The sequence below is a fragment of the Kitasatospora sp. NPDC056327 genome, from assembly GCF_042261735.1.
GTDB lineage: Bacteria > Actinomycetota > Actinomycetes > Streptomycetales > Streptomycetaceae > Kitasatospora.
Genome location: NZ_JBHJRC010000027.1, coordinates 1 through 49,408 on the forward strand (window position 1 = coordinate 1; position 49,408 = coordinate 49,408).

Genomic DNA, 49,408 nt, shown 5'->3' on the forward strand with positions numbered 1-49,408 from the left:
GCCCCCGCGCCGCGCGGGGGCCGACCCGCGTCGCCGAGGTGGGCGGGCGGACTCGGGACCGGGCCGCTGGAGGAGTACTGCCCCCGTGCCGCGCGGTCGCGGCCGGCTGGTGTGGTTGCCTCCTGCGCCACCGTGTCACATCGCCCCCGTCCGCCGCCGGCCCACGGCTCCGGCCGCGGTGGCCCGGTGCCGCCGCTCGGTCACCCCCCGAGGGCGGCCGAGCGGGGCCGGGGTGTGCCGCTTCCTCCGAATCTCGGGTTCGGCCACTCCCCGCCCGGGGCGGGTGGGGGCCAGGGCGTGTCCTGTGGATCCGGTCGGACCCGGCCGCGGCGTCGGGGTGCGTGCCCCGGCGTCGCGGGCCGGGCAGTGATCCACAGGACACGCCCTAAGCCGGGGTGGTGGTGGCGAGGAGGGCGGCGCAGGCGGTGGTGGCGAGGTGGTGGGCGCGGGTGCGGGTGGTGTCGGGGAGGCCGAGGGCGACGGGGACGGCGAGGCCGTCGAGGAGGGCGCGGATCTGGACGGCGCGCTCGGCGGCGTCCCCGGGGGCGAACAGTCCGGCCGCGGTGCCCTCTTCGAGCAGGGCGACCAGGTCGGCCTGCCAGGGCGCCTCGATCTCCTGCTGCCCCTGCCGCAGCTCCTCGGCGGCGGGGGAACGCCCCCACACCTCGACCCAGAGGATCCAGCGCGGGTCCCCCGGGCCCTCCGGCAGGTACAGCGCGGCGTAGTCGTCGAGCCGCTGACGGACGTCGCGCGCGCCGTCGGCGAGCATCGCCCGGCGGCGGGTGCCGAGTTGCTCCTCGCTCCAGCGCAGGGTCTCCAACAGCAGCTGGTCCTTGCTGCCGAAGTAGTAGAGCAGGTGCCCGGCGCTCATCCGGAGCTGCTTGCCCAGACCGGCCATGGTGAGCTTGGCGAGTCCGTGTTCGGCGATGGCGGTCCGCGCGGTGGCGAAGACCTCCTCGCGGGGGCGGGCGGGTCGGCGCGGGCGGGCGTCGGCCATCGGTGCTGCTCCTCCAGGGTCGACCCGGTCAAGTGGCCCCACGATACGGGCCGTGTCCGACAGTCCACGGAAAGGGAAGGCGGCCGTTTCGGTGTCCGGTTCCTCCGGGTACGTACCGGGCAGGACGTTCCCGATCCGAGGGGGTGGCCCATGGCCGCACTGATCGTCCTGTTCGCCGCGCTCGCCGTCGTGGTGACCGGCCTCGCGGTGTACCTTCACCGGCGCGGCAACGGCCCGACGGAGAACCTCGACGGGGTGCTCGCCGAGCAGGAGCGGCTTGCCCGGGTCAGGGCCCTCCGCTCCTGCTGCAGCTCCGTCGCGATGCACAGCACCCACGGGCTCACCACCGACGAGCTCGCGGGGCGCCGCCGGTAGCGCCGGCGGCGGGGTCAGGCCTTCGGCTGCTGCTGGGTGATGCAGTGGATGCCGCCGCCGTTGGCGAAGATCTCGCGCGCGTCGACGAGTTCGACCGTGCGGCCGGGGTACGCCTCGGCGAGGATCGCGGCGGCCTCGTGGTCGCGCGGGTCGTCGAAGGCGCACAGCACGACCACGCCGTTGGCGACGTAGTGGTTGATGTACGAGTAGTCGACCGGCTCGCCCTCCTCGTCCAGCAGGACGGTGGGGGCGGGGAGCTCGACGACCTCCAGGGTCCGGCCGCGGGCGTCGGTGGAGGCCCGCAGGATCGCCACCAGTTCCTGGCAGACGGCGTGGTCGGGGTGCGCCGGGTCCGGCTGGACGTGTGCGACGACGACGCCGGGGCGGACGAAGGAGGCGACGATGTCGATGTGGCCGCGGGTGCCGAACTCGTCGTAGTCGCGGGTGAGTCCGCGCGGCAGCCAGATCGCCTTGGTGGTGCCGAGGAAGGCGTGCAGTTCGGCCTCGACCTGCTCCTTGGTCCAGTCGGCGTTGCGGCCCTCGCCGAGCTGGACGGTCTCGGTGACGAGCACGGTGCCCTCGCCGTCGACGTGGATGCCGCCGCCCTCGTTGATCAGCCCGGACGCGAACCGGCGGACCCCGGCCAGCCCGGCGACGTGCTCGGCGATGTGCTGGTCGTCGTCCCAACGGGCCCAGGACTGCGCGCCCCAGCCGTTGAAGACCCAGTCCGTGGCGGCCAGCCCGCCCCGGCCGTCGATCACGAAGGTCGGACCGATGTCGCGCATCCAGGCGTCGTTCAGCGGGCGCTCGACGATCTCCACCTCGTCGGCGACGTACTTGCGGGCCTCCGCCGTCTCCCCGGTGTTCACGACCAGGGTGACGGGCTCGTACCGGACGACGGTGTTGGCGACGTTCGCCCAGGCCTCGCGCGCGGCGTGCAGGTGGTCGGGGGTGTCGAAGGTCGGGTTGTCGGTCGGGAAGGCCATCCAGGTCCGGTCGTGGGGGTGCCACTCGGCGGGCATCCGGTAGCCGAGCGGGGCGGGGGCGGGGGTGGTCATCGGGACGTCCTTCGGTGCGGCGGGTGATCGGAGGAGGAAGAGGCGGAGGAAGGGGGAGAGGGGGAGGAAGGCGATCAGAGGAAGTACAGGCGGCCGAGCGGGACGCGGTCGGCGGGTTCGGAGCGCAGCGGGGTGCCGTCGAGCGAGACCAGGCCGGCCCCGGTGACCTCGACGCGGCCCAGCCGGGTGTTGCGCACCAGGTCCCGGGGGCCGATGCCGCGGGTGCCGCGGACACCGACGCGCCGGCGCCGGGTGGGCAGGCCGTCGGCGGCGCGGTCGGGGCCGGCGCCGTCCGCGGCGGCCTGTGCCACGAAGGCGACCGAGAGGTCGGCGGCGGTGGCGCCGTGCGCGCCGAACTGCGGTCCCAGGACGAGCGGTTCGCAGCCGTCGGTGGAGGCGTTGGGGTCGCCCGCCACGCCGTACGCGGGGAAGCCGGCCTTGAGGACCAGTTCCGGTTTGGCGCCGAAGTGGTCCGGGCGCCACAGCACGATGTCCGCCAGCTTGCCGGTCTCGATCGAGCCGACCTCGTGGGCGAGGCCGTGGGCGACGGCGGGGTTGATGGTCAGCTTGGCGATGTAGCGCAGCACGCGCTCGTTGTCGTCGCCGCTCCCGGTGCCGCCGACGGAGCCGGTGCCACCGGGGCCGTCGAGCGGGCCGCGTTCGGCCTTCATCCGGCCGGCCAGGGCGAGGGTGCGGCGCACGGTCTCGCCGGCCCGGCCCGTGCCCTGGGCGCCGGAGGAGGTGATGCCGATGACGCCGAGGTCGTGCAGGACCCCCTCGGCGCCCGTGGTGCCGGCCCGGGCGCGGTCGCCGGCCGGGGCCGCGTCGCCGGGCAGCCCGGACCCGTGGCCGTGCGCGGAGACGATCATGCCGACGTGCTCGCCCAGCGTGTCCCGGCCGAACGGCAGGGTGGAGTCGGTGGAGGAGCCGAGGACGTTGGGCAGGCCGGCCATCCTCAGCCCGTCGGGCACGTGGCCGCCGCCGCAGCCCTCGACGTGGAAGGCGTGGACGGTCCGGCCGTCCAGCACCGCGAGGGTGTCCTCGACGGACAGGCTCTCGTTGAGGCCTTCGGTGTGCAGGGCTACCTGCACGTCGTACTCCTCGGCGACCCGCAGCGCGGTGTCCAGGGCGCGGGCGTGGGCGCCGGTGTCCTCGTGCACCTCGAAGCCGGCGGCGCCGCCCTCGACGAGGGCCTCGATCAGCGGGGCCTCGTCGGAGGAGGAGCCGCGGCCGAGGAGGCCGACGTTGACCGGCCACGCGTCGAAGGCGTGGAAGGCGTGCCGCAGCGCCCACGGCGAGTTGACGCCGGTGCCCCGGACCGGGCCGAACTCCTGGCCGAGGAGCGTGGTGACGCCGGAGGCCAGTGAGGCCTCCATGATCCGTGGCGACAGCAGGTGGGCGTGGGTGTCGACGGCGCCGGCGGTGGCGATCAGGCCCTCGCCGGGGACGATGGTCGTCCCGGTGCCGACGACCACCTCGACGCCGTCCAGGGTGTCGGGGTTGCCGGCCCGGCCGATCGAGGCGATCCGCCCGCCGATCAGTCCGATCGAGGTCTTGCGGACGCCCTGGACGGCGTCGATCAGCAGGACGTTGCTGATCACCACGTCGCAGGTGTCGCGGACGGCGGCTGGCCTGAGGTGCAGGCCGTCGCGGGCGGTCCGGCGGGAGCCGGACAGGAACTCGTCGCCCGGCCGCTGGGAGTCGGACTCCACCCGGACGATCAGTCCGGAGTCGCCGAGCCGGACCCGGTCCCCGGCGCGGGGGCCGTGCACGGAGACGTAGTCGTGGGGGGTGATGCGCGTCACGTCTCGGCCTCCACGTCGTCGAAGTCGGTGAGGTAGCCGGTGGCACGGGCCCTGGCCAGCGCGTTCTCCTTGGCGCCGGGGGCGTCCAGCGGGCCGTCGACCAGGCCGGCGAAGCCGACGGCGACGCGGGCGCCGCCGATCGGGACGAGGCCGACCTCGACGGTGCTGCCGGGGTCGAAGCGCACCGAGGACCCGGCCGGGACGGCCAGGTGGGTGCCGTAGGCGGCGGCGCGGTCGAAGGCCAGACGGGGGTTGGACTCGAAGAAGTGGAAGTGCGAGGTCACCGAGATCGGCACGCCGGAGGTGTTGTGGACGGGCAGCACGACGGTCTCCTCGACCGGGTCGTAGCCGGCGCCGTCGCCGGTCAGCGTGCCGCCGGGGGCCTCGTCGCCGAGCGAGCCGGCGCCCCGGAACGGGTCGTCGACCACGGCCAGCCGGGTGCCGTCGTCGAAGACCGCCTCGACCCGGACCGAGGTGACCACGTCCGGCACGCCGGGCAGCACGTCGGCGGCGGTGAGCACCGAGCGGCCGGCCTCGACGGCCCCGGCGAGGCGCAGGCCGTCCCGGGCGGCCTCGCAGACGGTGTCGGCGATCAGCGCGGTCGCCTCGGGGACGTTGAGGCGGACGCCCCGGGCGCGGCGGGCGCGGGCCAGTTCGGCTGCTGTGAAGATCAGCAGCCGGTCCCGCTCGGTGGGGGTCAGTCGCACGATTCCTCGCTCGCGGTCGCCGGGAGGGGCGGAGACCGTTTGAACGGCGTTCAAACATCTCGGGTCATTGAACCCGGAGCCGCCCGTCCTGTCCAGCCTCGCGGCTCGCGCGCCATCCGGCTCGCTGGGAGCGCGCCGGGGTGGGGGCGGGGCGGGGCGGGGCGGCTCCCCGGGATCGAAAACTGCCGCTGTGCTTCGCAAACCTGTCCGGCGGGGGCAGTTGGATCACGCGGAATGTCCCGTGCCCCTTTCACCCCAGGTGATCGCCCGGGTGCCGTTCCAAATGCCGAAAGCTGGGCATGACGATGGTTGGTCAGTACCAAGGGGGCCGACCGACCGGCGGGGGATCCGGATCGGCGGCCCGGAACCAGGGCGGGGGCAGGGGTGATGGACGGTCAGTCGCGATTCCCGCGGCAGCGGACAAGTTCGGGGGGAGCCTTCCGGGTCACCGGGACCGGCCAGGGCACCCCGTCACACACGGCGAGCACCGCGCAGACGGCGTCGAGCGTCACCCGGCCGGGTTCACCGGCGCCGGGGTGCGCGCTCAACCGCCGGCTCCACCTGGCACTGGAGGCCGCCGACCTGGTCGCCGTCAGTGCGGTCCGGCACCGGCTGCGCGCCGCGCTCGGCGTCTGGGGGGTGCCGGAGCTCGCCGACACGGCGGAACTGCTCACCTCGGAACTGGTCACCAACGCGCTGCGGCACACCGGCCAGGGTGCGGTCTTCGACGCGCTGATCACCGGTGACCACCGGCTGCGGATCGAGGTCCAGGACGGCACGGCCCGGCTGCCCGGCCGCCGGCGCGAGCCGGAGACCGAGTACGCCACCTCCGGCCGCGGGCTGCTGCTGGTCGAGGCGCTCGCCGACGACTGGGGGGTCCAGCTGCGCGGCGACGGCAAGGTCACCTGGTTCGAGCTGACCCTCGCCGGGGCCTGACACCTTCCGCCGCGGCCCGACACCTCCTGCCGGGCCCGACGCGCCGCACCGGGGCCCGGCGCTCCCGCGCCGCCGCCCCGGCCGTGGGCCGGCCCCCGCCCGGGGCGCCGTCCGGACCGCGCTCGGCCGGGGTTTGCCCCATCGGCACTGTTCGCTGTCGAACGATGCCCGGGAGTGAAGGCGGGTGCCAAGATTTCCGGCCCGGCGCCATTGCCGCTCGGCCGAACATTGGCCAGGATGGTGTGAATGTGTGCCCACGTGCGGGAAGCGGCGGGGAAATCCCACCTCGACCGATGACCGTCCGACGGCACACGACCGTCGAGCACCACCCACCACCCGCCATGCGGCCCGTCCGGACGGTCGGCGCGGACCGCCACGGCAGCGGCAGGAGCAGCATGCCCACAGAGCCCGAGTCACCGGGGCCGGCCCTCCCGTCCGGTCCTCCCACGACCGGCTCCGGGCGGGCCAGACCGCCCGCGCAGGCGGCCCGGCGGCACGCGCTGCGCACCGCCCCCGGTCTCGCGGCCGGCGGCCGGCTCGCGCCCATGCTCTCCGGTGGCCTGCCGGTCTCCCCGGGCGACACCACGCCGGACTGGCTGGAGCCCGCGATGGCCGCCAACGGCATCGGCTCCTTCGACTGGGACATCCGCCGCGACGTCCTGGAGGGCGACCAGCGCGCCTGCGCCATCGTCGGCCTCGACGCCCTGGAGAAGGGCCGCTTCGACCGCTCCTCCGCCTCCTTCCTGGCCCTGCTCCACCCCGAGGACGCCCCCGTGGTGCGCCGCCGGGTCGAACGCGCGGTCGCCGAGCTGGGCCAGTGCGGCGCCTACTACCGGACGGTCGGCCCGAACGGCGCCATGCGGGCCGTCCGGTTCCGCGGCCGGGTCCTCGCCGACGCCTTCGGCCGCGCCTCCCGGATGGTCGGCTTCGTCTGGGACGCCACCGTCGAGCTGCACAAGCGGGACCGCGCCGACCGGATGGCCCTGCTGCGCGAGGAGCGCTCCCGCTTCATCAAGGAGGCCGCCCGCGCGCTCTCCGAGGCCGTCACGGTGCGGGACGTCGCCCGGGTCTTCACCGAGCTCCCGCTGCCCGGCCTGCCGCCGGACGGCCTGGTGCTCGCCTCCTTCGAGGCCGGCCGGGTGCAGATCCTCGGCGCCTCCGGCTACCGCACCGACGAGCTGACCGGCTACGACCGCTCGCTGCTGCCGCCCAGCCACCCCGCCGCCGAGGCGCTGCGCAACCGTGCGCCGGTGTTCTGCGCCAGCCGCGAGGAGTACCGCGAGCGCTACCCGGACGTCTGGGAGCAGGCCCGCCGCACCACCCGCAGTTCCTGGGCCTTCCTGCCGCTGGTCGCCAGCGGCCGGGCGATCGGCGTCTGCGTGGTCAGCTTCGACGACGACCGCCGGCTCGACGCCGACGAGCGCACCCTGCTCTCCACCCTCGGCGGCCTGGTCGCGCAGTCCCTGGCCCGGGCCCGGCTGCACGACGCCGAGCACGAGCTGGCGGCCGGTCTGCAGCGCGTCATGCTGCCGCGCACCGTGCCCTCCGTGCCGGGCGTCACCACCGCGGTCCGCTACCTGGCGGCCGGCTCCGGCCTGCAGATCGGCGGCGACTGGTACGACGTCGTGCCGCTGCCCGGCGGCCACGTCGGCCTGGTGATCGGCGACGTCCAGGGCCACGACGTGCACGCGGCCGGCATCATGGGCCAGCTGCGGATCGCCCTGCGCGCCTACGCCGCCGAGGGCCACCCGCCCGCCGCGGTGATGGCCCGGGCCTCCCGCTTCCTCGCCGACCTCGACACCGACCACTTCGCCACCTGCACCTACGCCGAGGTCAACGTGGACTACGGCGTGGTCTACGCCGTCCGGGCCGGTCACCTCGACCCCCTGGTCCGGCGCGGGGACGGCACCGCCACCAGTGTCCCGGTGGCCGGCGGACTGCCGCTCGGCATCGCCCCGGACGAGGAGTACCGGGTCACCCGGTTCAGCCTCGACCCCGGCGAGACCGTGGTGCTCTGCACCGACGGCCTGGTCGAGTCGCGCGGCCTGGACCTCGACGAGGGCGTCGCCCGGCTCGCCTCGGTGCTCTCCGAGCCGCTCGCCGACCCCGTCGGGACCGGCCGCGACCCGCTGGAGGAGCTCGCCGACCGGATCGCCTCCCGGGCCGCCGACTCCAGCGAGCGCGAGGACGACATAGCGCTGCTGCTCCTGCGCTGGGACGGTCCCGAGGGCGGCCTGGCCGCCCAGCAGCTGCGCCGCCGGATCGGCCAGGCGGACCTCGCCCGGATCTCCGAGGTCCGCGCCGAACTGCGCGACGCGCTGCGCCGCTGGGGCGTGGCGGAGCTGATCGACACCGCCGAGCTGCTCTCCTCGGAGCTGGTCACCAACGCCGTCCGGCACACCGACCGGGACGCCATGTTCACCGCCCGGCTCTACCGGGAGTCGGTCGCGGACGGCGGCCGGGCCCGGCTGCGGGTCGAGGTGGAGGACGAGTCGGACCTCTGGCCGACCCGCCGCACGCCGGGGGAGCAGGCCTCCTCCGGGCGCGGGCTGATGCTGGTCGAGGCGCTCGCCGACGGCTGGGGCGTGGAGCCCCGGGGGTCGGGCAAGCGGATGTGGTTCGAGCTCAGCGTGACGCCCGGGGAGTGAGGCCCCGGCCGGTCCCGGCGCCGCGGCGGGCGCCGGGGCGTCAGCCGAACTGCTGCTCCAGGTCCTTCAGCTTCTGCTCGATCAGGTCCAGCCGCGGCAGGCCGATGGTGTCCTCCTCGGTGGTGAGGTCGACGGTGCGCTGTTCGGGACGGGCCGGCAGGCCGGAGCGGGTCACCGTGCCCTCGACGGTCCCGGCGGCGCCGGGACCGTCGGAGGCACCGGCGCTCGCGGCGGTCGTCCCGGCCGGGCCCTTCGGGTCGTCCGGGGCGTTCGCTATGGCGGAGTCCGGGCCGGACTCCAGCTGGCGTGCCGCCGCCGCGCCGCCGCCGCGCTGGCGCCAGACGCTGTGCGTGCGGTTGATCGCGCGGATCTCGGCCCGTTCGCGGCGCCCCGCCAGCTTGCGGCGCTCCCGCTCCCGGGACCGCTCGCGCTTGTCGTCGCGGACCTCGTCGACCGCCTCGTCCAGGCTCCGCACGCCCTCCAGCAGCATCAGCGACCATGCCGCGTAGGTCTCGCGCGGGGCACGCAGCCAGCGGACGATCCGGATCTGCGGCAGCGGGCGGGGGACGAGCCCCTGCTCGCGCAGTGCGGCCCGGCGGGTCTGCTTGAGCGCCCGGTCGAACAGCACGGCCGCCGAGAGCGACATCCCCGCGAAGAACTGCGGCGCGCCCGCGTGGCCGAGACCGCGCGGGGCGTGCACCCAGTTGAACCAGGCCGAGGCGCCGGCGAACAGCCAGACCAGCAGCCGGGAGCCGAGCGCGGCGTCGCCGTGGCTGGCCTCGCGCACGGCGAGCACGGAGCAGAACATCGCCGCCCCGTCCAGGCCGAACGGCACCAGGTACTCCCAGCCGCCGGAAAGGCCGAGGTTCTGCACCCCGAAGCCGACCAGGCCGTGGAAGGAGAGCGCGGCGGCGACCCCGGCGCAGCAGAACAGCAGGGTGTACGACGCCCCGCCGTACAGGGACTCCTTGCGGCGCCGCCGCTCCTCGGTGCGCTCCCAGGAATCCGCGCCGCTCCCGGTGGAGGCGGATCCCCGGCTCCGGGCCAGGGCCACCAGCAGGGCGCCGGCCAGCAGCACCACAACGCCGGTGACGGCCCAACCGAGCGGTATGTCGGACAATTTCATCGCCTGGACCAGCCTCGCTCTCCTGCGTCGCAATTCCTGCGCCGTGACGGCGGGGACCATCATGGCGGATGCCCGGCCGGAGAATGACTGATTCGCTGTCAATGCGCTGAAGCGAGGGATTTCTGGCGGGGGATAATTAACATGGTCATATTTTTATGAGGAGTCGAATTCCGGGAATTCCGAGGTGGCGGCGCCGGGGGCGACCGGAGCGCGCCCGGCCTCCGTCAACCTCCGTCAACCGCGCGCGACACGGGGGCAGCCGGTGCACATCGCCGCCGCCTCGGCGGTGTAGACGAGGCAGCAGCTGGCCCGGCAGCGGCCGGAACGTTCGTTGCGTGCGGGAGGGCCGGCCGCCGGTGCGGTGAATCCGGCGCCCGGCGTGAAGGGCGCGCACTCCGGCGCGCCTGTGACTGCGGGGGCGAACAGCGCGGTGAGTTCCCTCCGGGCCCGCTCCTCCTCGCCGAGCAGCCCGCCGACGTACCAGAGCGCCTCGACCACGGAGTCCGTGGCCATCGCCCAGAGGGTGCGCGGCCCGCGCCGCACCTCCGGGCGGAAGGCGGCCAGCAGCGGGGTCAGGAAGTCCGCCAGCGCGGCCCGGAGCCCGGCGGCCAGCGCCGCCTCGTCGGGCACCGCCCGGGCCCGCGGCCGCTCGAACGGCCCCGCCGGGTCGTCGGGGAGGCAGAGGAAGGGGCGGCCCGGGCGGGCCGTCAGTTCACCGGTGCGGCGGCGGACCGAGACGTCGGCCGGTGCCAGCAGCGGCACCCGGCGCTCCAGGAACCACGGCAGGGTGAACAGCAGCGAGACCGGCCAGACGAACCGGTGCAGCCCGATCCCGGCCGCCACGTCCGGGCGCAGCGGCCGGCCGTAGCGGGCCAGGCCCTGCCGGGCGTCGTGGGCGATCAGCGCCCGCACCGCCGCCGGGTCGGCCGACAGCTGCGCCCCGGCGATCCACCCCGGGCCGCTGCGGGGCGGGGCGCAGTGCACCCGCAGTTCGGGGAGGACCTCGCCGAGCCGCCGGTAGGCGGCCGCGCCGGGGCCGCCGCCCGGGCCGGCGCCGGGGGCGTGGGTCGCGGTGGCCGGGGCCGTGCGGTGGCCGGGCGCGTCGGCCGCGCGGTCGGGGGCGAGGGTGCCCACGGCACCCGCGGCGGCGGTGACGCCCGTGGCGGCCGTTGCGCGCCGAGGGGCGTCGGCGTCCGCCGGGGGCGGCCCGTGGAGGCGAGCGGCGGGGGAGTCGGTCCGTCCGGAGGCTGCCGGGCGGGGCCCGGGCCGGGGGCTGCTCACGGTCATGGTCGTGCCCATCGGGTCGACCGGGGCCGCCGGACCGTCCGCTCCGTGCCCGCGCCGGGGCCGCCCGCCGCCGGCGCCCCGGGCGGGGCGGCGCCGTGGCGCCGCTGCGCCGCACGTCCGGGCCCGGCCGGCCGGGGCCTGGCGGAGCCCGGTAACGGCAAGGCGAACCTGGCCGGGTCACTGCTCGACCCGGCCAGGTTAGGCTCACCTTAGCTGATCGGCCCTCGGCTCTGCCTCTCGACGCGTCCGTCCGGGGGAGCGCCCGCCGGGCCTCCCGCGCCCAGCTGGCGCGCCAGCCAGACCGGCACGCCTCCGAGCGCCTGCACCAGCCGGGTCGCCTCCGCCCGCAGCCGTGCGGCCTCGTCGGGTTCGGACACCTCGGCCAGTGCCGCCAGCGCGGGCGCCACCCCCACCGTGAACCCCAGCTGCTCGCGCAGCCGCAGCGAGGCGTCGAAGCCCTCCCGGGCCCGGTCGCGGTCCCCGGCCGCGAGCGCCAGTGCCGCCAGGTGCCGCCAGGTCGACGAGCGCAGCAGCTCGTCGCCCCGTTCGTCCGCGCCGTCGTGCGCGCGGCGGTAGGCGATCCAGGCGGCGGTCGGGTCGCGCAGCAGGTTCTCCGCGACCAGCCCCCGGCGGAAGTCCAGCAGCGGCCGGCCCGGCGCGTCCGGCGGCAGCAGGGCGGAGGTGCGGCCGAGCGCCGCCTGGGCCTCGTCCAGCCGGTCCCGGGCGCCGAGCACGCTGGCGACGTAGGCGAGGAACCCCCGGGCGCAGGCCGCCGCCGCCCGCTGCTCGGTGGTCGCGGCGACGGCCTCGGCGAGCCGCAGCCCCTGCTCGGCCTGACCCCAGTTGGCGGCGGTGAACAGGCATTGCTCGATCAGCAGCTCGGCCCTGACGAGTGCCGCCGAGGGGTCGGTCTCGGCGGTCGGCCGCAGCAGTTCGGCGGCCTCCCGCCAGCACGCCCGGGACCGCAGCCGCCATACGGTGTCCCCCGGCTCCGGGGGCGCCGCCCGCCCCCGCCCGTCGCGGCCGCTCGGGCCCCATCCGTGCTCCGACAACGCCACCTCCTTGTGTGCGCCATCCAGCAGGACGCGGGCCCCTCCCCACTCGTGGCAGACATGCCACAGGCCCGCGCTGTGGCGGCAATTCAACACGGGGGCGAGCTTGTGCACCAGATCACGAGCGGAGGTTGTTGCGCTCGGGCGGCTTTTCGTCTAAACGATCAGCGGCGTGCCGGGCGTGCCGGGCGTGCCGGGCGTGCCGGGCGGGCCGGAGCGGGGCGGCAACGGGCCCCGGACATGTGCGGCCGTCCCCCCGGACGGGCGGGTACTGGCCGTGGACGGGCGGCTCCGGGCCCCGGCGCACCGGGTGCGGGCCCCGGACCGCTGCCGGACGGGTTCCGGGCAGGGCCCGTTCGGGGCCCCCGAAGGAGCCCCGGAGCCGCCCGGACGGGGCCTCAGGACGTCCAGCCGGTCTCCATCAGGGCCTCGGCGGCACCGTTCGCGGGCTGCGGCACCCCCGCCAGGTCCAGGCTGAACAGGGCGACCAGCAGCTGTTCCCCCCGCACGGTGGCCTGGTGCGAATAGCCCGCAAGAGTGAACATCGCGGCGGCCATCTCCTCCGCGTGCAGGGTCTGCAGCCACAGGCACTCGACCGACTTCACGTCCGCCGGCTCCGTCCAGGTGTCCACCTGCGCGACCATCCGGCTGCCCAGCAGGGTCACCCCGTCGCGCTCCTGGGCCTCCGTCAGCTCCAGGTCGTCGAAGCCCAGCCACTCCAGGTAGCGGGCGGCGGTGAACACCGCGTCCTGCGAGGTCCGCACCGGGTGCGGGCGGAACGGCGCGCGCCGGCGCCACGGCGCCGCGGGGGCACCGGAGCCCGTGGCCGGCGGCGCGGCGGCGGGCGCGTCCAGCGAGTGGGTCGGGCGCGTCGGGTACGGGTGGGAGGCCCGCGGTCCGGCGGCGGCGCCCAGTGGTCCGGCGGACGAACCGCCGCCCAGCCGGGTGGTGCGGTCCACCGGGAGCCGCACGGTGGCCCCGCAGTTGCAGGTGAACTCGGGCTGCGGCCACTGGTCGGAGCGCCCGCAGTGCGGACAGCGCATGCTCAGCCAGGAGTCCTCCCACGACCGGAACCGCACCTGCACCGGCACGCCGCCGCGCAGCAGCGGCACCTTGAGCGAGGCGCCGCACGGGCAGGGCAGCGACGGCGGCTCGTACAGGTGCTCGCGCCGGCAGGCGGGGCAGCGGATCGCCCGGGCGCCACCCGCCGCCCCCTGGCCGCGCCCGGCCGGGTCGTGTCCGGTGAAGTCGTCGGGCAGTCCGGGCATCGCGGGCACCGTCCGTTCGAATCGGGGGTGGGTGACGGGTTCCATGCTCCCCGAAAGCCGGAGGCCGCGGCGCGGAATGGGGCAATCCTCAGGGAGGAATCAGGGGTGTGCGCTCGATATCTCGGCGGTGAGGAGGAGGGCCCTCCCCCTCGCGTGGGATCCCGGTCCGTGCTCCGGCCGAACGGGCGTGAACGCGTGCGCCGCGGTGCGGCCCACGAGTCACCCCGCGCCCCAGCGGGCGAGGTCGGCGGGGGTGTCCAGATCGTCCGGGACGGCGACGTCGGCGCACTCGACCGGGACGAGGTCGTCGGTGTGCGCCGCCAGCAGGGCGCGCGCCCCCGTGTCGCCCCGCGCGCCCGCCACCGCCTCGGCGAAGTACCGGGCCCCGATCAGCACCGGATGGCCGCGCCGCCCGTCGTACACCGCCGCGGCCAGCTCCGCCCCGGCCCGGTGCGCGGCCAGCAGCCGGGCCACCGCGGCCGGGCCCACCCCCGGGGTGTCCACCAGCATCACGAGCACCGCCGGGGCACGGGTGGGCAGGGCGGCCAGGCCGGCGCGCAGGGAGGAGCCCAGGCCGTCCTCCCAGTCCGGGTTGGCGACCAGCCGGCAGCCCGGCAGATGGGCGGTCGACCGGACCCGTTCCCGCTCTGCGCCCAGCACCACCGTCACCTCCCGGCAGCCGCCCGCCCGGACCACCGCCACCGCGTGCTCCACCAGCGGCCGGCCCCGGTGGCGGACCAGCGCCTTCGCCCGCCCGCCCAGCCGCCGCCCGCCGCCGGCGGCGAGCACCAGCCCGGCCACCGCATCGCTCCGTCCCATGGGCCCAGCCTGCCCGTTCGGCGCCCGGCGGCGCAGCCCGGCCGGGATTCCCGGGGGACGCGGCGGCGGAGCCGACCACCGCCGGGGCGGCGGGTGCGGTGGAGAGGCGGGTGCGGCGGGGATCGGCGGGGTGGCGGCCCGTGGGCGGGCGGCGCGTCGGTGGCGGGTTCCGCCGGGGTGGTCCGGTGGGGCCGTGGACGGGATCGGGCCCAGGGGGCGGCGGGGGCGGCGTGGTCGGCGCGGGTCCGAGGCGTGTCGGCGCTCCGGGCCGTGCCGCCGCCTCCGGTCGGTGGTGCGGCGGGATGCGGTGCGGGTGGTGCCGCGGACGGGGCCGGGCCCGGGAGCGGGGCCGGAGAGGCGGAGCCGGCGCGACGGCGCGGTGTGGTGCGCGGGTGGTGCTGCCGGGTGGGGCGGTGGGTTCCGTCGCGCCGGTTCGGCGGGGCTGCGACGGGGCCGGGCTCCGAGGGCCGGCGGGTGCCCGTCCGGTCGGCCGGTGGGGCCGGGGATCAGGGGCCGCCGCCGGTGGCCAGGGTGGCGCCGGGGCGGACCGGCCGGGTGAAGTGGGTGCGGTAGGCGCGCGGGGTCATGCCGATCCGCCGGAGGAGGTGGCGGCGCAGCGAGTCGGCCGTGACGAAGCCGCTCCGGGCGGCGACGTGGTCGACCGGCAGCGCCGTCGACTCCAGCAACTCCCTTGCCTGTTCCAGGCGTTGGGTGAGCAGCCAGTGGAGCGGGCTGGTTCCCGTCTCGGCCTGGAAGCGGCGGTTGAGGGTGCGCACGCTCACCCCGGCGTGGGCGGCGAGCCCGGCCAGGGTGAGCGGCTCGGCCAGCCGCGCGAGCGCCCAGGAGCGGGTGGCGGCGAGCGAGTTGCCGTCGGGTCCGGCCACGGGCGTCGGCAGGACCTGCCCCTGGCCGCCCTCGCGGACCGCCGAGACCGCCGCCAGCCGGGCCACCGCGTTGGCCACCGCCGCGCCGTGGTCGGTGCGCACCATGTGCAGGCAGAGGTCGATGCCGGCGGTGAGTCCGGCGGAGGTGAGCACCGGGCCGTCGTCGACGAACAGTGCCTGCGGGAGCACCCGGACCCGGGGGAAGCGGTGTTCCAGGGCGCCCGCCTGCACCCAGTAGGTGGTGGCGCTGTGCCCGTCGAGCAGTCCGGCCTGGGCGAGGACGAAGGCGCCGGTGCAGATCGAGGCCATCCGGGCGCCCCGGGCGGCGGCCGTGCGCAGGGCGGTGAGGATCCGTTCGTCGGCGTCGGCGCGGGAGGCGGAGCCGGTCACCAGGACGGTGTCGGCCCGGGCGATCGCGTCCAGGCCGTGCGGGACGACCACCCGGAGGCTGCCGGTGGTCGCCACGGGGCCGGGGTCGGCGGTGCAGACCAGCACCTCGTAGGCGGGGGCGCCGTCCAGCTCGGCGGAGCCGAAGACGACCTCGGGGATGGCGAGGTCGAAGGCGGTCACCGGGGGCACGGCGACGACCGCGATCCGGTGGACGCCCGGCGCGCGGTCCCCGGCCCCGCGTTCCGGTGCGGGCGGGGACGACGCCGGGGGCGCGGGCGAGGACGAGGGCGCGGACATGGCCAGAACCTCCGGAACCTTGGCAGCCGGGGCCCTGCCGCGCGGCGCGGCCCCGTCCGAGAGTTGATCACGGCGCCGACGGTCCGGCGCCCTCACCCCACGGCCAACCGAGGAGCCCCCCATGTCCTTCCACGTCGTCACCGGCGCCGGTTCGACCGGTACCGCCACCGCCCTGCGTCTCGCCGGCGCGGGCGACCGGGTCCGTCTGGTCACCCGGCGCGGCACCGGACCCGCGCACCCGGGCATCGAGCTGGTCGCCGCCGACGCGACCGACGCCGACGTCCTCACCGCGCTGGTCGACGGCGCGGCCTCGCTGATCAACTGCGCCGCCCCGCAGTACCACCGCTGGCCGACGGAGTTCCCGCCGCTCGCCGCCGCCCTGCTGACCGCCGCCGAACGGACCGGCGCGGGCTACGTCATGCTCGGCAACGTCTACGGCTACGGCCCGGTGGACGGGCCGCTCACCGAGGACCTGCCCGCCGCGCCGACGAGCCGCAAGGGCGCCCTGCGGGCCGCGCTCTGGGCGGACGCCCTGGCGGCCCACGAGGCGGGCCGGGCCCGCGTCACGGAGGTCCGGGCCAGTGACTTCCTCGGCCGGGACGCGGCCTCGCTGTTCGCCTTCGCCGTCGTGCCCGCGGTGCTGGCCGGCGAGCCGGTCGGCTACCCCGCCGACCTGGACGCGCCGCACAGCTGGAGCTACGTCGGCGACGTGGCCGACACCCTGGTCGCCGCCGCGCGCGGCACGGACTCCTGGGGCCGGGCCTGGCACGTGCCCAGTACCGGCGAGGACTCCGCCCGGTCCCTGGCCCGGCAGTTGGCGGCGGCGGCCGGGGCGCCGGAGCCGGCGCTCACCGAACTGCCGCGGACGGAGCTGGCCCGGTCGGGGAACCCGGTGCTGGCCGAGGTGGAGGAGATGGGCTACCTGTACGACCGGCCGCTGCTGCTGGACTCGACGCGCACGGAGCGGGCGCTGGGGGTGGCGGCGACGCCGCTGGAGGCGGTCGTCGAGGAGACCGTGCGCGCGTCGAAGGGGTGAGTGCGGCGGCGGGGGACGGCGCGGGCGGCCGGCGGCCCGGGGTGTGAGCTTCGCCATGATCGAAATCATCCGTGTTGTGGTGGCTTGACCGGCCGGAGAGCGGCTGGTCTGCTGGTGCGCCGTCAGCCGCCCGCCCACCTGGGGAGACCCCGTGCCCACCCGTCGCACCACCCTGTCCGCCGCCACCGTCTTCCTGATATCCGCCCTGGTGCTGGGCGGTTGCACGGGCGCGAAGAAGCAGGACGGCGGCGCCCCGTCCGCCGGCTCCGGGGCCGGGGCCGCCGCCACCGGTCGGGGCACCAGCCCGCTGGAGAACCCCGACGGCACCAAGCCGGGCCTGGCGCCGCTGACTTCGCCGGAGGAGCAGCAGGCGGGCCGGGCGCTGATCACCAAGGTCGCCACCGCCGCGACCGGCTCCAAGGAGGGCTACGACCGCAACGAGTTCGGCCCGGCCTGGACCGACAACGTCGACGGCGTACCCGGCGGCCACAACAACTGCGACACCCGCAACGACCTGCTGGCCCGCGACGGCTCGGCGGTCGAGCGCAAGGACGGCTCCACCTGCGTGGTCACCTCGATGACCATCCACGACCCGTACACCGGCAGGACGGTGCAGTGGAGCAAGCAGCAGGCGTCGAAGATCCAGATCGACCACGTGATGCCGCTGTCCTACGACTGGCAGATGGGCGCCAGTCAGTGGGACAAGCCGAAGCGCGTGCAGATCGCCAACGACCCGCTCAACCTCATCCCCGCCGACGGCTCGCAGAACGCCTCCAAGGGCGACTCCGGTCCGTCCGCCTGGCTGCCGGCCGCCCCGGAGATCCGCTGCGCGTACGCGGTGCGCTTCGCCCAGGTTTCGCTGAAGTACCAGCTGCCGGTGACCGAGGCCGACAAGAAGGCGATGCTGCAGCAGTGCGGCGGCTGACCAGGAGCTGAGGAAACGTTCCGCTGCTCGGGCCCGGTCCGGGGGCGGCGGAACGGTCCGCGACGGGTGGGGCGCCGTCAGAGGCGGGACGTTCGGATGGTATTCGTGTGCGGTGGACTCGATGATCTCCCGGTTCTCGCGGCGTGCATTGCCCGCCGTCGCCGTGGCCGCGCTGCTGGCGGGCTGCACCGGTTCGGGCGGCTCCACGGACGCGCCCACCGCCCCGTCGGCCGCCGAGCTCGCCGGGGAGGTGGCCCCGGAGCTCCGGGTCTTCTACGGCCAGCGGCTCGCCTGGAAGCCGTGCGACGGCGAGGCGGCCGTGCAGTGCGCCACGCTCAGGGTCCCGCTGGACTACGCCGACCCGGCCGGCGGGACCTTCGACGTCGCCGTGGCCAGGATCGGCAGCAGCGACCCCGGCCGGCGGATCGGCTCGCTGGTGGTCAACCCGGGCGGTCCCGGCAACAGCGGTGTGGACATGGTCCGCGGCGGCCGCAACGACTACGACGGCCCGCTCCGCGACCACTACGACATCGTCGGCTTCGACCCCCGCGGCGCCGGCCGCAGCTCGCCGGTCAACTGCCTGGACGACCGCGCCCGTGACGAGTGGCTCGCCGCCGACGTCTCCGGCCCCGAGCACGGCAAGGTCCTCGGCGACGCCTGCCTCGCCAAGTACGGCAAGCTGCTGACGCACCTCGGCACCCGTGACTCCGCCCGCGACATGGACGTGCTGCGCGCCGTGCTCGGCGACCGCAGGCTCAGCTACCTCGGCATGTCCTACGGCAGTTACCTCGGCAGCGTCTACACCGAGGAGTTCCCCGACCGGGTCGGCCGGCTCGTCCTGGACGGCGCCATCGACCCCGCGAAGCCGCAGGCCGCGACCAACATCGAGCAGTACGGGGGCTACGAGCGCGCGCTGCACGCCTTCGCCGCCGACTGCGCGCGCCGGGCGGGCTGCCCGTTCGGCGACGACCCGGACCGGGCCGCCGAGCGGGCGGCCGGGTTCCTCGACGGGCTCGGGCGCCGGCCGCTCAGGACCGAGGACGGCCGGCTGCTCACCTCCGTCGCCGCCTGGAGCGCCGTGTTCGAGGGCCTCTCCGGCGACGAGGGCGGCTGGGACTCCCTGGCGAACGCCCTGGACCGGGCGGTGCTGGGCCGGGGCGACGACCTCCTCGCCTACGCCGACGGCTACCGAAGGCGCGGCCAGGACGGCCGCTACAGCAACTCCGTCGACGCCTACACCGCCATCTACTGCGCCGACGGCGCGACCGAGGTCCCGGCCGGTGACGCCCTGAAGGCCGCGTACCAGGAGCTGGCCGCCAGGGCCCCGCTGGTCACCCGGCACGAGCCGGCCGCCGAGCTGTTCGACCCCGACTGCCGCGGCTGGCCGTTCCGTTCGCCCGAGAAGGCGCATCCGATCGGCTCGAAGGCCACGACGCCGATCGTCGTGGTCGGCTCCACCGGCGACCCGGTCACGACGTACGCCAACGCCCGGCAGCTCACCGCCCAGCTCGGCAACGCCGTCCTGCTCACCCGCGAGGGGGAGGGCCACACCGCCTACGCGCGGAGCGGGTGCGTCCGGGCCGCGGTGCGCGCGTACTTCGTCGACGGCACGGTGCCCGCCGCCGGGACGCGCTGCGCGAGCGACCCGGTGCGGTGAGGCGCCGGGGTGCGGTGGGCCCGGCGCGCGCGGTGGCCGGCACGGTGACGCAACGGCGGGACGCACCACGGGCTCTGGCCGTGGTGCGTCCCGCCGGGCGTCCTGCCGGGGTGTCCTGCCGGGTTCGCCGCGTCAGGACGTGGGCGGCCGGGTGAGGTCGTAGAAGGTCGAGCCGCCGACCGTGCGGGCGGTGTAGTGGCTGGTCACCCACGCCTCGATCTCGGCGGTCTGCGACTGCGACGACCCGCCGTCCGTGCCACGGGCGGCTCCGGTGCCGGTACCGGAGCCGTTCGTCTCGGTGAGGGCGACGCGCATGCTCCCACCGCCGATGAACCAGTGGACCTTGCCCTCCTTCACGTACTGCTGGAAGGCGCCCAGGCTGAGCGACGGGTCACTGCTGTTGAAGCCTCCGAGGGCCATCACCGGTACGCCGGAGGCGAGTTGGTAGCTGGCGGCGTTCTGGGAGCCGCTCGTCGCGGCGGCCCAGCGGTAGCCCTCGGCGTCCTGCTTCAGCAGGGCCGCGGCCTCGGCGCCGACCCTGGCGCCGTTCAGCAGCCCGCCCATGCCGCCGGGACCGCCCGCGCCGCCCATGCCGCCCGTGCCGCCGGCCTCGCCGGTGCCGTCGGGGAGGCCGCCCGGGGCGCCGCCCCCGTCGGGCACGGTGCCCCCGCCGGGGAGCCGGGTGCCGTCGCGGCCGTCGGTCGCTCCGCCGCCGGGGAACTGCGCTCCGCCGCCGGGGAACTGGGCGCCGCCGCCGGGGACCTGCCCGCCGCCCTGGTTGCGCCCGCGCCCGCCGTCCTGGCCGCCCTGGCCGCCGTCCTGCTGCGGGAAGGCCGGGAAACCGCCGCCCGGACCGCCCCCGCGCCGGCCGCCGCCCGGACCGGAGCCGCCCTCCACCGCCGGACCGGCCACCACGATCGAGCCCTGGTGCGCGGTGCCGACCGTCTGCACCGCGTACGCCGTGGGTCCGCCCAGTGCGGCCGCCGCGCCCACCAGGCCCGCCACCGCGGTCAGCCGCCCGGCGAGCTTCCGGGCACCGGAGCCGTTGCCCGGGTTCGCGCCCGGGCCCTCGGCGTCGGCGCGCCGCGCGAGCCGCGCCGCCGCCGGACCGGCCGCGAGCAGCGCCGCCGCGGCGAGCAGTCCGCCCACCAGTACCGCCGGGCGCAGCCACGGCAGGAAGTCCGCACTCCGTCCGAGCAGCACGTACGCCCACACCGACGTCACCGCCAGCGTGCCGGCCAGCACGGCCGCGTACGGCAGCCGGTGCCGGGCCCGCCACAGCCCGTCCACGCCCATGCCGACCAGGGCCGCGACCGCCGGGGCCAGCGCCACCGTGTAGTACTGGTGGAAGATCCCGGACATGAAGCTGAAGGTCAGCGCGGTGCAGAGCAGCCAGCCGCCCCACACCAGGAAGGCCGCGCGCGCGGTGTCCGTCCGGGCGTGGCGCCGGGTGGCCCACAGACCGAGCACCAGCAGGATCAGCGAGGCCGGCATCAGCCAGGCGATCTGCCCCCCGATGTCGCCGTCGAACAGCCGGGTGATGCCGGTCTCGCCCCAGCCGCCACCGCCGCCGCGCATCCCGCCGGCCGGAGCACCGGCGGGCACCTCGCCGAACACCGCCCCGGCCCCGCCGGGGAACCCGCCGCGGCCGAGGCCGACGCTGCCGGTCTCGTTGCCGTTGAGCCGGCCGAGGCCGTTGTAGCCGAAGGTGAGGGAGAGGAAGCTGTTGTCCTGCGACCCGCCGACGTACGGCCGCGCCGAGGCCGGCACCAGTTCGACCACCGCGACCCACCAGCCGCCCGCGACCACCATCGCCAGCCCGCCGGCCAGCAGCTGGCGGACCCGCCGCCACAGCCCGGTCGGCGCGGCCACCAGGTAGATCACCGCGAAGGCGGGCAGCACCAGGAACGCCTGCAGCGTCTTGGTGAGGAAGGCCAGCCCGAACATCACGCCGGTGAACACCAGCCACCGGGTGCCCGCCGCCTCGACCGCCCGCACCAGCCCGTACGCGGCCAGGGTGAGCAGCAGCACCAGCAGCGCGTCCGGGTTGTTGAAGCGGAACATCAGCGCCGCGACCGGCGTCAGCGCGAACACGGCGCCCGCCAGCAGCCCGGCGAGCGGCGAGAAGCGCCGGCGCACCGTCGCGTACAGCACGCCCACCGAGCCCACCGCCATCAGCGACTGCGGGGCCAGCACCGACCAGGAGGAGAGCCCGAAGACCCGGGCGGCGAGCGCCATCGGCCAGAGCGCCAGCGGCGGCTTGTCGACGGTGATGAAGTTCCCGGGGTCCGAGGAGCCGTAGAAGAAGGCCTTCCAGCTCTGGCTGCCGGCCTGGGCGGCGGCCGAGTAGAAGGAGTTGGCCCAGCCGGACGCGGACAGGCCCCAGAGATAGAGGACGGCGGTCGAGGCCAGCAGCGCGAGCAGCGCGGGCCGCACCCAGCGCGGGTCGTCGGCGCGTCCGCGCCAGGCCCGGGCCGGCAGGGTGCGCAGCCGTCCCGCCCAGGACGCCGGGCCCTTGGGACCGACGGGCGGCAGCGGGAACGCGGGGAACAGCGGGTGCCCGGCGGCGCGCGGGTGCCCGGCGGGCCGCTCCGGTCCGTCGGGCCGTTCGGGCGCCGTCCCCTCCGGCGCGGGGGCGGGCGGGAGCTGCGGGGGCGGGTAGGCCCCGGCCTCCGGCCAGGGCTCGCCGGCCGGCGGGGTGAGGCTGGTCGTGGTCATGGGCGCTACGTTCGGGTGCCCGGCTGAGAGAACGGTGAGACGCGGGTGTGAGCCGCCTGTGATGTGCCCGGCGGCCCGGGTGATCCTGCCCGGCCGGGGGGCCGGTCCTGCCCGTCCTGTCCTTCCCGCCGCCGTGCACGGGCCGCCGCGCAGCGCGTCCGGCCCCTCCTGCCCGTCCGGGCCCGGGCCGGGCCCTCCCGAGGGTCCGGGTCGTCCTGCCCGGTCAGGCGGCCTGCGGCATCACCAGGTGCTTGCCGAGCCACTCCAGGGCGGGCGGGATCTCCCTGGTCCAGGTGTGGAAGTTGTGGCCGCCGGTGTCGAGGGTGATGGTGGAGAGCCTGGTCGGCGCCTTGAAGGCGTTGACCATGGCCTGGGTGCCCTCGTAGTTGTTCTCGTCGTAGCTGGTGGCGAGCAGCAGCGCGACGGGTTCGGCGGGCTTGTTCCTCAGCCGCCAGACCAGGTCGTTCTCCTGCTTCAGCCGGTCGTTCCCCGCGAACAGGTCGCCGGTGGTCTCGTCGATCGGCGCCGTGTAGTAGCCGGAGAGCGAGATCGCGGCCCGGTACGCGTCCGGCTTGCGCAGGGCGAACTTGAGGGCGCAGTAGCCGCCGGTCGAGTTGCCGATCACCGCGCGGTTGGCCGGGTCGGTGCCGATCCGGTAGTTGGCGGCCAGCGCCTCGGGCAGGTCGCTGGTGAAGAAGGTCTCCACCTGGGGCCCGCCGGGGACGTCCATGCACTCGGTGTCGCGGTTGCCGACCAGGGTGGGGCGCATCAGCACCAGGACGGTCGGCGGCAGCTTCTGCTGCTCGATCGCGGTGAGCGCGGACGCCGGGTACTGCATCAGCGTGATGAGCTTCTCCGCCGAGCCCGGGTAGCCGGCCAGCACCAGTGCCATCGGGAACCTGCGCTGCTGGTACTCCGGCTGGAAGTACTGCGGCGGGAGGTAGACGAACGCGTCGCTGCTGAGTCCGCTCGACGAGCCGCGGACGGCGACCTCCTGGATCAGTCCGGAGCGGTCGCGGGCCGAGCCCTGTGCCGAGTACATGTTCTTCTCGCCGGTGACGGAGAGCGAGGCGGCGGCGTTCGGCTGGTGGTCGACGACCGTGCCCGGCTTGCCGTTGGTGCCGAGCAGGTCGCTCCAGGAGCTGTAGAAGCCGAAGTAGCCGTTGGCGATCAGTCCCATGGCGACCAGCACCGCGACCTGGGTGGCGAGGAACGCGCCGATCCGTCCGGTCCAGGACTTCCAGCCGCGCCCGCCGAATCTCGGCCAGAGCCACATCGTGGCGGCGAAGACGCCGATCGCGACGAGGGCGGCGATGATCTGGAGCGGAAGACCCGTGAGGCTGAGCACGTCCCGATCGTAGTTGACGTGAGGAACCGCTCCGTGCGCCCTGTCGCACGCCCCCGCTACGCTTCGATGCGCCGTAAGTGCGCCCTGTTGACCGCGTCTTGTCGTCTCGGGATCATGTCGGCGGGGACAGCGACTGCACGGAGTGTGCATGCATCAGTACCGAGAGATCATCCGGGGGAACGGCATGAAGTCCATCACCAAGGCGGGCGTTGCGGTGGGCAGCGTCCTCCTGCTGGCGGCCTGTTCGAGCGGGGGTTCCGGCGGCAGCTCGTCGGCGTCCGGCTCGTCGGACGCGTTCAGCGCCCTGCCCGCACCCACGAGGACGCCCACCTTCACGCCGACGCCCACCCCGACCCCGACGCCCTACGGGCCGGTCCTCGCCGGCTACGTCGACCCGGTCGGCGCCGCGCTCGGCCGGATCAACCCGGCCGCCGACCTGCCCGGGTTCTCGGCGAGCCTCCAGGAGGCCGCCACCGCCGCCAACTCCGCGAGCAGCGGACTCGGCCTGAGTGACACGCCCACCGCCGTCGGCACCACCAAGCGCCAGTTGGTCACGGCGCTCTCGCAGCTCGCCACGGACCTGACCAAGCTCCGCAGCGACATCAAGTCGAAGACCTTCTGCACCACCGGTTCGGCCTTCGCCCAGGTCGGCCTCTCCGAGAGCCTCAAGTCCATACCCGCGGCCCTCGCCGAGATGACCGCCGCCGGCTACACCACCAACTTCACGGTTCCGACGACGCCGCAGCCGCAGACCCGCACGCTCGACAACGGCGCCTTCGTCACCAAGGGCCGCCTCAAGGGCTCGGGCCAGCTCAACATCGACAACACTGCCGGCACCAGCGACTCCGTGGTCTCGCTCTCCAAGAGCGGCAAGGCGGTCCACTCGCTGTACGTCGGCAAGGGGAAGAAGGCGTCGATCGAGGGCATCGAGGACGGCACCTACGACGTCTTCTTCTCGGACGGCGTCGACTGGGACCCGACCCTGAAGATGTTCACCCAGAGCTGCAGCTACACGAAGTTCGACGACACCCTGGCCTTCGAGACCAACCGGAAGACGTACTCGATCTGGTCGATCACGCTGACCGCGAAGGTCGGCGGCAACGCCAAGACGAGCGACGTGGACGAGGAGAACTTCCCGCAGGTGTAGCGCCACCGCGGACGTCACCCACGCACGTCACCCGCGCACGTCACCGCGGACACGAGTGCGCACCCGAGTGCCGCCGGCCGGGCCTCGCCCCGGTCGGCGGCACTCGTCGTTCGCGACCGGGTCCACGGCCGCCCGCTCCACGCCTCGCCGCCGCCCCGGCCGGCCCCGCCGCCCCGCCGGTGCGAGCGGTCAGGGCCGGCGGCCGGTCGGTGTGCCGCCGGCGACCAGCTGGCCGGTGGCGGTGAGGGCCAGGCGGGAGAAGAGGGTGCCGGAGAACCCGAACAGCAGGGAGACGGCCAGGGCGAGGGGGCGGTCCGGCGCGTCCCAGGAGTTGTCCAGGAAGACGTGCCCGAGCAGGTTGAGCTCCGGGTCGGCGAGCATCCGGACCAGCAGCACGCCGCCGACCGCCGCGAGCGCACCGCCGACCGGTGCGAGCACCAGCACGCCCCAGGAGACCGGTCGCTGGGCCCGCAGCACGCCGGTCAGCGGGGAGAGGAAGCCGCCCAGCGCGCCGAGCACCATGGTCGGGTGGTGCCCCAGGGTGGCACCGATCAGGTAGGCGGCCCCGAGGCCGATCGTCGCGAGCCAGAGGGCGGTGCGCTGCTGCTCGTACTCGCGCTCCGCCTCGGTGTCCTCCCGGTCGTGGAGGTACTCGACGGCGGCGGCCAGGCGCGCCGGGGTCCGGGAGCTGTCGGACGGCGGGTCGAGGTCGGCGGCGAGTTCGGCGTCCCCGGGGACGGTGGAGTCGGCGAGCTTGAGGCGCAGCGCCCCGAGCCGGTCGGTCGCCTCCTCGGGGGGCAGGAGGCGGATCAGGTCCAGTTCGCAGGCGTGCAGCACCCGCCAGGCGGCGGCCAGTTTGGACAGCGGGATCGAGAGCACCCAGGAGGAGCGGGGGGAGAACCGCCACACGATCATGTTCGTGTGCTCCATGGCGTCGAGCCGTTCGGTGACGGCGGCCAGTACGGCGGCGCGGGCCGCCGTGGCGTCGGGCGCGTCACCGGTCGGTCCGGCGGGCGGTCCGCCGCCCGGCCCGGTGCCCGAGAGCGCGGTCACCCGGGCCCGTGCCTCGCCGATGCGGCTCTGCAGCCGGCGGTACTGCGGGGCGGCGATGAACCCCCGGCTGGTGAGGAAGACGATGGCCAGGTAGGCGAGGCAGATCCCTGCCGGCGCCCAACCGGCGTTCCCCGACTGTCCCATCAGGCCCCCCTGTTGGCGATCGTCCGATCATCGTGCCGCAGAAGGCGCCGGTTCGGGGAGTGGTTCCGCACTCCCGGCCGCAGCCGGGCGGGGCGGACGGGGCGAGGCGGGGGCCGGGCGGGGGTGCGGTGCCCGTCCGCCGGGCTGTCGGGCTGTCGGGCTGTCGGGCGCGACTGTCAGTGGCCCGTGCCACACTCCCGTCATGGCTCCCGAACCACTCGCCACCCTCACCTTCGCCGCCTGGCGCCGCCTCGACCTCGCGGCCGCCTCCCGGGTCGCCGCCCAGGCCGCGGCCGCCGTCGGCGGGCGTCTCGACCGCGTCGAGACGGTCCAGCACTTGGGCGGGCCGCTGCACCGCGTCCTGGTCGAGCGCGACGAGCGGATGTTCGCGCTGATACCGGGCGGTCGGGTCACGGTCGGGTTCGACGTGGCGGGCTGGCGGCCGTCGGCCGAACTCCTCGCCTGCTACCGGGAGGAGAGCGCCGCCCAGGGCTTCGGCGACGAAGACCTGCACACCGAACTCGCCCGACGCCTCAGCCCGCGCCGGACCGTCACCGTGCCGACCCTGCTGATGGCCGTCCTGGACGAGCCCGTCGAGGAGGAGGTCGACGAGATGCCGGCCGTCCTCGCGGGCGAGGGCCTGCGGCTGCCGACCTCCGACGAGTGGGAGCACGCCTGCGGGGCCGGGGCCCGCACGCTGTTCCGCTGGGGCGACGAGCTCCCGCTCGACCGGATCCCGGTCGAGGACGGCACCGGCCCGCAGGCCGGGCGGAACGCCTTCGGCCTGCGCATCGCCCACGACACCTACACCTCGGAGATCACCAGCGAGCCGGGGGTGGTCTACGGCGGCGACGGCGGGGAGTCGGTCTGCGGCGGCTACGGCCCCGTCCTGGCCTGGCTCCCGCTCGCCACGGCGAACCGGAACCCGGACCTCGCGGCGTTCCTCTACGGCGAGGGCGCGGACGACGCCGCCGACTCCCTCTCCGTCCGGCCGGTCCTCGACCTCCGCTGAGCGCCGTTCCTCCTCGTCCTCCTCCTTCCCCCGCCCCGGTCGTACCGGCGGATCGGCCCGCCGTCCCTCCGGGGGACGCCCGGTCCCGGCCCCTCCTTCCGCCGCCCCCGCGCCCGGGGCGACTTCTGCCCGCACTGTTGACCAATTGAAATGGGCATGGCACTTTCGTGCGGCGCGGGCGTCCGCAACCGGTCGGACGCCCCGCATCCCCCACAAGGAGAGCCATGTTCAAGAGACTTGCCGCCGCGTCCGCCGCGAGCGCAGTCGTCGCCGGGGTCCTGACCTCGGTGGCGGCCGCCCCCGCGCAGGCGGTGCAGGCCGGTGACCTGACGTCCACCATCGCGCTGAGCAACTGCTCCGCCGCGCTGGTGCGGTACCCCTCCTCCGTCGACGCCGACCGGGCCCTCATGCTCACCAACGGGCACTGCCTGCCGACCATGCCGACCGCCGGCCAGGTCATCCAGAACCAGTCCGCCAGCCGCAGCGGCACCCTGCTCAACGCCTCGGGCGGCTCCCTCGGCACCGTGCAGGCCGACCGGATCCTCTATGCGACGATGACCGGCACGGACGTCGCGCTGTACCAGCTCACCGACACCTTCGGCTCGATCGGCTCCAAGTTCGGCGCGACCGCGCTGACCATCAGCGACACCCACCCGGTCGACGGCTCGTCGATGTTCATACCGTCCTCGTACTGGAAGCAGACCTGGAACTGCTCGATCAACGGGTTCGTCGGCACCCTGCGCGAGGACGCCTGGACCTGGCGCGACTCCATCCGCTACAGCTCCGGCTGCAACACCACGCACGGCACCTCGGGTTCGCCGATCGTCGACGCCGCCACGAAGAAGGTCGTCGGCATCAACAACACCGGCAACGACGACGGCCAGATGTGCACGCTCAACAACCCCTGCGAGGTGGCGGCCGACGGCACCACCACCGCGACCAAGGGCCAGAGCTACGGCCAGGAGACCTACTGGTTCACCACCTGCCTGGGCAACGGGCGCGTCATCGACCTCAACGTCAGCGGCTGCCTGCTGACGAAGCCCGCGGGCAGCGGCACCGTCTCGGTCGCCAACCCGGGCAGCCAGTCGACGGCGGTGGGCGGTTCGGCGAACCTCCAGATCCAGGCGAGCGGCGGCTCGACGCCGTACACCTACTCGGCCACCGGCCTGCCGGCCGGTCTGTCGATCAACGCCTCCACCGGCGCGGTCACCGGCACCGCGACCACGGCGGGCACGTACAACGTGACCGTGACCGCCAAGGACTCGGCCAACAGGACCGGGACCGCGAGCTTCACCTGGACGGTCACCGGCGGCGGTGGGGGCACCTGCACGCCGGCGCAGCTGCTCGGCAACGCCGGCTTCGAGACGGGCTCGGCCGCGCCGTGGGCCACGTCCAGCGGTGTGGTGGACAACTCGGCGTCGCAGGCGGCGCACGGCGGTTCGTGGAAGGCGTGGCTGAACGGCTACGGCTCGGCCCGCACGGACACGCTGTCGCAGACGGTCTCCGTCCCGTCCGGCTGCAGGGCGACCCTGAGCTTCTACCTGCACATCGATTCGGGCGAGTCCGGCTCGACGGTGTACGACAAGCTGACCGTGCAGGTCAACGGCACCACGCTGAAGACCTACTCCAACGCCGACGCGGCCGCCGGCTACCAGCTGCGGACCTTCGACCTGTCGGCCTACGCGGGCCAGACGGTGACCGTCAAGTTCACCGGCACCGAGGACGCCTCGCTGCAGACCAGCTTCGTGATCGACGACACCTCGATCGCCACGAGCTGACCCACTCTCGGCGCGACGGGCAGCCGCACAGGAAGTCGGTGAGGCCGACTTCCTGTGCGGTGCCGCTTCCCGGACGAGGGCGGGAGCCCGGCCGGATCAGCGCACCGGGGGCACCCGGCAGAGGAGCACGCGGCCGTCCACCGTGCCGATGACGAGCCGGCCGGGGGCGGGGGCGGTCAGGGAGAGGGCCACGGTCGGGGCGCCGCCGACCGTGAGCCGGGTGCGCCGGCGGACGCCGCCGTCGGCCGCGTCGAGGGCGACGACCTCGCCCGAGGTGAGGGCGGCGAAGACGGTCTCGCCGTCTGTGTCGACGGCGGTCACGGGGGCGTCGGCCGTGAACACCCACTGCACCAGGCCGTCGGGGAAGCGGCGGCGGGCGACGAAGACGTCGTCGGGCCGGCGCCCGTGCGGGTGGTGGATCGTGCCGGTGTGGATCAGCGCGCCGGCCGTGTCGCCGTCGCCCGTGAGCCGGACGGCCGGGCCGGTGGAAAGGTGCCCGGACCGCACGGCGTCCCACGCGAGCGGGAACAGCCGGCGGACCGTCGGCTCGCCCCCGGCGGCCGCCGGCGGGTCGACGGCGACGACCCACTTGTCCTTCCAGTACTTCTTCCTCCTGCCCTGGAGGAAGAGCAGTTCGGGGCTGCGCCGGACCGCGAAGTGGGTGCTGTAGCAGTCGTAGGCGCCGAGCGCCGGCCCGGGAGAGCGCCGCCCCTCCTGGTCGAGCACCACCGTCGCGGCGTCCGGCCGGTCGTCGCGGGTGTCGCGGAGCGCGAGCCGGCCGTCGAGGGCGGCGGTGAGGGCGGCGGGGAACACGGCCCCGACGGAGCCGAGGGTGCTGCCGTCCGCGAGGGAGAGCCGTTCGACGTCGCCCGGCAGGTCCGCCCAGCCGATGCCGGGGGCCCAACGGGCCGGGCGGGGCACGTTGACCCAGGCCGACTCCTGGTCGGCGGCGACATGGAGTTCGCGCGCGCCGTCGGGGTCGGCGACCGACCACTGCGGCTCGCCCGAGGGCAGCCGGCACTCCAGCTTCACCCCTTCGAGCGCCGCCAGCACCCGGCCGTCGTCCAACGCCTCCACCGCCCACACCTGCCGCCGCGGCGCCCACGACGTGCCGTGGGCGGCGGCGAGTGCGGCGACCATGTCCCGGGCGGCCCGCTTGGCGCCGCCGGCGCGGCGCGGGGCCCTCACGCGCGGGCCCTTGAGCCGGCGGAAGGAGATGCTGCGCGGGGGGAGGCCGCGCCAGTCGTCGTGCCGGACGACGGCGGCGGAGCCGTGGGTGTCGGGAGCCTTGTCGGCCTCCTCGTCGGGCGGGGCGACGACCAGTTCCAGCGCGCGGCCGTCGGTGCTCCAGCCCACCCGCCGCACCTCCCGGCGGTCCGCCAGGGCGGAGACGGTGGTGCCGTGCTCCAGGTCGACGAGGAGGAGTTCGCCCTCGTAGAAGTAGCCGCCGTCGTAGGAGCCGGTGCCGACGGCGAGCAGCGGGAGGTGCGGGTGGAGGGCGAGGTCGAGCACCGGCCAGTCGCTGCGGACGACGTGGTGGCAGCGGAGGTCGCCGAGGCCGTAGACGCCGACGCGGTGCCCCGCCCAGTCGGGGACGGAGCGTCCGCCCCAGGACAGCCGGCCGACGCTGCCGCCGAGGGCGACCAGCCCCCGTGCCTCGTCGCGCACGGCCACCTTGGGCTTCCCGATCTCGGCGAACGGCCCGCCGCCGAGGACCTGGTGGACGTGCAGCGGCCGCTCGGGCGTCGGACGGTCGGTCTCCGGGGGGATCATCGGGCGATCCTCCCACGTCAGGGCGGTTGCCGGGCCGCCGGGGCGGCCTCCCGGAGGAGCGGGGAGGAACCGGCCCGTGGCGACGTCCGGAGGCGGTCCTCCGGGGGTAGTGTGCGGGCATGCCGGACACTGCGCTGCTCATCGTCGATCTGCAGAGCGCCCTGCTGGTCGGGGCCCACGACGCCGAAGGCTGCCTCGCCCGCGTCGCCGGACTCGCCGCGCGCGCCCGGGCGGCCGGCGCACCGGTGTTCTACCTGCGGCAGCGGGTCGAGATCCCCGGGGTGGCGGCCGAACTGCTGGACGTCCACCCGGCGGTGGCGCCGCAGCCGGGTGACGCCGTGCTGGACAAGGACAGCGCGGACGCCTTCCTGGACACGCCGCTCGACGCGGCACTGCGCGAACGCGGCGTCCGGCGGGTGGCCGTGGCGGGGTTCGCCACCGAGTACTGCGTCGACTCGACCGGCCGGAGCGCGCTCTCCCACGGCTACGACCTCGTCCTCGTCGCCGACGGCCACACCACCCCCGCACGCCCCGCCGACAGCCCCCTGCCCACCGCGGAACAGGCGATCGTCCACCACAACGCGGTCTTCGCGACCATCCTCTACGCCGGCCGCACCGTCCAGGTGCTCCCGGCCGAGGCCGTGGACTTCACCACCGGCGCGGTGACCGGACAGGGCCGGCGGGATCCCGGGGCCGGGTGGGGGAGGGGATCATGACTGCCTTCGGGCGGGGACGCGCCGGGCGGGGGTGAAGGGGGTCAGGCGGAGTCACGGGGGATGCGGTGGTGCCACTCCTTGCTGAAGACGACGTTGCCGGCCTCCTCCGCCCTGAGTTTGGTGCGGGCGAGCAGGTGGGTGGGGTCGCAGCGGAGTTCGGTGCGGGTGTGGACGGTGATGTCCCAGCCGATGGCGGGGCGTTCGAGGCGGACGGTGCGGTCGGTCCGGGCCTGGGCGCTGAGGGGGGTGGCGGTGAGGACGCGGTAGGCGGTGACGGTCTGTTCGGCGCGGACCAGGCCGTCGGAGTGGGTGCGGGTGCCGTCGGTGGACGGGGAGAGCTCGGTGCGCCACTCGCGGCGGCCGATGTCGTGGACCGTCACGCGTTCGGGGCGCGCGGTGAGCGGCTCGGTGACGTGCAGCGGGGGCGGTAGCGGGAGGACGGGGGAGCGGAAGCCGATCGTGTCGATGCCGGGGGCCGGCGCGCGGACCGGCAGGGTGAGGGCGGAGTGCGAGGGGTCGAGCGCGAACCCGGTGGGTTCGGGGTCGGGCCAGATCCACGGCCAGTAGGTGGAGGCCAGGGCGAGCCGGAGCCGGTGGCCGGGCGGGAGGGTGGCGCCGGTGGCGGCGAGGTCGAGGGTGAGGTCGACGGCCGGGTCGGTGGCGGCCAGTGCCCGGACGCCGCGGGTGAGCAGGGTGGAGGTGCCGTCGGGGGCGACGTCGCACAGGCGGGCGGCGATCAGGCAGGGGCCGGCGGCCGGGTGCAGGCGCAGGGTCAGGGACGGGACGCCGAGGAGGTCCAGGGCCTCGGGCAGCGGACGGGAGTCGAAGCAGACCGAGCGGCCGTCCTCCTCGCGCTGGTCGGGCGGCTGGTCGGCGGGGCGGCCGAGCGGGACGGGCGCGCCGGCGTCGAGGCCGGTGTGCTGGGGGGAGCGGACGTGCACCCAGCGGTCCCCGGAGGCGGTGCCGGCGGTGCGCAGCGGTCCGTCGAGGCCGTGGTGGACGGGGCGGACCCCGGGCTGGGGCCAGGGGTCGTCGCCCGCCCAGTGGGTGGTGCGCCAGGCGCGCAGGGCGGGGGTGGCGAGGGCGCCGGTGTCGAGGTCGCGCAGCCAGTGGTCGTACCAGCGCAGGACCTCGGGGAGGATCTCGTCGGGCAGGCCGTGCGGCCAGGGGCCGAGGACGGCGCGGACGGGGACGCCCGAACCGCCGGAGCCGGTACCGCCGGAGCCCTCGCCGCCGGAGGAGCCGGAGGCCCCGGCGGCGAGGGCGAGGAGGGCGGAGGCGGACGGGTCGGACCAGCCGGCGACGGCGAGGGTGGGGACGGCGGCGTTCTCGACCGGGTCCGGTGCGGCGGCGAGCCAGCCGGCGAGCGGTGGTTCGAGGGCGTCGAGCCGGGACAGCCACATCGCCCGCCAGTCGTCGCCGGCGTACTGCGGGTCCGGCGGACGGGCGGCGTCGGCGAGGTGGGCGGTGGCACGGGTGTGGCCGTCGGCGGCGAGGACGGCGCCGCCGAGGCGGTGCGGGCCGTCCGGGCAGGCGACGACCGCGGCGCGGACGGTGTCCGGGGCGAGGGCGGCCAGGCGCAGGGCGGTGTCCCCGGCGGTGCCGGTGCCGAGCAGGCCGATCCGGCCGTTGCACCAGGGCCGGGCGGCCAGCCACCGGGCGACCTCGGCGCCGTCTGCCACGAGGCCGGCCCCGGCGGCGGACGGCAGGCCGCCGGAGTTGCCGTGGCCGCGGGCGTCGACCCGGACGGCGGCGTGGCCGTGGCCGGCGAACCAGGGGTGACGGCGGGCGTCGTCGCTGGCGGTCCAGTCGGTGAGCCGGCCGGTGGAGTACTCCAGGACGACCGGGACGGGTTCGTCGGTCGCCGGGCGCCAGAGCCGGGCGTGGAGTTCGGTGCCGTCGGGGAGGGGGACGCGCAGGTCCTCGCGGGTGGTGCGGTAGGGGTACGAGGGCATGGCCGCTCCCATCGGGTCCCGGTCGGTGCGGATCATTCCGACAGTAGGGGAGGAAGCGGACGCGCGCCCGGCGAGCGGGACGCCGGGGCGTCGCCCTTCCTCCTTCCGTTCGTCCGCCACCCGGTGACCCAGTCGTAATTGCGCATGACTTGCAACTAATTGCGACGAGAAGGAAAGATGGCCCAGCTCCAAGGGCCGAAAGACCCCTCCGGAGCACCGAGAACCACCGGCGAACCATCGAAGAACCACCGGCAGCCCCCCCGACGGCTCCAAGAGAGGACCCCCGATGACCGGCTCCCGCTGGCGCGACAGGCTCACCCGAGAGGAGTGGATCCGCCTGGCAGGCATGGGCGGCTTCATCCTCGCGCTGCACGTGATCGGCTGGTTCACCCTGCTCGCGCTCGTCGTGCCCGAGCACTACGACGTCGGAGGCCAGATCTTCGGCGCCGGCATGGGCCTCACCGCGTACACCCTGGGCATGCGGCACGCCTTCGACGCGGACCACATCGCCGCCATCGACAACACCACCCGCAAGCTGATGGGCCAGGGCAAGCGCCCGCTCTCGGTCGGCTTCTGGTTCTCGCTCGGGCACTCGTCGATCGTCTTCGGCCTCTGCGCGCTGCTCGCCTTCGGCATCCGCTCGCTGGCCGGCCAGGTCGAGTCGGAGGACTCCACCCTGCACGAGACGACCGGTCTGATCGGCGTCACCGTCTCCGGCACCTTCCTGCTGGTGCTCGGCCTGATCAACCTCGGCGCGTTCAACGGCATCCTCAAGGTGTTCCGCCGGATGCGCGAGGGCGAGTTCGACGAGGCCGAGCTGGAGGCGCAGCTGGAGAAGCGCGGTTTCATGAACCGCATCCTCGGCCGGGTGACCAAGGCGGTCACCAAGCCCTGGCACATGTACCCGGTGGGCCTGCTGTTCGGCCTGGGCTTCGACACCGCCACCGAGGTGTCGCTCCTGGTGCTGGCCGGCGGCGCGGCGGCCTTCCAGCTGCCGTGGTACGCGCTGCTGGTGCTGCCGGTCCTGTTCGCCGCCGGCATGAGCCTGCTGGACACCATCGACGGCTCGTTCATGAACTTCGCCTACGACTGGGCGTTCTCCAAGCCGGTGCGGAAGATCTACTACAACCTGACCGTCACCGGCCTGTCGGTGCTGGTCGCCCTGGTCATCGGCTCGATCGAGCTGATCGGGCTGCTCGGCGAGAAGCTCGACATCACCAGCGGGCCGGTCGCCTGGATCGGGGAGCTGAACCTGGACCTCGTCGGCTACGCGATCGTCGGCCTGTTCGTGCTGACCTGGGCGGCGGCGATCGCCTACTGGAAGTTCGGCAACGTCGAGGAGAAGTGGTCGGCCGGGCTGACCGCCGCGGCCGCCGAGAAGAGCGAGTAGCCGGAGTGCGGAAAGCGGGCCGGCCGGCCCGGGGACGGTTCCCCGGGCCGGCCGGCCCGCTCGCTGTGCCGCTGTCCTCCGCGGGCGGGGTCAGTAGCGGGTGCGGAGCTCCGACTTGCCGTACGGCACTCCGAAGAACCGGCTGCGCCAGAGACCGACCGTGATGCTCACACCACGGCTGCCGCGGCGGTTGTTCGCCTGCTCGATCCCCTTGCTCCAGCTCTTCAGGAGCCAGCCGAAGCCCTTCAGGATGCCGCCGATGATCTTCGCGGCGATGTGCGGGAAGAGACCGACGATCAGGCCGACCAGCTTGCTGACGGTGCTGGCGGTCTTCAGCTGCTTGGCCAGCCGCGCGGCGCCGGCCTTGCTCAGGTAGGCGGTCCACTTCTTGTACCAGGCCAGGCCGGTCAGGTCCTCCATGGAGATCGGGTCGACCGGGTAGCCGTACTGGTTGGGCGAGCCCTCCAGCAGCGGGTCGGTCTGGAGGAACCGGCCGGTGGTCGGGTCGTAGAGCCGCACGCCCATCAGGACCAGGCCGCTGAGCGTGTCGGCGGAGCGGAGCTGCCCGCCGTGCCAGCCGTACGCGGCGGTGCCGGGCGCGTCGGTGACGTTGCCGTACTCGTCGTAGTGGTAGACCGCGAGGTCCTGGGTGCCGTCCGGGGACATCTGGACGGACACGTCGCCGTGCAGGTTGGTCAGCTGGAGGACCGCGCCGCCGTCGGCGCCGGTGGCGGCCGTGAGCAGACCGGTGAGGTCACGGACGTTGCGGACGACCCGGCCCGCCGCGTCCTTGGACCAGCTGGGGTTGTCCCCGGAGCCGTCGTAGTGGCTGGTGGTCAGCGCGGTGACCGCCCAGGTGCCGTCGGTGCCCCTGGTCTCCGTGGTGGCCCTGCCGAGCCGGCCGGCGGCGTCGAGGTCCCAGGTGCGGCGGGTGTCGCCGAGGGTCTCGTCGCGGACCAGGTCGTTGGCGAAGTAGCCCAGCCGGGTGCCCTTGGGCAGGGTGGTGGTGCGGCCGTAGGCGTCGTAGGAGTAGCCGGTGCCGACGAGGCGGTCGGCGGTGTCGTAGGCGTGGGTCTCGGAGGTGGTGACGGCGTCGGCGGTGGCCGGGTCGCAGTCGTCGGTGACACCGGTGCGGCCGGTCCGGTTGCTGCTCCGGTCGAAGGCGTAGGACCGGGTGGCGCAGGCCAGGCCGGTGCTCTCGGCGGCCCTGGTGAGGCGGCCGGCGGCGTCGTAGGCGAAGGAGCCCGCGGTGCTGTTGCCGTCGGTCTGGGTCCGGCCGGCCTGCTGGCCGTGGACGGTGTAGTCGGCGGTGTCGGCCAGCAGGACGTTGCCCGCCTGGTCGGTGTAGGTCTTGCCGGTCTGGATGCCCCGGCTGTCGTAGGTGTTGGTGAGGACGTTGCCGCCGGGCAGGGTCTGGGTGAGCAGGCGGCCCTCGACGTCGTAGGTGGCGTTGAAGGTGCCGGCCACCGAGTCGGTCAGCGAGGTGGGCAGGCCGCGCGGGTCCTTGGCGGTGTCGTAGCCGTAGGTGGTGGTCGACGGCGCCGAGTCGGTGCGCTTCACCACCCGGTCGAGCCGGTCGTACTCGGTGGTGGTGACGTTGCCGGTGCCGTCGTCGTAGGAGACCGGGCGGCCGAGCCTGTCGTACTGCTGGGTGACGGTCGTCGAGCCGTTCGTGACGGTGGACGGCAGGCCGGTGGCCGGGTCGTAGCCGTGCACGGTCTCCGGGACGGCGGTCCCGGTGCCCCCGGTGACGGTGACCTTCACGGGGCGGCCGGCGGCGTCGTGGGTGCGGCCGGTGGTGCGGGTGACGCCGTTGGCGGTCTCGGTGACCAGGGTGGTGACGCCCAGACGGTCGTACTGGAACGTCTTGGTGGGCAGCTGCGACGGGTTGGCACCGCCGCCGGCGACCTGGGCGGCCGGCGCGGTGGAGCAGACCAGACCGGCCCACTCGGGGCGGCCGGAGCAGGGGCCGGTGCCGGTGGCCGCGTAGTACGTGGTCACGGTGGTGCCGGCGTCGGAGCCGTCGGAGTTCGGGCGGCTCTGGGAGGTCACCCGGCCGCCGGCGTCGTAGCCGGTGGCGGTGGTGATCCGCAGGCCCGCCGGGTCCTGGACGGTCCGGGTGGCCAGGCCCTGGGCCCAGTCGTACTCGGTGGCGGTGGTGCGCTGGTCGGCGTCGGAGGCGTAGCCGTCGATCCGGGCGCCGACGGTCACCGAGGTGACCTGGTCGCTGACCGCGGCCCCGGCCGGGCGGCCCTCGTCGTAGCCGGTCACGGTGTGGGTGCGGGCCGCGACCTCGGTGCCGGCGGTGAGCGCCGGGGAGGTGCCGGAGGCGGCCAGGTCGTGCTCCAGGGTGACCAGCCGCAGCGGGTCGTACTGGTCGGTGAGCCGCTTGCCGTCGGCCGAGTGGACCGAGATCTCGGAGAGCACCTGGGCGCGGTCGGCGGTGGAGCGGCCGGCGATGCCGAGGGCCCGCAGCTTGGCGAGGTCGGCGCCGGTGGTGGCCAGGGACAGGATGCGGTTCTCCGCGGACAGGGTCCGCACCACGCTGCCGAAGGCGTCGTACTCGGTGGTGGTGATGCCGCCGCCGGGGGTGGCGGTGTTGACCTCGCGCCCGGAGGCGTTGGTGTAGGTCAGCGAGGCGCGGGCGTAGGCGGCGGTGCCGAGCGCCCTGCCGTCGTGGCCGGCCGGGACGGCGTCGGGCGGCAGCACCGCGGTGGCGTCGGTCGGGGCGTCGGTCTGGCCCCAGGCCGCGACGTCGGACGGTGCCAGCGGGTACGGCGCGTTGGCGCCGCTCAGCGGGACGTCGTAGACCACCGAGGTGGTCGCGGTGCCGTCGGTGACGTCCTTGGTGCCCTGCTTGAGGGTGGGCCGGGAGGCGGCGAGCAGCATGCCCTCGCCGGCGGTGGCGGCGTTGCCCGCCCTGCCGTACTCCAGGGTCCACGGCAGCTCACCGGGCTCGGTCACGGTGGTGACCCGGCCGGCCGCGTCGTAGGCGTACGCGGTCTTCAGCGCCGGGCTGATCCGCGGGTCCCAGACCTCGCGCAGCCGTCCCTGGTCGTCGTAGGCGTACTGCGACATGACGACCGGGGTGGCCGCCGCGGCACCGGGCTCGGTGGACCAGAGGCGGATCTGCCGCACCTGGCCGGCGACGTCGCCCAGTGCGGACGCGGTCGCGGTGGTGGCGTCGGCGTAGACGTACTCCAGCACCCGGCAGCCGGCCGTGGCCGGCACGGTGGCGCAGTCGGCGGAGGCGGTCGCCGACAGCGGGGCGACGACCAGCCTGGGCCGGGCGAGGGTCTTCCCGCCGGAGACGACCTTCTCGGAGACGACCGAGGTGGTCGAGTTCTGGCTGGGCAGCGAGGTGGCGGTGGCCTGCCAGGTGGTCGCGGCCGGGTCGACCTTGCCGAAGGAGACGGTGGTGCCCGAGGTGTCCTTCAGGGTGAAGGCGCCGGTGAAGGAGCCGGTCAGGGTGAGGTCCTCGGCACCGGGCTCGGGCTTCCAGCCGCCGGCGCCGGTGGCGGTGAAGCCGGTCTCCCCGCCGTCGGAGGTGACCACCGAGACGGAGGTCGGGGAGGTCCGGCGGACGTGGGTGTACGCGGTGTCGGCGCCCTCGGCGGTGGTGCCGGCGCTCCACTGCGGGCCGAAGATCGCGGCCTGGCCCTCCTGGGCCGAGCCGTTGGCCGGCCGGCGGGAGGAGAAGGAGCGCTCGGCGCTCAGGCCGAAGCCCTCGGCGTCGGAGGCGGAGAGGGTGAGGTCACCGGTGAGGGTGTTCACCCGGCCGGGGCCGACCGCGGTCTCCGGCGAGGTGCCGGCGTTGCGGTCCACGGTGACGGTGTTCGGCTCGGTGGCGTCGGTGGCGGTGCCGTCGGTGAAGACCGCGCGGACGTCCACGGGGCCGTTCTCGGCGAGGGTGTCGGTGATGTTCCAGGCCAGCGGGGCCGGCTTGCCGCCCGGGGCGGCGAACGGCCAGGCGGTCACCGGCGAGCCGCCGGTGGTGCGGACGTCCGCGACCGGGACGTCCTTCCAGGCGTCCGTCTCGCCGCGGCGGTACTGGTAGCGCACGCCGGTGTAGGTGCTGTTGCCCTCGGCCTGCAGCGAGGTGCGGCGGGCCGGGCGCTCGCCCGCGCCGGGGGCGACCAGGGCGGAGCCCTTGCCCGCGTAGAAGGTGTACGTGCGGTCGGCGGAGACGTTGCCCGCGGCGTCCCGGCTGTGCGCCGTGACGGTGTGGGCGCCCGCCTTGAAGGAGAGCCTCGCGGTGACCGGAGCCCCGGTGGTCGGCGCGGTGACCCAGGCGCCGCCGTCCAGCCTGTACTGGACGTCCTTCACGTCGCTGCCGGGCGGGGTGAAGGTGAAGTTCCCGCCGTAGTTGCCGCTCGCGTCCGGGGTGCCCGCCCACTGGCCGGCCGGGAAGTCGCCGGAGGCGATGGCGGTGGTGCCCGGGGCGACGGTGTCGACGGTGAAGGTGCGGAAGGCGGACCAGGCGCTGTTGACGGTGCCGTCGCCGGAGCGGGAGCGCCACTTGTAGGCGCCGGGCGCCAGCGCGGTGGACGGCGTCCAGGTGAAGGTCGAGCCGGAGGCCGCCCAGGCGCTGTGGCCGGTCTGCAGGGCGGCGGTGCCGTTGGCGGCCCAGACCTCGAAGTCCAGCACGACGTTGCCGCCGTCGGGGTCGGTCGCCTTGGCGGAGAACGCCGGGGTGGCGTCACCGGTGACGGCGCCGGCGGCCGGGCTCAGCAGGGTGGAGACGGCCGGCGGGGTGTTGTAGGTCACCGACAGGTAGGGCGTGTTGGCGGACGCGTTGCCGGAGTTGAACTTCTTCCAGCCGTACGGGTCGCTCTCGTCGGTGGCCCGGATGCCCAGGGTGTTGTTGGCGTTGCCGTTCGCCGCCCAGGCCTTGACCAGGGCGGTGATGTCCTGGTTGACCCAGCCGTCGTTGCAGGAGCCGGAGTAGCCCTTGGTCGCCGTGGAGGTGGCCCACTTCCTGTTCCAGCCGGGCTGCGCCGTCCAGCGGGTGGCGGTGCCGGCCGATCCGGTGTCCCAGACCTCCCAGCTCTTCGCCGTGCAGGACCAGCTGTGGAAGTTCCACAGGTTGAGCTTGCCGCTGGTGATCTGCTTCCCGCTGATCTTCGACATCGGGAACTGCAGGAAGGAGCGGGCGACCTGGCCGGAGCCGTTGTTGCCCAGCTTCAGCTCGGCCTGCGAGGAGACGTCGGTGGCGTAGCCCTGCTGGACGAAGGTGTCGAAGCCGACGCCGATGTTGACCGCGGGGTCGACGGTGACCGGGTACCTGGTCGCCGGGTCGTTGAGGAACGCGGCGTCCGGGGTGAGCGTGAGGTCGACGGCGTTGCCGTTCTGGGTGACCTTCAGGCCGACCGGCGCGGTGCGGGTGTGCTCGCCGCTGCGCTCGTCGACCTGCGAGTCCCACATCACCGGGGCGGGCAGCTGACCCTTCTCCTCGCCGGTCCCCGGGTCGAGGAAGGAGACCGAGTTGTCCGCGTTGTGGCGGGCCCGCAGGCCCGCCGCGTCCAGGGTCATCGTGACGGTGCCGTTGGCGGCGACCGCGGAGCGGTCCCGGAGTTCGAGGAACTGCTCGAAGCCGGTCCGGGTGGACTCGATGACCAGGTCGGTCGCGGTGAGGGCGTCCCGGTACCGGGCCTTGGTGCCGTCGACGACGGGGGCCGGCAGGGTGCCGCGCCAGGAGAGCGACATGCTGGTGCCGTCGCCGTTGTCGAGCGAGACCAGGGGGACCGCCGGGGCCTGCTGGTCCCCGGCCGGTGCGCCGGCCGCCTTGAACTTCGACGCGGCGGGCGGGGCCGTGGCACCGGCCAGGGTGAGGCCGAGCGGGTGGCCCTTGGCCTTGACGGAGCCGTCGGCCTGCGGGGCCAGGGTCACGTCGATCGGCTGGAGCCGGCCGTCCTTGTCCTTGTAGCGGACCGGGCCGGTGGCCATGTCCAGGGTGGTGGTGCCGTCCGGGTTGATCCAGGTGGTGGTGGACTCGGTGCGTTCGTCCGTCACCTCGATCCGGCGGTTCTCCAGCCGGGCCCTGAGGTGGGCGGTGGCGATGTCCTTGGCCTCCGCGGCTCCGAGCGCCCTGCCGGGCGCGGGGGCCGGGGCCTGCGGGGTGACGGCGACGGCCTGACCGGTCGTCATGATGACGGCGGCGGCGTCGGCGGCGAGCACCACGGCGAGTGCGACCGCGGTGTTGCGCAGCACGCCGTTGCGGCGGCGCGGTGCAGGGGCGGCTGGCACGGTGCCGCCGGCGCGGGGCCGGGGCGGTGTGCCGGTCGGGTGGGACATGGAACTCCTCGACGGTCTTCGGATGAGGGGTGATGAGGGGTGACGACGGCGCGCGCCCGCCCCGCCGGCAGGGCCGCGGCGGAGCGGACGTCCGGAGGCGGGGCCGCGCCGGACCCGGGCGGGTCCGGCGCGGCCCGGGGAACACCTCTGGGCATGCGCATGTCAGTAAAGGACTGGTCATGGCCGTGGGCATGAATCGGCCAAATTTGCGAGCGGAGGCAACCGTCCGAAAAGCGGACGGAAGGTCAGGAAGCGAACTATGCCGGGGGCGGGGGCGGCGGCGGGTGGCCGCGCGGCGGCCGGCGGAGGTTCCGCGGCCTACGGCGCCGCCGCCACCGCGTAGCGGCGCGCGGGGCCGTGGGCCAGGGCCCGGTCGAGCAGGGCGTGCGCCCGCAGCTCGGCCGCCTCCTGGTCGGGTGCGCGGACGTACAGCACCAGGCCGATGCCGCCCGGGACGGCGCGGGCCCGCGTGTGTTCCAGGCCGTCGCCCGGAACGGCGCGTGCCCACAGGGTGCCCTGGACGTCGGCGGCCCCGGCCTCGCCCGTCGGCGAGGTCGAGAGGTCCAGGAGGGTCAGGTGGACGGCGAACACCGGGCGGTCAGTCCCAGCCGATGATCCGGGCGTCCGGCCCGTCCCAGCCGATCCCCGGGGCGTCCCAGCCGATCGCGGGCCCGGCGGGGGCGGCGGTGACGGCGGCGGCGACGGCGGGGCCGGTGGACGGGGCGGCGAACGCGGGGGCGGCGGCGGTGGCGAGGGTGAGCGCGAGGGCGGTGACGGCGAGCAGCCGGACGGGCTTCGGCACGGCGGTTCCTGTTCTCTGCACGGCGGTTCAGGGCGGGGTGGGTGGTGCGTGGTGCATGGTGCGTTGCGCGCAGTCCGAATACTTCCGGTGCCCGGCCCCCGGCGGGAGGGAGATCGGCGGGCAGCATCCGGCCAGGCAGCATGCTGCAACCGTGGGCCGCCGACGGGGGGTGGCGCCGCCGGTCGGGAGCCGTTCGAAGAACAGACCGGACGGTCCGGTTCTGCCGGGCTGACCGGATCGCGTCTTGTGGGGGCGGGATCACCGGCGGAAGGATCGTGGACCGGTCGGCCGGACCGGAACCATTCGTGGGTGGGGCGATGCTGTGACGATCAGGGGTCGTTGACGTGCTGGAACTGCTGGGCCTGGACGCCACCGCGGAATCCGTGTACCGCGAGATGCTCGCGGACCCGGAGGGCGGGGTGGCCGAACTCTGCGAACGCCTCCGGCTCCCCGAAGCGGTCGTCCGGGCCGCCCTGGACCGGCTCGCCGACCTGACCCTGCTGCGCGCCTCCCGGGAGCGCCCGGGGTCCCTGTGGCCGGTCAGCCCGGAGCGCGGGCTGGAGCTGCTGCTGCGCCGTCAGGAGGAGGAACTCGCCCGACGCCAACAGGAGTTGGCGGTCTCGAAGGCCGCCGTGGCGCGCGCCGTCGCGGAGTACGCCACGCTGCGCTCGGCCACCCTGGTGGACGGCGGCGAGCGGCTGGTCGGCCTCGACGCGATCCAGGCCAAACTGGAGGTGCTGACCGCCCGGCTGACCACCGAGTGCCTGGGTGTGATGCCCGGCGGCGCGCAGTCCGCCGCCAGCCTGGCGGCCTCCCGTCCGCTGGACGAGGACGCCCTGCGGCGCGGCGTCACCCTGCGCACCATCTACCAGGACAGCGTCCGCAACGACCCGGAGACCTTCGCCTACACCCAGTGGATGACCTCGCTGGGCGGCCGGGTGCGCACCGCCCCGGTGCTGCCGCCGCGGATGCTGGTCTTCGACGGGACCACCGCCGTGGTGCCGATCGACCCGGAGAACACCCGGGCCGGCGCGCTGTGCACCGAGGAGCCGGGGATCGTTGCCTCGCTGATCGCGCTGTTCGAGCAGACCTGGGAGACCGCCGTCCCGCTCGGCGACGACCGCCCCGGGGACACCGGCACCGGTCTGAGTCCCGGTGAGCGCGAGCTGCTGCGGCTGCTGTCCACCGGGCTGACCGACGACGCGGCGGCCAAGCGGCTGGGCGTCTCGGTGCGGACCGTCCGCCGGCAGATGGCGGCGCTGATGGAGCGTCTGGAGGCCGCGAGCCGCTTCGAGGCGGGGCTCAAGGCGGCCCAGCGCGGCTGGCTCTGAGGCCCGCTCCGGTACGGGCCGGGTGCCGGGGTGCCCGGCTGCGGGGGTGCTCGCGGGCTCGGGGTGGCGGTGCTCGCGGGCTCGGGGTGGCGGTGCTCGCGGGCTCGGGGCGGCAGAGCGTCCACAGAACGCAGAAGTTCACCTCCGGGCTCTTGTCCGGTCATTTTCTACGCGCGTATCTTTGGGCGCTGCGGGGGGCCTCCCAGGCTTCCGCACGGCTTTCTACGCGGGTAGCGGGGCAGTGCGCACCGTGCGCCCGGCCGACCGACCCTCACCACAGCTAGGAGTCCCGTTCCGGTGACCACCCCCACTGCTCCCCGCCCGCGCTCCCGCCGCGCCCTGCTGCGCGCCGCGATCGTCCCGGCCGGTCTGGCCGCCTCCCTGGTGCTGGCCCCGCTGCCGGCCGCCGTGGCCGCGCCCTCCGCCGACGTGCTGATCGCCGAGGTCTACGGCGGCGGCGGCAACTCGGGCGCCACCCTGAAGAACGACTTCGTCGAGCTGGCCAACAAGGGCGGCGCCGCCTTCGGCCTGGACGGCTGGAGCGTCCAGTACATATCCGCCGCCCCCGGCCCCGCCTCCCAGTGGGGCGTCACCCCGCTGACCGGCTCGGTCGCCCCCGGCGGCCGCTACCTGGTGGCCGAGGCGGCCGGCGCGGCGGGCACCGTCGAGCTGCCCGCCCCGGACGCGGCCGGCTCGCTGGCGCTCTCCGCCACCAGCGGCACCGTCGCGCTGGTGCGCGGCACCGACCCGCTGACCTGCAAGACCGCCGCCGACTGCGCGGCCGACCCGCGGGTTCGCGACCTCGTGGGCTTCGGCACCGCCGCCGTCCGCGAGGGCTCGCCGGTCCCCGGCGCCTCCAACACCGCCGCGGTGGCCCGCAAGGGCGGCCTGCCGGACACCGACGACAACGCCGCCGACCTCGCGGCCGGCGCGCCGACGCCGACCAACAGCCGCGGCGAGGTCGCCGAGGGCTCCACGCCGACCGGCCCGACCGAGCCGGGCACCGTGCGGATCCACGACATCCAGGGGAGCACCCGGGTCTCGGACCGCACCGGCAGGACCGTCGCGGGCGTGCCCGGCGTGGTCACCGGCGTGCGGGCGTACGGCTCCAAGGGCTTCTGGATCCAGGACCCGAACCCGGACGCCGACCCGGCCACCAGCGAGGGCGTCTTCGTCTACACCGGCTCCGCCGACCCGACCGTCAAGGTCGGCGACGCGGTGCTGGTCACCGGCAAGGTGACGGAGTACTACCCGAACTTCAACGGCGGCTCGCAGTCGCTGACCCAGCTGAGCAACCCGGCCGTCACCGTGGTCTCCTCCGGCAACCCGCTGCCGGCCGCGGTGGTCGTCGACACCCGCAACATCCCGGGCACCTACAGCCCCGCGGCCGGCGCCGACGGCACGATCAACGGCGTCGCCCTGGACCCGGAGAAGTACACCCTCGACTTCTACGAGTCGCTGGAGGGGATGCTGGTCGAGGTCCGCGACGTGCGGGTCGTCCAGGCCACCGACAAGTACAACGAGCTGTGGGTCGCGGCCGACAAGCAGGACCAGAAGTCAAAGCGCGGCGGTCTGCTCTACGAGTCCTACGCCGAGCCGAACGTCGGCCGGCTGATGGTCCAGCAGCAGGCGCCGGTCTCCCGGCAGCCCTTCCCGGTCGCCAACGTCGGCGACGTGCTGACCGGTACCACCGCGGGCCCGCTGGACTACAACCAGTTCGGCGGCTACACCCTGGTCGCCGGCACGCTGGGCGCGCTCCAGGACAACCACCTGCAGCGCGAGGTCACCGCCCCGGCCGGTGAGCGCGAGCTCACCATCGCCACCTACAACGTCGAGAACCTGGCCGCCACCAACCCGGACGCCAAGTTCGCCGAGCTGGCCGCGGGCGTCGTCACCCACCTGCGCTCGCCCGACATCGTCGCCCTGGAGGAGATCCAGGACAACAACGGTGCCAAGAACGACGGCACGGTGGACGCGAGCGAGACCGTCGCGAAGTTCACCGCCGCGATCAGGGCGGCCGGCGGCCCGGCGTACGACTGGCGCGCGGTCGACCCGGAGAACGGCAAGGACGGCGGCGAGCCGGGCGGCAACATCCGCCAGGTGTTCCTGTTCAACCCGCAGCGGGTCTCCTTCACCGACATCCCCGGCGGCACCGCCACCACCGCCGTGGACGTGGCCGGCACCGGCGCGGCCGCCTCGCTGACCGCCTCGCCCGGCCGGATCGCGCCGGCCGACGCCGCGTGGGCCAACAGCCGCAAGCCGCTGGTCGGTCAGTTCTCCTTCCGCGGCAAGAAGGTCTTCGTCATCGCCAACCACTTCAACAGCAAGGGCGGCGACCAGGGCATCGACAGCCGCTTCCAGGCCCCGACCCGCTCCTCCGAGGTCCAGCGGATCGCCCAGGCCACGGTCGAGCAGGCCTTCGTCGCCAAGCTGCTGGCCGCCGACAAGGAGGCCCGGGTGGTCTCGGTCGGCGACTTCAACGACTACCAGTTCTCGCCGGCGCTGGCCGCGCTGACCAAGGACGGCGTGCTGCGCGACCTGGTGAACGAGCTGCCGGAGAAGGAGCAGTACTCCTACGTCTACCAGGGCAACTCGCAGGTGCTGGACCACATCCTGGTCAGCCCCGAGGTCGGCTACGCCAAGTACGACGTGGTGCACATCAACGCCGAGTTCGCCCAGCAGGCGAGCGACCACGACCCGCAGGTGGTCCGCATCAAGCCGTGAGGCCGCGGCGGGCCGGGCCGAGGGGGTGGTGACCGGGTCCGGTCACCACCCCCTCGGGGCTTTCCGCCGCTGCTACCCCAGGGCGTCCAGCACGGCCCCGGCCATCGCCCGCTGGCCGGCGGCGTTCGGGTGGAAGGGCACGGCCGGCGAGCCGGGCAGCGCGCCCTCGATCCAGCGGTCGTCCGAGCAGACGTCGTGCCCGCGGGTCGGCGCGGCGGTGTCGACGTAGGTGCCGCCGGTGGCCGCCGCGGTGGCCCGCAGCATCCCGTTCAGCCGTTCCAGCACGTCGTGCAGGTAGGGGATGTCGCGCGGGGCGATCGGCTGGCGGAGCACGCAGGAGGCGCCGTCGGAGGGCAGCACCGAGGGGTACCCGACCAGCAGGATCCGGGCGTTCGGGGCCTTGGCGCGCAGCCTCCGCACGGTGTCGGCGAGCCGCGGCGCGGTCTCGTCGATCCGCGCGGCGAGGTCGTCCCGGCCGTACTGCCAGGACCAGCCGGACCAGCCGGACCAGTCCCAGCGGCCGTTGCGGTAGACGTCGGTGCACGGGGTGCCGAGCGGGTTGACCACCGCGCCGGCGATGCAGGTGGCGATCACGTCGCCGATCCCGATGTCGCTGTCGCCGAGGTCGTTGCCGCCGATCCCGAGGGTGACGAGGTCGGTGTCGGCGGTCACCGCGTCGATCTGCGGGTCGTTGACCCGGACGAAGGCGTCGTACTGGGCCCGGGTGACGGACTCGACCTTGGCGGCGGCGCAGGTGACGTCGCGGTGGGCGGCGGCGCCCAGGGCGGCGGCGACCAGCCGGCCGTAGTTGTGGTCGGAGCGCAGGCAGAGCCCGGCCGACTGGGCCGGGACGCCGGCGCCGGCCGCGTAGGAGTCGCCGAGCGCGACGTAGCGGTGGGGGGCGGTGGCGGGGGCGGCGTGGGCGCCGGTGGCGGTGGCGGTCAGGGCGAGGGCGGCGCCCAGCGCGGTGGACGCGAGCAGCAGGGAACGGCGGGCACGGCGGAGCACGGTTCCTCCTGGGGGAGGGGAACGGGTGGGGGTGGGGGTCGTGCGAGCCGGGCCACAGCTTCTACTGACAGGTAAGTTACTGGCAGGTTTCGCCGTCGTCCATGCCGCGCGCACACCTTTTCGAAAACCCCCGGGAGGAATCCCGGGCCGCTTCGCCGGAAGTGCCGCCCGGCGGCCCGGCGGGCAATTCGGAATTCCGCTCCACCGGGTGTCGAAGGCATTTCCGAAACGGGGTGGAGCGGAATTCGCGCGGCCGTTCGCCACCGGCCCCCGCGGTTGACGGGACGGTTGACGGGCGGTGGCGCAGGCCGCAGTATCGGGCCACCCCGGACTGCCGGACCCCTGGTGGAGGAGCTGCCCGCATGGCCCTGGACGCCGACGTCATCGTCATCGGAGCCGGACTCGCGGGCCTCGCCGCGACCGCCGAACTCACCGACGCCGGACGGAAGGTGATCCTCCTCGACCAGGAGCCCGCGGCCTCCTTCGGCGGCCAGGCGCACTGGTCCTTCGGCGGCCTCTTCCTGGTCGACTCGCCCGAGCAGCGCCGGATGCGGATCCGGGACTCGCACGCCCTCGCCTGGCAGGACTGGCTCGGCACCGCCGGGTTCGACCGCCCCGAGGACGCCTGGCCGCGCCGCTGGGCCGAGGCCTACGTCGACTTCGCCGCGGGGGAGAAGCGGTCCTGGCTGCGCGCGATGGGCGTCCGCTTCTTCCCCGTCGTCGGCTGGGCCGAGCGCGGTGGACTGCTCGCCGACGGCCCCGGCAACTCGGTGCCCCGCTTCCACATCACCTGGGGGACCGGCCCCGGCCTGCTCGAACCCTTCGTCCGGCGGGTCCGCGTCGCCGCCGCCCGGGGCCTGGTCGACCTGCGGTTCCGCCACCGGGTCACCGGGCTGGCGGCGAGCGCGGGCGCCGTCGACACGGTGACGGGAGAGGTGCTGGTGCCGGACGGCGCGGCCCGCGGCGAGGCCAGCTCCCGGGAGCCGTCCGGCCGGTTCGAGCTGCGCGCGCAGGCCGTGGTCGTCGCCTCCGGCGGCATCGGCGGCAACCACGACCTCGTCCGCAAGGCCTGGCCCGCCCGGCTCGGCACCCCGCCCGGGCGGATGCTCTCCGGCGTGCCCGCGCACGTCGACGGGCTGATGCTCGGGATCGCCGCCGACGCCGGGGCCGCACTGGTCAACGGCGACCGGATGTGGCACTACACCGAGGGCATCGCCAACTGGGACCCGGTCTGGGCCGGCCACGGCATCCGCATCCTGCCCGGTCCCTCCTCGCTCTGGCTCGACGCCCGGGGCCGCCGGCTGCCCGTCCCGCTGTTCCCCGGATTCGACACCCTCGGCACCCTGGAGCACATCCGCGGCACCGGGCACGACCACACCTGGTTCGTGCTCAACCGGAGGATCATCGAGAAGGAGTTCACCCTCTCCGGCTCCGAACAGAACCCCGACCTCACCGGCCGCTCGCTGCGCGGCGTCCTGGCCCGCGCGCTGCCCGGCGCGCCCGGCCCGGTGCGCACCCACCTCGACCACGGGCCCGACTTCGTCGTCGCGGGCAACCTCCACGACCTCGCCCGCGCGATGAACGCCAAGGCGCGCGCCCGGCTGATCGACACCGCCGAGCTGCGCCGGGTCGTCGAGGCCCGGGACCGCCAGCTCGCCAACCCCTTCGCCAAGGACCTCCAGGTGACCGCGGTCCACGGCGCCCGGCGCTACCTCGGCGACCGGCTGATCCGCACCGCGGCCCCGCACCGCATCCTCGATCCGGACGCCGCCCCGCTGATCGCCGTCCGGCTGTCCGTGCTGACCCGCAAGTCGCTCGGCGGCCTGCACACCGACCTCTCCGCCCGCGTCCTGCGGCCGGACGGCTCCGTCCTGGACGGCCTCTACGCCGCGGGCGAGGCGTCCGGCTTCGGCGGCGGCGGCGTGCACGGCTACCGCTCCCTGGAGGGCACCTTCCTCGGCGGCTGTCTCTTCTCCGGCCGCGCGGCGGGCCGGGCCGCCGCCGAGGCGACGGCGTAGCGGGGGTCACGGTGCGGTGGGGGCGGCGGTGCGGCGGTGCCCGTTCGCCGGTGCCTCCGGACCGGGGCGGCGCCCCTTCGCGGTGGGCCCCGGTGGGCGGGGTCAGTCGTTGAGGGCGATCCAGAGGAAGAAGACCGTCATCAGGGCGAACAGCAGCGACATGTAGGCGAGCAGCGGGACGCCGTCGGCGGCGGGGTGACCGAGGACGACCATCTTGGTGGGGTAGCGCGGCAGGTAGGCGATCTCGACCCGGTCGCCCGGTTCGAGTCCGACGCGGCCGCGCAGCGAGATCGAGGTGACGGCCTCGACGGCCGGGCCGTCCGCGACCTCGAAGCGCACCCGGACGTCGGTCTCGGTGCCCTCCTCGCCCGTGGAGCGGTGCCGGACGTCGGTCACCTCGGCGGGCAGGCGCGTTCCGTGGCGGCGGATCCGGTACGTCATGGCGGCCCGCGACCCCGTGTAGTACGAGCCCGCGCAGGTGACCGTCCCGATCGCGAGGGCGAGGAGGTTCACGGGCCCGGAGCGTACCCGCCGACCGGCCCGACGGACAGCGCCGGGGCGATTGACTGCCTTCTGTTGGCCAGGAGTTGATGCTTCCGTCACCGGTGCTGCCGAGCCGGAGGTGATCCACGTGGCGGACCGCCCGGTCGAGCGGCGCGGCGACGTGGCCGTCGTGCGGGGGAGCGGACGACCGAGCTGCCGCGGTGCTCGCCGACGACCGGGCCGAGGCTGCGCGGCGGGCCGCCGCCCGGCCGGCCGCCGAGGTCGGCCCGAGCGACGTCCGGGGCGGCTTCCTGCCGCTCGGGAGGCCGCCGCCGTGCAGGAGCCGACCGCCGCCGGCCGACGCGTCCTGATGGTCGGCGACGGCGTCAACGACGCCCCGGCGCCGGTCGCCGCGCACACCGGGGTGGCGACGGGCCGGGCCGGCCC

General features: G+C 75.2%; 34 protein-coding genes and 1 pseudogene. 15 read left to right on the plus strand and 20 right to left on the minus strand.

The genetic code is table 11. The features are described from left to right. Positions 1 to 385: 385 nt before the first annotated feature. Positions 386 to 997 (minus strand): TetR family transcriptional regulator C-terminal domain-containing protein, encoded by a 612-nt coding sequence (locus ACFCX4_RS06685; RefSeq protein WP_376139436.1) that lies wholly within the window; start codon positions 995 to 997, stop codon positions 386 to 388. 150 nt (positions 998 to 1,147) lie between these two features. Between ACFCX4_RS06685 and ACFCX4_RS06690 the strand changes: the two genes are divergently transcribed. Further along, complete coding sequence (locus ACFCX4_RS06690; RefSeq protein WP_376139438.1) at positions 1,148 to 1,372, plus strand: hypothetical protein; 225 nt, start codon at positions 1,148 to 1,150, stop codon at positions 1,370 to 1,372. Between the two features lie 14 nt (positions 1,373 to 1,386). On the opposite strand, the gene ACFCX4_RS06695 is transcribed toward ACFCX4_RS06690, so the two are convergent. From ACFCX4_RS06695 to ureA, 3 genes are all read right to left on the minus strand, one after another. Next, a complete protein-coding gene (locus ACFCX4_RS06695; protein ID WP_376139440.1) occupies positions 1,387 to 2,430 on the minus strand; it encodes an agmatine/peptidylarginine deiminase in 1,044 nt (347 codons plus the stop codon). A 74-nt stretch (positions 2,431 to 2,504) separates the two neighbouring features. Further along, a complete protein-coding gene (locus ACFCX4_RS06700) occupies positions 2,505 to 4,235 on the minus strand; it encodes an urease subunit alpha (RefSeq protein WP_376139442.1) in 1,731 nt (576 codons plus the stop codon). Beyond that, a complete protein-coding gene (gene ureA / locus ACFCX4_RS06705; protein ID WP_376139444.1) occupies positions 4,232 to 4,942 on the minus strand; it encodes an urease subunit gamma in 711 nt (236 codons plus the stop codon). The genes ACFCX4_RS06700 and ureA overlap by 4 nt, the downstream gene beginning before the upstream one ends. Before the next feature lie 387 nt (positions 4,943 to 5,329). Here ureA and ACFCX4_RS06710 point away from each other — a divergent pair, with 387 nt between their 5' ends. After that, complete coding sequence (locus ACFCX4_RS06710) at positions 5,330 to 5,878, plus strand: ATP-binding protein (RefSeq protein WP_376139446.1); 549 nt, start codon at positions 5,330 to 5,332, stop codon at positions 5,876 to 5,878. Positions 5,879 to 6,273: 395 nt separating this feature from the next. After that, positions 6,274 to 8,526 carry a SpoIIE family protein phosphatase gene (locus ACFCX4_RS06715; RefSeq protein ID WP_376139448.1) on the plus strand — a complete coding sequence of 751 codons (2,253 nt, stop codon included), beginning with the start codon at positions 6,274 to 6,276 and terminating at the stop codon, positions 8,524 to 8,526. Positions 8,527 to 8,566: 40 nt separating this feature from the next. Here the strand turns inward: ACFCX4_RS06715 and ACFCX4_RS06720 are convergent, their stop codons facing one another. The 6 genes from ACFCX4_RS06720 to ACFCX4_RS06745 all read right to left on the minus strand — a co-directional run bounded on the left by ACFCX4_RS06720 (position 8,567) and on the right by ACFCX4_RS06745 (position 15,649). After that, a complete protein-coding gene (locus ACFCX4_RS06720) occupies positions 8,567 to 9,652 on the minus strand; it encodes a DUF2637 domain-containing protein (protein WP_376139450.1) in 1,086 nt (361 codons plus the stop codon). Between the two features lie 234 nt (positions 9,653 to 9,886). Then, positions 9,887 to 10,786: a (2Fe-2S)-binding protein gene (locus ACFCX4_RS06725; RefSeq protein WP_376139452.1), complete on the minus strand. Its 900-nt coding sequence runs from the start codon at positions 10,784 to 10,786 to the stop codon at positions 9,887 to 9,889. A gap of 362 nt (positions 10,787 to 11,148) precedes the next feature. Beyond that, on the minus strand, positions 11,149 to 11,991 hold the full coding sequence (locus tag ACFCX4_RS06730; protein WP_376139453.1) for a hypothetical protein: 843 nt from the start codon (positions 11,989 to 11,991) through the stop codon (positions 11,149 to 11,151). Positions 11,992 to 12,389: 398 nt separating this feature from the next. After that, positions 12,390 to 13,259, minus strand: a complete 870-nt coding sequence (locus ACFCX4_RS06735; protein WP_376139455.1) for a hypothetical protein — start codon at positions 13,257 to 13,259, stop codon at positions 12,390 to 12,392. 219 nt (positions 13,260 to 13,478) lie between these two features. Continuing rightward, positions 13,479 to 14,078: an NTP transferase domain-containing protein gene (locus tag ACFCX4_RS06740; RefSeq protein WP_376139457.1), complete on the minus strand. Its 600-nt coding sequence runs from the start codon at positions 14,076 to 14,078 to the stop codon at positions 13,479 to 13,481. Positions 14,079 to 14,584: 506 nt separating this feature from the next. After that, on the minus strand, positions 14,585 to 15,649 hold the full coding sequence (locus ACFCX4_RS06745; protein ID WP_376139459.1) for a GlxA family transcriptional regulator: 1,065 nt from the start codon (positions 15,647 to 15,649) through the stop codon (positions 14,585 to 14,587). A 121-nt stretch (positions 15,650 to 15,770) separates the two neighbouring features. On the opposite strand from ACFCX4_RS06745, the gene ACFCX4_RS06750 reads away from it, so the two are divergent. From ACFCX4_RS06750 to ACFCX4_RS06760, 3 genes are all read left to right on the plus strand, one after another. Beyond that, entirely contained in the window at positions 15,771 to 16,685 is a 915-nt protein-coding gene (locus tag ACFCX4_RS06750) for an NAD-dependent epimerase/dehydratase family protein (RefSeq protein ID WP_376139461.1), read from the plus strand. A 151-nt stretch (positions 16,686 to 16,836) separates the two neighbouring features. Beyond that, positions 16,837 to 17,610, plus strand: a complete 774-nt coding sequence (locus tag ACFCX4_RS06755) for an HNH endonuclease family protein (protein ID WP_376139463.1) — start codon at positions 16,837 to 16,839, stop codon at positions 17,608 to 17,610. 121 nt (positions 17,611 to 17,731) lie between these two features. Continuing rightward, a complete protein-coding gene (locus ACFCX4_RS06760) occupies positions 17,732 to 19,267 on the plus strand; it encodes an alpha/beta hydrolase (RefSeq protein WP_376139500.1) in 1,536 nt (511 codons plus the stop codon). Positions 19,268 to 19,399: 132 nt separating this feature from the next. Here ACFCX4_RS06760 and ACFCX4_RS06765 read toward each other — a convergent pair whose 3' ends face one another. Further along, complete coding sequence (locus ACFCX4_RS06765) at positions 19,400 to 21,985, minus strand: ArnT family glycosyltransferase (RefSeq protein WP_376139465.1); 2,586 nt, start codon at positions 21,983 to 21,985, stop codon at positions 19,400 to 19,402. A gap of 223 nt (positions 21,986 to 22,208) precedes the next feature. Next, entirely contained in the window at positions 22,209 to 23,333 is a 1,125-nt protein-coding gene (locus ACFCX4_RS06770; protein ID WP_376139467.1) for an alpha/beta hydrolase, read from the minus strand. Positions 23,334 to 23,481: 148 nt separating this feature from the next. Between ACFCX4_RS06770 and ACFCX4_RS06775 the strand changes: the two genes are divergently transcribed. After that, complete coding sequence (locus tag ACFCX4_RS06775; RefSeq protein WP_376139469.1) at positions 23,482 to 24,480, plus strand: hypothetical protein; 999 nt, start codon at positions 23,482 to 23,484, stop codon at positions 24,478 to 24,480. A gap of 189 nt (positions 24,481 to 24,669) precedes the next feature. Here ACFCX4_RS06775 and ACFCX4_RS06780 read toward each other — a convergent pair whose 3' ends face one another. Further along, positions 24,670 to 25,677: a hypothetical protein gene (locus ACFCX4_RS06780; RefSeq protein ID WP_376139471.1), complete on the minus strand. Its 1,008-nt coding sequence runs from the start codon at positions 25,675 to 25,677 to the stop codon at positions 24,670 to 24,672. A gap of 202 nt (positions 25,678 to 25,879) precedes the next feature. Between ACFCX4_RS06780 and ACFCX4_RS06785 the strand changes: the two genes are divergently transcribed. Both ACFCX4_RS06785 and ACFCX4_RS06790 read left to right on the plus strand, forming a co-directional pair. Next, positions 25,880 to 26,689, plus strand: coding sequence for a hypothetical protein (locus ACFCX4_RS06785; RefSeq protein ID WP_376139473.1), 810 nt, complete (start codon positions 25,880 to 25,882; stop codon positions 26,687 to 26,689). Between the two features lie 224 nt (positions 26,690 to 26,913). Further along, positions 26,914 to 28,467: a putative Ig domain-containing protein gene (locus ACFCX4_RS06790; RefSeq protein WP_376139475.1), complete on the plus strand. Its 1,554-nt coding sequence runs from the start codon at positions 26,914 to 26,916 to the stop codon at positions 28,465 to 28,467. A 96-nt stretch (positions 28,468 to 28,563) separates the two neighbouring features. On the opposite strand, the gene ACFCX4_RS06795 is transcribed toward ACFCX4_RS06790, so the two are convergent. Beyond that, positions 28,564 to 30,240, minus strand: a complete 1,677-nt coding sequence (locus ACFCX4_RS06795; protein ID WP_376139477.1) for a hypothetical protein — start codon at positions 30,238 to 30,240, stop codon at positions 28,564 to 28,566. A gap of 119 nt (positions 30,241 to 30,359) precedes the next feature. Here ACFCX4_RS06795 and ACFCX4_RS06800 point away from each other — a divergent pair, with 119 nt between their 5' ends. Beyond that, a complete protein-coding gene (locus tag ACFCX4_RS06800) occupies positions 30,360 to 30,956 on the plus strand; it encodes an isochorismatase family protein (RefSeq protein WP_376139479.1) in 597 nt (198 codons plus the stop codon). 41 nt (positions 30,957 to 30,997) lie between these two features. Here the strand turns inward: ACFCX4_RS06800 and ACFCX4_RS06805 are convergent, their stop codons facing one another. Beyond that, entirely contained in the window at positions 30,998 to 32,947 is a 1,950-nt protein-coding gene (locus ACFCX4_RS06805; RefSeq protein WP_376139481.1) for a CocE/NonD family hydrolase, read from the minus strand. 250 nt (positions 32,948 to 33,197) lie between these two features. Between ACFCX4_RS06805 and ACFCX4_RS06810 the strand changes: the two genes are divergently transcribed. Beyond that, positions 33,198 to 34,301, plus strand: coding sequence for a HoxN/HupN/NixA family nickel/cobalt transporter (locus ACFCX4_RS06810; RefSeq protein ID WP_376139482.1), 1,104 nt, complete (start codon positions 33,198 to 33,200; stop codon positions 34,299 to 34,301). A 90-nt stretch (positions 34,302 to 34,391) separates the two neighbouring features. Here the strand turns inward: ACFCX4_RS06810 and ACFCX4_RS06815 are convergent, their stop codons facing one another. From ACFCX4_RS06815 to ACFCX4_RS06825, 3 genes are all read right to left on the minus strand, one after another. Then, positions 34,392 to 40,595, minus strand: coding sequence for a DNRLRE domain-containing protein (locus ACFCX4_RS06815; protein WP_376139484.1), 6,204 nt, complete (start codon positions 40,593 to 40,595; stop codon positions 34,392 to 34,394). A 318-nt stretch (positions 40,596 to 40,913) separates the two neighbouring features. Next, positions 40,914 to 41,186: a hypothetical protein gene (locus tag ACFCX4_RS06820; protein ID WP_376139486.1), complete on the minus strand. Its 273-nt coding sequence runs from the start codon at positions 41,184 to 41,186 to the stop codon at positions 40,914 to 40,916. Between the two features lie 7 nt (positions 41,187 to 41,193). After that, positions 41,194 to 41,397 (minus strand): hypothetical protein, encoded by a 204-nt coding sequence (locus ACFCX4_RS06825; protein ID WP_376139488.1) that lies wholly within the window; start codon positions 41,395 to 41,397, stop codon positions 41,194 to 41,196. Between the two features lie 344 nt (positions 41,398 to 41,741). Here ACFCX4_RS06825 and ACFCX4_RS06830 point away from each other — a divergent pair, with 344 nt between their 5' ends. Both ACFCX4_RS06830 and ACFCX4_RS06835 read left to right on the plus strand, forming a co-directional pair. After that, positions 41,742 to 42,728 (plus strand): LuxR C-terminal-related transcriptional regulator, encoded by a 987-nt coding sequence (locus tag ACFCX4_RS06830; RefSeq protein ID WP_376139490.1) that lies wholly within the window; start codon positions 41,742 to 41,744, stop codon positions 42,726 to 42,728. 297 nt (positions 42,729 to 43,025) lie between these two features. After that, the gene (locus ACFCX4_RS06835) at positions 43,026 to 45,452 is read left to right on the plus strand and encodes a lamin tail domain-containing protein (RefSeq protein WP_376139492.1); all 2,427 of its coding nucleotides are present in this window, start codon (positions 43,026 to 43,028) and stop codon (positions 45,450 to 45,452) included. Positions 45,453 to 45,524: 72 nt separating this feature from the next. Here the strand turns inward: ACFCX4_RS06835 and ACFCX4_RS06840 are convergent, their stop codons facing one another. Then, positions 45,525 to 46,460: an SGNH/GDSL hydrolase family protein gene (locus ACFCX4_RS06840; RefSeq protein ID WP_376139494.1), complete on the minus strand. Its 936-nt coding sequence runs from the start codon at positions 46,458 to 46,460 to the stop codon at positions 45,525 to 45,527. A 362-nt stretch (positions 46,461 to 46,822) separates the two neighbouring features. On the opposite strand from ACFCX4_RS06840, the gene ACFCX4_RS06845 reads away from it, so the two are divergent. Beyond that, entirely contained in the window at positions 46,823 to 48,478 is a 1,656-nt protein-coding gene (locus tag ACFCX4_RS06845; RefSeq protein WP_376139496.1) for an FAD-binding dehydrogenase, read from the plus strand. Between the two features lie 102 nt (positions 48,479 to 48,580). On the opposite strand, the gene ACFCX4_RS06850 is transcribed toward ACFCX4_RS06845, so the two are convergent. Then, entirely contained in the window at positions 48,581 to 48,991 is a 411-nt protein-coding gene (locus tag ACFCX4_RS06850) for a DUF3592 domain-containing protein (protein WP_376139498.1), read from the minus strand. 224 nt (positions 48,992 to 49,215) lie between these two features. Here ACFCX4_RS06850 and ACFCX4_RS06855 point away from each other — a divergent pair. Then, positions 49,216 to 49,408 (plus strand): annotated as a pseudogene (locus ACFCX4_RS06855) (hypothetical protein); the annotation flags it as partial.

Excerpts from the sequence above, each read along its gene's own strand:
- ACFCX4_RS06685 (WP_376139436.1), bottom strand. The coding sequence starts at position 997 with ATGGCCGACGCCCGCCCGCGCCGACCCGCCCGCCCCCGCGAGGAGGTC.
- ACFCX4_RS06690 (WP_376139438.1), top strand. The coding sequence starts at position 1,148 with ATGGCCGCACTGATCGTCCTGTTCGCCGCGCTCGCCGTCGTGGTGACC.
- ACFCX4_RS06695 (WP_376139440.1), bottom strand. The coding sequence starts at position 2,430 with ATGACCACCCCCGCCCCCGCCCCGCTCGGCTACCGGATGCCCGCCGAG.
- ACFCX4_RS06710 (WP_376139446.1), top strand. The coding sequence starts at position 5,330 with ATGGACGGTCAGTCGCGATTCCCGCGGCAGCGGACAAGTTCGGGGGGA.
- ACFCX4_RS06715 (WP_376139448.1), top strand. The coding sequence starts at position 6,274 with ATGCCCACAGAGCCCGAGTCACCGGGGCCGGCCCTCCCGTCCGGTCCT.
- ACFCX4_RS06720 (WP_376139450.1), bottom strand. The coding sequence starts at position 9,652 with ATGAAATTGTCCGACATACCGCTCGGTTGGGCCGTCACCGGCGTTGTG.
- ACFCX4_RS06735 (WP_376139455.1), bottom strand. The coding sequence starts at position 13,259 with ATGCCCGGACTGCCCGACGACTTCACCGGACACGACCCGGCCGGGCGC.
- ACFCX4_RS06740 (WP_376139457.1), bottom strand. The coding sequence starts at position 14,078 with ATGGGACGGAGCGATGCGGTGGCCGGGCTGGTGCTCGCCGCCGGCGGC.
- ACFCX4_RS06745 (WP_376139459.1), bottom strand. The coding sequence starts at position 15,649 with ATGTCCGCGCCCTCGTCCTCGCCCGCGCCCCCGGCGTCGTCCCCGCCC.
- ACFCX4_RS06750 (WP_376139461.1), top strand. The coding sequence starts at position 15,771 with ATGTCCTTCCACGTCGTCACCGGCGCCGGTTCGACCGGTACCGCCACC.
- ACFCX4_RS06760 (WP_376139500.1), top strand. The coding sequence starts at position 17,732 with ATGATCTCCCGGTTCTCGCGGCGTGCATTGCCCGCCGTCGCCGTGGCC.
- ACFCX4_RS06765 (WP_376139465.1), bottom strand. The coding sequence starts at position 21,985 with ATGACCACGACCAGCCTCACCCCGCCGGCCGGCGAGCCCTGGCCGGAG.
- ACFCX4_RS06775 (WP_376139469.1), top strand. The coding sequence starts at position 23,482 with ATGCATCAGTACCGAGAGATCATCCGGGGGAACGGCATGAAGTCCATC.
- ACFCX4_RS06780 (WP_376139471.1), bottom strand. The coding sequence starts at position 25,677 with ATGGGACAGTCGGGGAACGCCGGTTGGGCGCCGGCAGGGATCTGCCTC.
- ACFCX4_RS06785 (WP_376139473.1), top strand. The coding sequence starts at position 25,880 with ATGGCTCCCGAACCACTCGCCACCCTCACCTTCGCCGCCTGGCGCCGC.
- ACFCX4_RS06790 (WP_376139475.1), top strand. The coding sequence starts at position 26,914 with ATGTTCAAGAGACTTGCCGCCGCGTCCGCCGCGAGCGCAGTCGTCGCC.
- ACFCX4_RS06795 (WP_376139477.1), bottom strand. The coding sequence starts at position 30,240 with ATGATCCCCCCGGAGACCGACCGTCCGACGCCCGAGCGGCCGCTGCAC.
- ACFCX4_RS06800 (WP_376139479.1), top strand. The coding sequence starts at position 30,360 with ATGCCGGACACTGCGCTGCTCATCGTCGATCTGCAGAGCGCCCTGCTG.
- ACFCX4_RS06805 (WP_376139481.1), bottom strand. The coding sequence starts at position 32,947 with ATGATCCGCACCGACCGGGACCCGATGGGAGCGGCCATGCCCTCGTAC.
- ACFCX4_RS06810 (WP_376139482.1), top strand. The coding sequence starts at position 33,198 with ATGACCGGCTCCCGCTGGCGCGACAGGCTCACCCGAGAGGAGTGGATC.
- ACFCX4_RS06815 (WP_376139484.1), bottom strand. The coding sequence starts at position 40,595 with ATGTCCCACCCGACCGGCACACCGCCCCGGCCCCGCGCCGGCGGCACC.
- ACFCX4_RS06845 (WP_376139496.1), top strand. The coding sequence starts at position 46,823 with ATGGCCCTGGACGCCGACGTCATCGTCATCGGAGCCGGACTCGCGGGC.